A 56024-nucleotide genomic window follows, 5' to 3' on the forward strand; every position below is an offset into this window, starting at 1 on the left:
CCGCTGCCCGGCCTGCTCGCCGAGAGGCTGCTGTCGTACTCGCCGCACCTGGACCGCGCGTTCTTCTCCAACAGCGGCACGGAGGCGGTGGAGACCGCGCTCAAATTCGCCCGGTACGCGACCGGCCGGCCGCGCGTCGTCTACTGCGCGCACGCCTTCCACGGCCTGACCACCGGCTCCCTCTCGGTCAACGGCGAGGACTGCTTCCGCGACGGCTTCGCCCCGCTGCTGCCCGACACCCCGATCGAGCTCGGCGATCTGGACGCGCTGGAGCGCGAGCTGAAGCGCGGCGACGTGGCCGCCCTCATCGTCGAGCCCATCCAGGGCAAGGGCGTGCACGAGGCGCCGCCCGGCTTCCTGCGCGCCGCCCAGGAGCTGCTCCACCGCCACAAGGCGTTGCTCATCGCCGACGAGGTGCAGACCGGGCTCGGCCGGACCGGTGACTTCTACGCGTACCAGCACGAGGACGGCGTCGAGCCGGACCTGCTGTGCGTCGCCAAGTCGCTGTCCGGCGGCTACGTGCCGGTCGGCGCCACCCTCGGCAAGGACTGGATCTTCAAGAAGGTGTTCTCGTCGATGGACCGGGTGGTCGTCCACTCGGCCAGCTTCGGCTCGAACGCCCAGGCCATGGCGGCCGGCCTCGCGGTCCTCGCCGTCCTGGAGGACGAGGAGATCGTGGCCAACGCCCGGCTCACCGGTGAACTGCTGAAGACCCGGCTCTCGGCGCTGGTGGACCGCTACGAGCTGCTGCACGACGTACGCGGCCGGGGCCTGATGATCGGCCTGGAGTTCGGCCGCCCGTCCTCGCTGGGCCTGCGCAGCCGCTGGACGATGCTCCAGGCGGCCCGCAAGGGGCTGTTCGCCCAGATGGTCGTCGTCCCGCTGCTCCAGCGCCACCGGATCCTCACGCAGGTCTCCGGGGACCGCCTGGAGGTGATCAAGCTGATCCCGCCGCTGATCATCGGGGAGCGGGAGGTGGACCGGTTCGTGGCCGCTTTCACCGCCGTCATGGACGAGGCGCACGCGGGCGGCGGCCTGATGTGGGACTTCGGCAAGACGCTGATGAAGCAGGCGGTCGCCAACCGCTGATCTTTTTGCCTCAGAGGCAAGAAAATTGCCTCTCGGGCCTCTACCTGGCGCAATGGGGGCATGACCACCCCTGCCGGGGCTCCGTCCCCGGAACCGGAAGACCGGACCGAGCCGCTGCCGGACGTCGCGCCCCGGCTGCGCGAGCTGCGCCGCCGCCGCGGCCTGACCCTGGAGTCCGCGGCCCGGCGCGCGGACCTGTCACCCGCGCACCTCTCCCGCCTGGAGACCGGTCGGCGCCAGCCGTCGCTGCCCATGCTCCTCGGCCTCGCCCGTGTCTACGGTACGACGGTGTCCGAGCTGCTCGGCGAGGTGCCGCCGGAGCGCGACCCCGTCGTCCGCGCCGGGCGCGCCGAGCCCGTGGAGGCGGACGGCTGGACGTACCACCAGGCCGGCGGCGCGGGCCGCGCCCTGCAGGCCCTGCGCGTGGAGGTGCCGTACGCCGCCGGGCAGAGCGATCTCGTACGCGTCCACCCGGGGGAGGAGTGGCTGTACGTCCTCACCGGTCGGGTACGGCTCGTGCTCGGTGACGTGGTCCACGTCCTGGACCCCGGCGACAGCGCGCATTTCGACTCGCTGACCCCGCACCGCATCGCCGCGGCCGGCCGCCGCGGGGCCGAGCTGCTCTTCGTGCACACGCTGCTGCGGAGCGCCGCGGCAGACCTGTGCCTCGGTGGCACCGGCACCCACCGCTGACGAACCCCTGAGAGGGAGAACCCATGTCCTACGAAGTGAAGTTCCCGCGCGGGCTCGTCATCCGGCTCTTCGCCTACCTGGTGGCGGGCCACCTCTTCGCGGCGTTCCTGTACCTGCTCTTCGCGCTGGGCACCGGCTGACGGCGGCCCGCCCGGGCCCGGGGCTCAGCCCGCGTCGACGAGCCGCTCGCGCAGCCGCTCCCGCGTCTCGGGCGCCAGCTTCAGGCCTTCGGAGAGGTACCGCTCGGTCGTGCCCCAGGTCTCCTCGATCGTCGCGAAGGCCGCCCCCAGGTACTCCAGGCGCGCGTCGAAGAGCGGGCTGAGCAGCTCCATCACCTCGGGCGACATACCGGCCGGGGAGCTGTCGCTGCGGTGCACCTTGTAGCGGCGGTGCGGATCGTTGGACTTGAGGTAGTCCGCCTCGATGGCCTCCCGCTCCACGCCGACCGCGAGCAGCGTCACCGCGATCGACAGCCCCGCCCGGTCCTTGCCCGCCGCGCAGTGCATCAGCGCCGGGACGCTGTCCTCGGCGAGGGCGTGCAGCACACGGCTGTGCTCCGCCGTGCGCTCCTTGATGATCATGCGGTACGACTCCGACATCCGCGCCGCCGCCTGGCCGTCCGCGAGGATGGAGCGCAGCTGGTCGAGGTCGCCGTCGCGGACCATCCGCCAGAACTCGGCCCCGTCGGCCGGGTCGGTGAGCGGGATGTTCACGTTCCGGACGCCGGGGAGCTCGATGTCGGGGCCTTCGAGCTTCTGGTCGGCGGCGTTGCGGAAGTCGAAGATCGTGTGCAGCCCGAGGGAGCCGAGGAACACCGCGTCCTCACCGGTGGCGTGTGCCAGGTGGCCGCTGCGGTAGAGCCGCCCGTGCCGGACGCGGAGCCCGTCCACCGTCGGCAGCCCGCCCACGTCCCGGAAATTACGCACACCGGACAGATCGGGCTCGCTCGACGGGGCCTGCGGCACCTGCTGCGTCACGGGGACTCCTCCGCGTCTGACGTCGGCGCCGGCCGCCGACGATGTCGCGATCCGACGATACGACATTGGGTTCCCAGGGCAATCATCCGTGCGGCCGTGGTCGCGGCCGCCGAGGCGGCTCGTCGAGGTATGACGGTTCTGTCCGTATTGGGGCGTTCGGCATAACGTGCCCCGATAGCAAGGGAGATGGACTCCGGCACGTGAGCAGCGTCATAAAAGTGACCGTCCGTGGCCGGTCTTCTTTCGCAATTCCCCTGCGCCCGGCGGGAATTCATGATCCGTAATCCACGGAGGGTGACCGGTATTCCGTAGCGGTACGGCGTAAAGGAATGCACGCGGGAAAGCGGCGGCTTGTTCCCGCCGACCCGGCTGTCCTACGGTCACCGCAATCCGGCCGGACCGCCTAATCCTGCCGCCGGCCCGGAATTCAGCACCCACCCACGTGTGGCAGGAGCGGGGGACCCAAGGTAAGTCCGCCGAGCCCGGAATTCCGGGACCGGCTCGGGGTTAAGTCGCGTCACCACGCGGCCGGGCATCTCCAGCCCGAACCCGACAGCTCACCTCGCAGGCGCCGGAGAGGAATTCGCCATGCCCGCCAAGGGTAAGCACCGCCGTCCCAAGTCCAGCACGCTCACGCGTGGTTTCGTCGCCGCCGGTACCGGTGGCGCGGCCATCGCCCTCCCGCTGCTCGGCGCCACCGGTGCGCACGCCGCGGAGCAGAGCGCCGCGCCGGCGACCGCTCCGCAGCAGGTCGTCGCCGCCGCGCAGACCACCCAGGCCGCCGCCAAAGCCGCGCCCCGTACGTACACCGTGGTCGCCGGCGACTACCTCGCCAAGATCGCCCACAACAAGAACGTCAAGGGCGGCTGGCAGAAGCTGTACAAGGACAACCGCGAGGTCATCGGCGAGGACCCGTCGCTGATCCTGCCGGGCATGGAGCTCACCCTCGGCGCCAAGGCCGCCCCGGCCAAGGCGAAGCCGAAGGCCGACGAGGACCGCGGCGAGGCCCGCGCCTCCCGCTCCGCCGCCAAGCCCCAGGCCCCGGCGGCCAAGGCCGCCCCGGCGCAGTCCGCCCCGAAGAGCAGCGCCTCGGGCTTCACCGCCCCGGTCGACTCCTCGATCACCACCCCCTACCGCGCCTCCGGCTCGATGTGGTCCTCCGGCTACCACACCGGTGTCGACTTCGCGGCCTCCTCCGGCACCAGCGTCAAGGCCGTCGGCCCCGGCACCGTGGTCTCGGCCGGCTGGAGCGGCTCGTACGGCAACGAGGTCGTCATCAAGCACACCGACGGCACCTACTCGCAGTACGCCCACCTCTCCCAGCTCTCCGTCTCCTCCGGTCAGAGCGTGAGCGGCGGCCAGCAGATCGGCCTCTCCGGCTCCACCGGCAACTCCACCGGCCCGCACCTGCACTTCGAGATCCGCACCAGCCCCAGCTACGGCTCGGACATCGACCCGCTGGCGTACCTGCGCCAGCACGGCGTCTCGATCTGACGCACCGTCGGCACACCGCCGACCCCGCCCCGCCCGGCACCGTGGAGCACGGTGCCGGGCGGCGGCGTATTCCGGCTTGGGTGAATCTTGACCGGTGGCATATCTCACGCTGCGTCAACCCCTCCTTACGGTCGCGTAGGTCACATGAAAGGAGGCAGGATGTGCTCCCGTGGCAGACGATTCGACCTTCAGAGACAGTGACGTATTCGGGTCGTACGTGGCGATCGGTGACAGCTTCACCGAGGGCGTCGGAGACCCCGGACCCGACGGGACGTTCGTCGGCTGGGCCGACCGCCTGGCGGTGCTGCTCGCCGACCGGCTGCCCGAGCCCGACGACTTCCGGTACGCGAACCTCGCCGTACGCGGCCGGCTCCTCGACCAGATCGTCGAGGAGCAGCTCCCGCGGGCGAAGGAGCTCGCCCCGGACCTGGTGACCTTCTGCGCGGGCGGCAACGACATCATCCGGCCGGGCAGCGACCCCGACGACGTGGCCGAGCGCTTCGAGCGGGCCGTCGCCGACCTGACCTCGGTGGTCGGCACCGTGCTGGTGACGACCGGCTTCGACACCCGCGGCGTGCCGGTGCTGCGCCATCTGCGCGGCAAGATCGCCACCTACAACGGCCATGTGCGCGCCGTCGCCGACCGCTACGGCTGCCCCGTGCTGGACCTCTGGTCCCTCAAGACCATCCAGGACAGGCGGGCTTGGGACGCGGACCGGCTCCACCTGTCCGCCGAGGGCCACACCCGTGTCGCCCTGCGCGCCGGGCAGGTCCTGGGCGTGGAGGTGCCCGCCGACCCGGACCAGCCGTGGCCGCCCCTGCCGCCGCGCGGCACCCTGGAAGTGCGCCGCGACGACATCCAGTGGGCCCGCGAGTTCCTGGTGCCCTGGATCGGCCGCCGCCTGCGCGGCGAATCCTCCGGTGATCACGTCTCTGCCAAGCGCCCGGACCTGCTGCCGCTGTAGCGAGCCGGACCCGCACCCCCGGCTGTCACACCCCCCGCCCATAATGGGAGGCCCGAGCCCTGGAGGTGCCGTGACCGGCTCCGACGCCACGCCCACGCGACCGTCGCGGTCCCGGCCGCGCCCGCTGTGGCCCGCCGCCTTCGGCGCGGACCCGGCGGGGGAGCGCCTGGAGCGCATCCGCCGCTCGCCGCACTTCGCGGACGGGGTGTTCCAGAACCCCGTGGGCGCCCGCCACAGACCCTCCGGCTCGGCCGTCGAGTTCGCGAAGACGTACGTCGAGAAGGAGGGGCGCAGGCGCCGCTCGCCGGCGGGCACCATCCCCGTGCACCCCACCACCGTCGCCGACCTCGCCCGGCCCCCGGCGTCCGGGCTGCGCCTGACGTGGCTCGGGCACTCCAGCGTGCTCGCGGAGATCGACGGCGTCCGCGTCCTCTTCGACCCGGTGTGGGGCGAGCGGTGCTCGCCGTTCCCCTTCGCCGGGCCCCGGCGGCTGCACCCGGTCCCGCTGCCCCTGGCCGCGCTCGGCCCGGTGGACGTGGTGGTGATCTCCCACGACCACTACGACCACCTGGACCTGCCGACCATCCGCGCCCTCGCCGCCACGGACACCCTCTTCGCGGTCCCCCTCGGCGTCGGCGCCCACCTGGAGCACTGGGGCGTGCCGGCGTCCCGCCTGCGCGAGCTGGACTGGCACGAGTCGACGGAGGTCGGCGGCGTACGGCTGACCGCCACCCCGGCCCGCCACTTCTGCGGGCGCGGCCTGCGCAACCGGCAGCACACGCTCTGGGCTTCCTGGGTGGTCGCCGGACCGGAACACCGCGTCTACCACAGCGGTGACACCGGGTACTTCCCTGGCTTCCGGGACATCGGCGCCGAGCACGGCCCGTTCGACGCCACCATGATCCAGATAGGCGCGTACAGCGAGTTCTGGCCCGACATCCACATGACCCCCGCCGAGGGCCTGCGCGCCCACCTGGACCTCCAGGGCGGGGCCGCGGCGGGCGTGCTCCTGCCGATCCACTGGGGCACGTTCAACCTGGCGCCACACCCGTGGGCGGAGCCGGGGGAGTGGACGAGGGACGCGGCCGAGGAGGCCGGCCAGGCGGCGGCGTTCCCGCGTCCCGGCGAGCCGTTCGAGCCGGCGGGGCAGGTGCCCGAGGCGCCGTGGTGGCGGTCCGTCGCCCACGCCATGGCGCAGCCGTGGCGCCGGTCGCTGCCGGCGAAGGCGCCTTCCGAGGCACCCGGGCACGATCTCGACCTTGCGGGTGAGCGGTGACGCCGAGCGCGGGATGACCTCGGCGGGATCGTAGGCGCTGTTTCCATGGCGCTTCGGGGGCCAGGGCTACGACACGCACGGTGCGGCAGCCCCAGCCCCGCTGACCTCGGTTGCGCGCCCGGTCAGGCGATCACACTGAGGGAGCGGTACAGCGCGTAGAGGATCGCCGGTAGTGCTCCGATCAGACCTGAGACCGCCACGATGACCGTGGGGAGCCGGTGCGTGGCACGCAGCGACTTCACCAGGTGGGCGACGAGTGCGAAGTAGGCCAACGAGATGATCACGCCGGCCAGCAATCCTGCTGTCGAGCTCGTGACTTGCATGAGAGTGCGCTCTCCTAACGTCCGAATGCCCAGTCCGTGATGGCATCGACACGCTGTGGGAGAGCTGCGTCAGCGGACCCTTGGCTAGAGGGCCCTCGGCACCCTGCGACGGCGTGACGATGCTCTGACGGTAGCTCAAAGCCGTCCGCCCGCAATAGAGTTGAGAGAAATTGGTACGCCAAGGACCCCGGGAGGCCATCCCGGGGTATCCTTCGCGACGCATGATCCTCCGGACTGGGCAGTCTGGTGGTGGACGTCAGGTCAACCATGCTGGCCTTTGGGGATATACGAATGGTGTACGTCCTGCATACGGGCGGGGCGTCGTCGGAGGAACCGTGGTCCGAGACGATGTGACAGCCGCAGACGACGCGAATCTGAGGTTCGCGGTGCTCGGCCCGCTCCGCGCCTGGCGCGGATCCGACGCCCTGCCCTCCGGCTCCCCTCAGCAGCGTGCCCTGCTCGCCGTCCTCCTCCTGCGAGACGGCCGTACCGTCACCGCGCCGGAACTGATCGATGCCGTCTGGGGCGATGACCCACCGGCGCAAGCCCTGGCCGTCATGCGCACCTACATGTCCCGGCTCAGGAAGACTCTCTCCAGTGCGCACCTCGTGACGGAATCCGGTGCCTACGCCCTCCGCCTTCCCCCGGGTTCGCTGGACCTCGGGGTCGCCCAGGGCCTCGCCGCCGAGGCCGAATCGGCCCGCGCGTCCGGTGACCGCGAGGCCGCCCGCATGCTGTTGGACCGCTCGCTGAGCCTGTGGGACGGCGAGCCTCTCGCCGGGGTGCCGGGTCCGCGTGCCGAAACCGAGCGTGCGCGGCTTGTCGAGTGGCGCCTGCAGTTGCTGGAGGTCCGCCTCGAACTCGACCTGGAGGTCGGCCGCCACGCGGAGGTGGTACCCGAGCTCACCGCTCTCACCGCCGCCCATCCGCTGCGGGAGCGGCTGCGTGAACTGCTCATGCTCGCCCTGTACCGCAGCGGCCGGCAAGCCGAGGCGCTCGCCGTCTACGCGGACACCCGTCGCCTCCTCGCGGATGAGCTCGGCGTCGACCCGAGTCCCGATCTGTCCAAGCTCCAGCAGCGCATCCTGCAGGCCGACGCGGACCTCGCCCGCACTGAGGCACCGAGTACCCCTGCCGACGCCGTCCGCGTACGGCCCGCCCAACTGCCCGCAACCGTCCCCGACTTCACGGGGTCCTCCGGCCTCGTCGAGGAACTCGGCGACACCTTGTCCGCGGGCGCCGAGGGCCGGGGCATGGTGATCTCCGCGCTCGCCGGAATCGGCGGCATCGGCAAGACCACCCTCGCCGTCCACGTCGCGCACGCCGCCCGCCGGCACTTCCCCGACGGCCAGCTCTACGTCGACCTGCAAGGCACAGGGCGTCGTCCAGCCGAACCCGAGGCCGTTCTGGGTGACTTCCTGCATACCCTGGGGGTCCGTTCAGCCGATCTCCCCGACAGCTTGCAGGCGCGATCCGCCCTGTACCGATCGCTCCTCGACGAGCGCCGCGTCCTGGTCCTGCTCGACAATGCCCGCGACGCCGCGCAGGTCCGCCCGCTTCTGCCGGGCACCGCCGGTTGTGCGGCTCTGGTCACCAGCCGCGTGAGGATGGCGGGGCTGGCCGGGGCGCACCTGGTCGACCTGGACGTGATGAGCCCCGAGGAGGCGCTGCTCCTCTTCACCCGGATCGTCGGCGAGGAACGCGTGCGTGCCGATCGGCAAGCCGCCCTCGACGTCGTCGAAGCATGCGGCTTCCTGCCGCTCGCCATCCGCATCGCGGCATCCCGTCTCGCCGCCCGCCGCACCTGGACCGTCGCCGTCCTGGCGGCCAAGCTCGCCGATGAGCGTCGCCGCCTCGACGAGCTTCAGGCCGGCGACCTCGCCATCAAGTCCACCTTCGAACTCGGCTACGGCCAGTTGGAGCCGGCCCAGGCCCGCGCCTTCCGCCTCCTCGGCCTCGCCGACGGGCCGGACATCTCCCTAGCCGCCGCGGCCGCCATCCTCGACCTGCCCGAACAGGACACCGAGGACCTCCTCGAAAGCCTGGTGGACTGCTCCCTCCTCGAGTCGGTCACACCCGGCCGTTACCGCTTCCACGACCTCGTACGCCTGTACGCGCGCGCCTGCGCCGAACGTGACGAGCAACCGAGCAGCGAGCGGGAGGCGGTGCTGGAACGCCTCCTGGGCTTCTACCTGGCCACCGCCACCGGCGTCTACGCTCTGGAACGCCCCGGCGACCGACTCCCCGCGCACCTGTCCGATCCCCACTGCACCGGACTGGTCTTCGCCGAGCCGCGAGCCGCCCAGGACTGGCTCTATCGTGAGGCCCGCCCACTGCTGGCGTGTGTCGAACAGGCCACCGGACGACCTGGGATGCTGCGCAGAGCCGTGGACCTGCTGTGGGCGGCCAAGGACCTCGTGGAATCCGGAGCCCATTCCAAGCAGTACGAAACCGTCGCCCTGGCCCTGCGCGACGCCGCCTGCGCCTCCGGCGACCGGGGTGCCGAGGGGCGCGCCCGCGCCGCACTCACCAACGTCCACCTGGTCGCCGGGCGCTTCACCGAGGCCGACGGCGAAGCGCGCCAGGCCATGGAGCTGGCCGACGAGACCAACGATCCCCTGCTCAGGTGCTGGGCTCCCAACGACCGCGGAATCATCGCCGTCTACCAGGGACGTTACGACGACGGCGAGCGCTACCTGCTGGATGCCGTCGACGGGTTCCGGGCTGATGCCAACGCGGTGGGCGAAGCCAGCGCTTTGTGCAATCTCTCTCGCGTCCATGCCGCCGTGGGACGACTCGACAGCGCCATCGAACTCGCCGAGCAGGGCATCGCCATCTATGAGCGGATAGGCCTACCTCTACGCCTGGCCAACGGCCGTTACGCGCTCGGGGTCGCCCTCACCCAGGCCGGTCGGATCGACGAGGCGACACATCAGCTCAGCCAGGCCTTGCCGCTCTTCCGCGACGGTCACCAGCTCCTGTGGGAGGGCATGACGCACTTCCGGCTCGCTGAGGCTCACCTGGCGGCGAACCGGCCGTCTCCGGCTGCAGCACACGCCGAGCAGGCCCTCGTCCTGCGTGACCTGGGCGGGAAGTGGCGCCTGGCCAACGTTCTCGTCGTTCTCGGGAAGGCTCTTCATGCGATGGGCGCCGCTGATCGTGCGCGTGCCTGCTGGCAGGAGGCGGTGGACGTCTTCGACGCGATCAACGCCTCTGAGTCCGACCACGTACGTGATCTGCTGGCGACCGGGACGGGCCCGGTTCTTCACACGGGGGCCAAGGCCGGTTGAGCCCGTCGTCCGCCGGTCTTGCTCGGGGATCGGTGTCACGGTCCGCGCCTTGGTGGGGGACGGGGGAGTGCGCGTGATCGCTGAGGGACGCGGACCCCCGCGGCCGTGCGGGTCGCCGGCGGTGAGACCGCCCGCGGCGGCGGTGTCACTTCAGTGGGTCGTGGCCCCAGTTCATCAGGGAGTGCCGCCACCGGGTGTCCCGTACGTCGCCCGAAGGGCGCTGGGCCAGATGGCGGCGGACGTAGCCGACCACCTTGCGCATGTGCTGGTAGTCGTCGTCCGAGAGGTCCCCCTTCTTCGACCGGAGGATCGCCAGGATGTGGCGGCCGGAGGCATGTCCGGTGGACTCCGCCCCGTCCTTGTGCTGCCCGGCGCTGCGCGACTCGTCGGAGGCCAGCCACCGTTCCAGCTCGCCCGGAGCCATGTTCACCAGCTCACGGAAGTCGTCCCAGGTCTCCTGCCGCTGCTCGCCGTCCACCACCCGGTCTCACTTCTTCTTCAGGGCGGACGGCTTGTGCACCGCCGACTTGCCGGACTTCTCGCTGCGTACCTGGTACTGCGGGTCGTCCGGCGAGGCGTCCACCGTGCGGCCCGCCGCCTCCGTCCGCTCGGTGATCTTCTTCTCCACCTCGCCCTCCGCCTGGCCGCCGTGGCTGCTCCAGGCGACCTTGTCGCCCTTCTTCAGGTTCTTGCGCTCACCGCTGCTCTTCGCCATGGCTGCGCTCCTCTGCCGTGTACGCGTGACCGTCCGGTGCCGCTCTTCCAGCCTGCGGGTTCTCCGCCCAGGTCGCAGCTCGCGGGCCGCCCACGCGGGTGCGACGCCCGGCGGGCCGGGCCGACGTGCCGCCGCGCCACCGGGCCGTCAGCCCGCGGCGCCGTGGAGGTACTCGGTCAGGGCCTTGCCGGGTCGGAACGCCGCCGTGCCCTCGGCACGGTCGAAGGCGCCGAAACTGCCCAGCACCACCGACTCGCCGCCGGCCAGCGCCTTGGCGATCGTGCCCGGATGCTCCACCGTCCCGAACAGGGCGTCGAGCACCCGCTCGACGTCACCGGTCTCCAGCGACCGGCCGGCTCCGTCCCGCGCCGCCTCAGCGGTCGCCTCGACCAGCCGCGACTTGTCCACGTGACCCACCTCTCCCATCCGCCTGTCGGCCCGTCGGCGCGTCCCGTCCGGGACCCGGCTCCTGATGCTGCGACTACCGGCCCACCCAGCCTGACCGGCCCACCCAGCCTGACCGTCCCGGTCGGCCGCCGCACGTCGGCCGGGCCGTACGGGAGCGCCGACCGCGCGCGTACGGCCTCACGCTCCCCCGGCGGCGCGTGGCCCCACGGCGTCCAGCGCCGGGGCGATGACGGCGAAGGCCCGGTCCAGGAGCGCGGCCGGGTCGTCGGTGCCGTCGCTGTCGCTCCACCGCCGCAGTACGGCGTCGTAGGCGGCCAGCGCCATCCCCGCGGCCAGCCGCGGATAGAGATCGGCGGCCGGGTCGAGCCCCAGGCGGCGCGCCAGCTCCACCGCCAGGTCGTCGCGCCACTGCGCCTGGCGCTCCAGGAAGCGCGCGAGCAGAGCGGGCGTGCGCAGGATCAGCTGGACCACGCGCAGCGCCCTCTCCGCGTGGTCGGAGCGGTCGCCACAGGCGGCCATGGGCACCCAGACCGCGTGCCGCAGCGCCACCGACGGCGGCTCGCCGTCGGCACGGCCCGCCAGCTCCGTCCGTATACCGGCGCCCATGTCGGCCAGGAACTGGACGACCACGTCCTCCTTGGACGCGAAGTACCGGAAGAAGGTGCGCTTGGACACCCCGGCGGCGGTCGCGATTTCGTCGATGGTGACCGCGTCGAACCCCTTCAGCGCCAACGACTGCAGCGCCGCTTCGGTCAATTCGTTGGCGACGAGCTGCCGTTTGCGCTCGGCCATGGTCACTTCTGGACGGGAACTCACCCGGCCATCGTAGCGCCATGCCGTACATGTCACTCGGTGACACCTTGACACTTGATGACATCACAGGCAGCGTGTGTCGCATGACAGAGCAGATGCAGCGCTGGACCGCCGAGCGGATACCCGACCAGACCGGCCGCGTGGTCGTCGTCACCGGAGCCAACAGCGGCCTCGGGCTCGCCACGACCCGGGCGCTAGCCCGCCGGGGCGCGCACGTGATCCTCGCGGTGCGCGACGAGGCGAAGGGGCGCCGCGCGGCCGCCGAGATCACCGCCGGACTGCCGGCCGCCCGCCTGGAGGTGCGCCCCCTCGACCTGGCCGACCTGGACTCGGTACGGGACTTCGCCCGCCGGTTGCGCGCCGACCACCCGCGGCTGGACGTGCTCGTGAACAACGCCGGCGTGATGGCACCCCCGAGGTCCCTGAGCCCGCAGGGCCACGAACTGCAGTTCGCCGTCAACCACCTCGGCCACTTCGCCCTCACCGGCCTCCTGCTCGACCTGCTGAGCGCCGGCCGCGACCCCCGCGTCGTCACGGTCACGTCCCTCAACCACCGCAAGGGGCGGCTGCACTGGGACGACCTCACCGGCGAGCGCGCGTACGCGCCCATGGGCTTCTACAACCAGGCGAAGTTCGCCAACGCCGTCTTCGGACGGGAGCTCCACCGACGGCTCACCCGGGCCGGCAGCCCGGTGCGCAGCATGCTCGCCCACCCCGGCTACACCGCCACCAACCTCCAGACCAGCGGCCCGGTCGGCCTGGTGAAGGTGCTCTTCGGCCGCCTCCTCGTCCCGCTCGCCCAGGCCCCGGCCCAGGGCGCGCTGCCGCAGCTGTACGCGGCGACCGATCCGGGCGCGGAGGGCGGCGAGTTCTTCGGCCCGGACGGCCGGGGCGAGTTGCGCGGAGCCCCCACGCGGGTGGCGCTGTCCCCGGCGGCCGCCGACGCGGAGACCGGCCGCCGCCTGTGGGAGGTGTCGGAACGGCTGACCGACGTACGGTTCGCCTTCCCGACCCCGGCCTCCTGAGGCCGCGTCAGGCCGTGTCAGGCCGCGTCAGGTCGCGTCCGTACGAGCCGCGGGGCCGCCGGATCACGCCGGGGCCCCGTGGTTTTCGTCAACTCCGCGTTTTCGGGCTGGAGTACGAGGCCTCATACCAGAGCGGGACGCTTGGCGGGCAAGTTTGTCAACTGCCCATCGGACGTGAATGTATGCCGACTACCGTGTGTGGCCGGTGATCAACGGTGGGCTCATCGGACGCCTGAGGCGTTCGCCGCAGCGCCACGGTCGAACACCCAGCATCCGCACCACCACAGCACCAGAGCACCACAGCACTCCACACACGCACGTCCGTACCTCCACGCCGATTCCCGGGGCCCCACGTACCAAGGACGCTGATGTCTCAACTTCGCGCACCCGCCGCGCGGCCGGACCGCCGTGAAGGCGGGCGGCACGGCCGGTCCGGCGCCCGCCCCCTGCCGCACCACGGGAGGCCGAACCCGCCCGGCCCGTCCCCCGAAGCCCGTATACGCTCCCGACTCCTGGGCGCCGCCGTGGCGCCCGCGGTCGTCGTCGCCCTCGGCGGCGTCGCCGCGGTGCTCCTCACCATCCGTTCCACCGGCGCCAGTCCGTCCCCCGCCCTGTGGGCCACGCTGACCGCCTGCGCGGCGCTCGCCGTCGCGGCCATCGCCGCGGCCGCCCTGAGCGCCGACCGCGTGGCCACCTCCGTACTGGACCGGTGCGCCGCCCTGCGCCGTAGCGCCGCACGCGGCCAGAGCGACCTCCAAGCCCTGGTCGCCCAGCTGCGCCGCGGCGAGCGGCCGCCCCCGCGGCCGGGCACACCGCTGCCCGGCCCGGGCGCGGACGAGTTCGACGTGCTCGCGGCCGAGCTGACCCGCACCCACGAAGCGGCGGTCACCGCCGTCGTACAGGCGTCCCAGCTCTCCAGCAGCGTCGGCAACGAACAGAAGGTCGAGGTCTTCGTCAACCTCGCCCGCCGGCTCCAGTCCCTCGTCCACCGCGAGATCCAGCTCCTCGACGAGCTGGAGAACCAGGTCGAGGACCCCGAGCTGCTCAAGGGCCTCTTCCACGTCGACCACCTGGCCACCCGCGTCCGCCGGCACGCCGAGAACCTCGCCGTCCTCGGCGGCGCCATCTCACGCCGCCAGTGGTCCAACCCGGTCACGATGACCGAGGTGCTGCGCTCCTCCATCGCGGAGGTCGAGCAGTACCCGAGGGTCAAGCTGGTGCCGCCGATCGAGGGCACCCTGCGCGGGCACGCCGTCGCCGACGTCATCCACCTCCTCGCCGAACTCGTCGAGAACGCCACGCTGTTCTCCTCGCCGCACACCACCGTGCTGCTGCGCGCCCAGTACGTCACGGCCGGGCTCGCCGTCGAGGTCGAGGACCGCGGGCTCGGCATGTCGGCCGACGAGCAGCACAAGATGAACGCCCTGCTCAACGACCCCGACCAGGTCAACGTCGCCCATCTCCTCCAGGACGGGCGGATCGGCCTGTACGTCGTCGCGGCACTCGCCCGGCGGCACGGCATCGCGGTCCGCCTCCAGACCAACATCTACGGCGGCGTCCAGGCCGTCCTCGTCCTGCCGCAGGGACTCCTCGGAGCCGATTCCGCCGCGGCCTCCCAGACCGGCGCGACCCCCCAGGTCGCCTCGGCCACGGGAGCCGCAGCGGCGGAGGTACCGGCGACGGGCGGGGCTCCGGCGCCCCCCGCGCCGCCGGAGACCGCGCGCCCCGAACCCGTACACCCGCGGCCCGCGCCGCCCGCCCTACCGCCGCAGCAGCCGGCGCCGTACGTACCGGCGGACCCCGTGCCCCTGCCCGTACAGGAGGAGCACGGCGACCGGCCGCGCCTCCCCAAGCGGCGCGCGCAGGAGCACCTGGTGCCGCAGCTGCGCGACGCGCCCGTGGCACGCCGCCACGACGACGACGTCCTGCACGACCCGGGCCTGATGGCGGCCTTCCGGCGCGGCATCGGCCTGGCGGAGCTCGCGCACGCCGACTCCGACACCGACCCGGCCCCCGCCCCGGCGCCCGATTCCGTACGACACGACGAAGCTCACAAGGAGTAGATGCACCATGGCGAGTGATGTGCCGACCGGCCATTCCTCGGATCTCGACTGGCTGCTCACCGGTCTGATCCAGCGGGTCCCCCATACCCGCAGCGCGGTTCTCCTCTCCTCCGACGGCCTGGTGAAATCCGTGCACGGCCTCGACGCCGACAGCGCCGACCACATGGCGGCCCTGGCCTCCGGCCTGTACTCGCTGGGCCGCAGCGCCGGCAGCCGCTTCGGCGACAGCGGTGAGGTCCGGCAGGTCGTCGTCGAGCTCGACAACACCCTGCTGTTCGTCTCCACCGCCGGATCCGGCACCTGTCTGGCCGTGCTGGCCGGGCGCGAGACCGACGCCGCCGTCCTCGGCTACGAGATGGCGATGCTGGTCAAGAGCGTACGGCCGTACCTCGTCACCCCGGCCCGACAAGCGGCGGCGGCACCGGGCGCCACGGGGCGCTGAGCCATGCAGTCCTCCCGACCACGGCAACGCACAGGGCAGTGGCAGGACGGGCCCTGGCTCGACGACGCGGCCGGCCGGCTCATCCGCCCGTACACGGTGAGCGGCGGCCGCACCCGGCCGACGGCCGCGCTGGACCTGCTCTCCCTCGTGATGGCCACCGGGGCGGTGCCGCAGGCCCCGCTCGGCCCGGAGCACAACCAGGTCCTCGGGCTGTGCCACGGGCCGACCTCGGTGGCCGAGATCGCGGCACACCTGCGGCTGCCCGCGGTGGTCACCAAGGTGCTGCTCTCCGATCTCGTCGACTGCGGGGCGCTGACCGCTCGGGCGCCCCGCGCGCACGACAACCCCACCGACCGTTCCTTGCTGGAGGCAGTGCTCCATGGCCTACGACGACGGCTCTGAGGCTCGAGACGGTTTCGACGACGACGTCTTCCCCACCGCCGTGAAGATCCTGATCGCGGGCGGCTTCGGGGTCGGCAAGACGACCTTCGTGGGCGCCGTCAGCGAGATCGAGCCGCTGAGCACGGAGGAGCTGCTCACCCAGGTGAGCATCGGCACCGACGACCTCGACGGCGTGGAGTCCAAGACCACCACCACGGTCGCCATGGACTTCGGCCGCCTCACCCTCGACCGGCGGCACGTGCTGTACCTCTTCGGCACACCCGGCCAGGAGCGGTTCTGGTTCATGTGGGACGAGCTCTCCGAGGGTGCCCTCGGGGCGGTCGTACTCGCCGACACCCGCCGCCTCCAGGCCTCCTTCTCGGCCGTCGACTTCTTCGAGCGGCGCGGCATCCGCTTCGTCGTGGCCGTCAACGAGTTCGACGGCTCCTTCCGGTACGCACCCGAGGAGATCCGCGCCGCCATCGACCTCAAGCCGGAGGTGCCGGTCGTGCTGTGCGACGCCCGGATCGCGAGCTCCGGGATCCAGACCCTGGTCACCCTCGTCCAGCACCTGCTGGCGACCAACCCCGCCCCGGCCCCGGCGCCGAGCTACGGAGCACCGTCATGACCTATGACCCGACCCGTCACCTGCTGTTGACCCCCGTCGACCGCGAAGCACCCCTGCGCGTACGGCGGCTGCGCGAACTCGGCCTGGGGGAGCGGCCCGACCCCGCCCTCGACGCGTTCGCCGCCAGGCTGGCGCAGGTGACCGGCGCGCCGTACTCGATGGTCAACTTCATCGACGAGAACCGGCAGTTCTTCGCCGGCCTGCACACCCCGGACGGCACGCACGCGCGCCGGGACCTCAAGTCCACGGCCGCCGCCACGGCCGCGGCCACGGGCGGCGTCAGCCGCTTCATGGCACGCGACCACGGCTACTGCCCGCACGTGGTCGTCCGGCGCAAGGCGCTGGTCCTGGAGGACGTCTGCGACTACCCGCGGTTCGCGGGCAACCCGGTCGTCGACGAGATCGGCATCCGGTCCTACCTCGGCGCGCCCCTCATCGACCGTACGGGCACGGCCCTCGGCACGATCTGCGTGGTCGACACCGAACCCCGGCCCTGGGGCCGGGCGGGCCTGGAGACGATCAAGTCGCTCGCGGCGGAGCTGGTGGAGCAGATCCACCGCCGCGAGGACGGCGGCCTGTGAGCCGCGCCCACCCCGTGGCGCGCCGGCCGTGATGTGGCTCTTCCGGTTCCGGCGAAGGCCGTGGTGGGAACCACGGTCTGCCGGAACCGCGCGTGCGCGCGAGGGCGGCGGCCCGCTCCGCGGGGAAGAGCCGAAGGATTCCCCGGCCGTTGCGGGCATAGACGGCGGCCGCGGACCGGTGGCCGGCGGAGGCGAGGGCAGGCAGCAGCGGGGGAGGGCTCCTCTGCCGCCAGCGGATCTGCCGACCGTCCTGGGGTCGGCGGTCCGGCCTTGGCGTGGCTGGAGCGTCCGGCCGCCCGCCGACTACTGGAGGCCGCGGCCCGCAACGAGCTGGCCCGCGTGATCGGTTTCGCCGGTTCGTGCTGACGGCCCGCAGCCCCTCGCCGACCGGCTCGCCCGCCGTCTGGCCGACCAGATGCGGCTGGCCGATCAAGCACCCGGTGGGCTGGCTGATCGGCCGGGGCCCGCCATAGCGCCGACTGTGCGCGGAACCCGGTGCGACAGGGCGCCCTGCTCGACTCCGGCCGGGACTGCCCGCGCTGCGAGGACCGGCAGAAAGACCGCCGTGCCCAGCGCCGTGCGGCCGCGGCCGCCGTCGACGCCGCGATGCGCGGCGCCTCCGAGAACGAGCGCCGTGCGGCCGTCGAACAGCAGCTGCACGAGGACGTGACCGCCGAAGCGTGGGCCAAGGCCCGCCGATGGGAGCTGGTCCGGGAGACCGCCGCCCAAGGCATCAGTGACGGTCAGTCCACGCCACTGAGTCCTTCCACCGCTCTGCCGACCTGACGGCGCCCCAGCCCACACCGTCAGGCCATCGAACGCAACCGGTCCAGTTCGCTGCCGATCGCATCCCGCAGCCCATCGTGTTGCGGGCCCAGCATGAACCGCTCGTCGTTCCACCGCTCATGGGGATACAGCCACACCGGCCTGCCCACCAGCTCAGCCGGCTCCCACTCGAACCGCGGCCAGACATGAGCATGCAGGAACGCGTCCGTGTTGCCGAGGATCTCCAGGTTGACCCGGCGGAAATCGGCGTCCAGCCGCCGACAGACCCGCTCAACGGCTTCTCCCAGTCGGTCCATGTCAGACAGAAACGCCAGCCGCTTGGCCCTCGGCAGGTCAGGCAGCCGTTGCACACCCGGCTCGTCCACGAGGAGGACTGAGTACCCCGGCAGGAACTGAACATCTCCAATCACCGCGAACCCAGCCTCAAGCCGCCGCAGCACGGTCGGATTCTCGCCCCGCAGAGCAGCCCCAATCCGGTCCATCCGCCAATCGTCTCATCCACCCTTCGTCAGTCACCGCGTCCCCTCCCGCTTGCTTGTAGGTCCAGTACGTGCGACGCCACGGCCTCGGCGGTTGGGCGTCATGTTCGGTCCTGGCCGGGTACGAGATCCACGCTACGAGGTGCCCTGACGCGGGCGGTGCGTCGACGTCCTTCCTGCTGAATTGCGGGCAGGCCACGGCCGCGCGGCCGCGCCGGACACCGCGTGGCGAGCGTCGCGGTACCGGTCGTTCACCCGGCCGGATCGGAGGTGGTGGCGGTCGGCGAGGGCGCCGACCCGAGACCCGTCGCCACAAGGGCGCCCAGGGCCAGCACACCAGCAGACCACAACACCGACCGGGTGCCGAGGCCGTCCGCCACCCTGCCTCCCACGAAGGCGCCGAGAGCGATGGCACCGTTGAACACCCCCACGAGCAGGGCCGTCGCGCCCTCCCTCGTTTCCGGCGCCGCCCGGGCCAGCCACGTCTGGGTGCTCACCGACACACCCCCGTAAGCCAGGCCCCACAGGATGAGCAGGAGGCAGGCGCCCGCGACAGACAGCCCGAGCAGCGGCATCAGCAGCACGGAGGCGGCCAGGGCCGTGCTGATCACCAGCAGCGGGCCGCGCACCGACCGTCCCAGCCGGGCGCCGGCCAGGAAGTTGCCGGCGACACCGGCGATTCCGTACACCAGCAGCAGCGTCCCGATCAGCGAAGCCCTGACGCCCGAGACCTCCTCGAGGAGTGGCCGCACGTAGGTGTACGCGGCGAAGTGGCCGGTCACGAGGAGCGTCACCACCACGAGCCCGGTGGACACCTGCGGCTTGCCGAGCAACCGCAACACGCCGCCCAGCGCAACCGGTTCGTCGGCGGGAAGCGGCGGCAGCGACACGGCCATGGCGGCGGTCACGAGCGCGGCCAGTCCGCCGGTGGCGAGGAACGCCGCGCGCCATCCGGCGAGTTCGCCGACGTAGGCCCCGGCCGGCACGCCCACCACGGAGGCGATCGCGATACCACTGAAGATCATGGAGGTCGCGGGCCCGGTGGACGGGGTCGGCACCAGCCGCACTCCGAGTCCGCCGGCGAGCGACCATACGCCTCCCATGGCCACGCCGATCAGTACGCGAGCCACCATCATCACCGCGAAGTCGGGCGACCAGGCCGCGAGCACATTGGCGGCCGCCAGGAGCGCCATGAGGGAGCACAGGACCACGCGGCGGTCGGTCCGGCCGACCGCCGCGGTGATCAGCGGGGCCGACAGCGCACCGACGAGGCCGGTGACGGTGAGCGTCAGCCCGGCGGTTCCCTCGCTCACGTCCAGTGAGGTGCTGATCGGTGTGAGCAGCCCCACCGGCAGCATCTCGGACGTGACCACGGAGAAGGTGCCGGCCGCAACGGCCGTCACCGCGGGCCAGCCGCCCTTTGCGGAGGGCGAGGGGGCGGGCTTTGGTGCCCGCCGGTTGTCCACGTTCGTCATGGCTCCACACAACTGCGGCCCAGGAAGCGGAACAAGCGCGAACTTCTCATGCTTCCATGAGGTGGACTCATCGATGACGCCGCATACGCCACGCGGTGCCGGATGGAAACGGGCCCGGCGGAGGAGCATTGCCATGACAGTCACGAGCCGCGACAACACGGGCGGACGGCGGTCACCGGCGAGCACGGTGGAGATCCGCGAGTTGGAGTGCTTCCTGATCCTCGCGGAGGAGTTGCACTTCGGGCGGACCGGGGAGCGGCTGTACGTGTCCCAGAGCCGGGTCAGCCAGTTGATCCGCGGCCTGGAGCAGCGCATCGGCGGACGGCTGGTGGACCGCACCAGCCGGCGAGTACGGCTGACCGTGCTCGGCGAGGACTTCCTCGTCGCGCTCCGCCCGGCCTACGCCGCGCTGCGCGCCACGGTCGAGGACGCCCGGGCGGCGGCGCTCGGGCTCAGCGGGACGCTGCGGCTCGGGTTCCAGGGAAGCGTGGGATACGGATTCATGGAGGTGGTCGGGGAGTTCGAGGAGCGGTATCCCGGCTGTGTCACCCGGATCACCGAGTTGCCGCTGTGCGACCCCTTCGGCCCCGTGCACCGCGACGAGGTCGACATGGCCGTGGTGCTGCTGCCGGTCGAGGAGCCGGATCTCGTCCTCGGGCCCGTGTTCTCCCGCCAGCCGCAGTGCCTCGCGGTGTCCCGCCGGCACCCGCTGGCCGCCCGGGCCGCCGTGGACGCCGAGGAGCTGGCCGGGACACCGCTGGTGGGTGTGGCCGCTCCGGCGCCGGACTACTGGCGCGAGGCGCAGGCGCCCACCCGTACGCCGTCGGGCTCCGCGGTGCCGCAAGGGCCGGTGGTCGGCACCCTTCAGGAGGGCCTGTCGCTGGTGGCGGCCAACCGGGGTGTGATGCTGCTCTGCCGCCCCACCACCGAGTACCACCACCGCCGGGACGTGGCCTACGTTCCGGTGACCGGACTGCCCGACTCGGCGCTCGGACTGGTCCGGCGCGCCGACCGCGACAACGCGCGGGTCCGGGCTTTCGCCGAGGCGGTGTCCGCTGCGGACGCGGCGCACCGACTGTAAGCATCGGCGGTGGCACCGGCCACGCGCGGCGGTTCGGTCCGTCCTACGTGGGCGCCGACGCGCGTATCGGCGGGTTGGGCCGGGCGGACGATGACGACGACACCGCCAGGTGAGCTCCGTCGGCGCCCGGCCGGACGGCGGACGGGTGGTTCCCGCACGGCGGCCCCGCGGCCCTCGACCTGGCCGGGCCCCACCTGCCGTCTGAGTCCAGCGGGATGGATGTGGGCCGGATCGCCGCGATCTGGTCCTCGTCCCAGACGCCGCCGTCGAAGACGTGCAGCAGTTCGCCGGGGAGCCTCATTGGCAGGAGGCGTTGGAGGTCGGCGGGGAGACCACCAGTCGACGGCCAGCACGCGGGTGACGGGCGCCGTGACGCCGAGCTCCTCCTGCAGCTCGCGGGCAGCGCCCCGCGCGGGGGACTCGCCCTTGTCGACGGCGCCGCCGGGCAGTAGACGGGTGGGCCGGTAGGTCACGCGCTGAAGCAGGACCTGCCCGCGCTTGTTGGTGGTCGGCACGGAGGTTCCGGCCCACAGGGCGGTCGAGGTGCGCAGCACCCCGTATGCCTCCTGGTTCATCACCCCGCTGGGACGTTCGTCGCGTGCGGAAGTCGTCGTCATCTCTCTCCGAGCGGTGGCTGCTCGCTCGTGGTGAAGGGAGCACGGACGGCGAGGGCGAGCTGTCAGGTGGTCAGCCCGGCCGGGCCGCCCTTCATAGGGCCGGGGTGAGCCGGGTGAAGTGCTCGATCCGGATGATCCGCGTGCGGTCGGCTTCGGGCAGGCGGGCGAGGATACCGGGCAGGGGCCGTTCGCGTACTACCTCGCCGCGGTGCGCGAGGACGGCGCGCCACTTCACGTCGGCCCAGGGGGTGACGTCGACGCTGGTGGTCATGTACGTGTCCGGCCGCACCGCGAGGACGGCCTTGCCCGCGCCTTCGAGCAGGGGGCGGAGCAGGCCGACGCCGGACTCGGGGTGCGTGGCGGCGTACAGCGCGGCCGGCTGCCACGGCGGTCCCGCTTCGGGGTGCAGGTGGGCAAGGCCGGCGGCTTCGACGGCGAGCAGGGCGATCTGGTGGGCGCGGACGTGGTCGGGGCGGCCGGTGAGCTGGCCGAGGGCGTCGTGTCCGATGACGATGTCGGGCCAGAAGTCCCGGATGTGGGCGACGAGGTGGCCGACTGCTTCGTCGGGCATCACGCTCAGCGTGACGAGCTTGTGCTGGTCGGCCGCCCCGGGCGACGTCGTCGCCGTTACCGCCCACGTCCGGGCGTCGCTGAAGACGGACATCGAGTGCGCCCGGCGCGAGTTCCTGGAGCAGGGCGAGCCGGACCCGGACCCGGCTCTGGCGGCGTCCGCGCTCGCCCTCGCCGCGCTCCAAGCCGTCAAACAGGCCCTGCCGGAGGGCTGCAGCAGCGCCCTCGGGCGGCTGGGGCGACCGCAACAAATATCGCCCTGTGAGGAGAACGCACGGGAACGGCGGGCGTGCTCAGACAGATCGGCGGCAGCCGCACCGGCCCGGACGAGGATCACACATGTACCGCGTTCCTGCGCCGGTGCATATCTATTAGGTTCGTGATCGATTCGGTTGAGCGCTGCTGATCACAGTGTGTGCCGAAAGGCGAGGCGGCCTTGGAACAGGGGGAACAGCCATGCCCGAGACCACGTCTGGAGATGTGTTCACCGGCCGCGTGCTGGAGTGGCACAGCGAAGAGGGATGGGGCGTGCTCGCCTCCGACGCCCTTCCGACCAGGGTGTGGGCGCACTTCTCGGTCATTCAGGCGGAGGGGTTTCGTGAACTGACCGCCGGCCAGTCCGTCACCTTCTCGGCCGAGCGGGCCGAGCAGGACGAGTACCACTGGCGCGCCGTGAGTATCTGGCCGGAGGCCGGATCGCACCGCCGGTCCGACGAGGACAGCGGGCCGGGCTTCTCGTCCGGCCTGGACATTCGCTTCGATTCCTGATCGCGCGTCGGCACCTGCCGAATCGATCCTATCCGTCTCGCCTGGCAGGGGCCTGGTCTCTTCCGCCGTGCGGGCACAGACAGGATTCTCGTGTTCTCCATATCCACGAAGAGGGCAGCCGTAGTCGACTCGACGGCCCTTGCCGCTGTTCTCGCTCTCGGTGCGGTGCCTGCCCAGGCCGGCGTCAACCAGGGCAAGTACACCAACGGCACCTTCCCCGGGCAGGTGAACATGGCCGGAACCTAAGGCAAGCCTGCCCCCATGGCCTCGTCCTTTTCCCTAACGTCCAAAAAGGTGCAGGCCATCGTGACGGGGAAGATGACGTGTTCGGCCGGACACATGCAACTGCCCTTGACTACCGATGGAACGTGACCTTCACCGACGAGTCGGCCAGCAGATTCCCCACGTCGACCAGCATCGACAGAGCCACCATGCCGAAATCGGCCCCGCACCCTCTCCGTCCCGCCTCGGCCGGTAACTCGTAACGCTCTGACCTGAACAGACACCCTCGCGGGCGCTGTAGACGCCGGGTTGCTCCCAGCCGCCTTGGGGGCCGACGCGGGCGATATCGCCGCCGTGACTGCCGAGGTGCGGTCAACGATTGGATGGTGACCGACCCCGTGGGCACCGCCTTGGTGCTCGCGTACGGCGCTCTCCATCGCCCACCAGGCGGTCGCCTAATACCGGCGCAACGCTCTGGCGATGCATAGCCGCAGTTCCCGTTCCTCCGAGGTCGGTCGCGGTCATCGGGTGGCCGTCATGAGGAGGAAGACAAAGCTAGGAGACTGGCGGTTGCGGCTCCCCCCCGCTGGCACCGAGCCGTGACTGCGCAAGTTGCCGAGTTTGTCCCGGGGTTGCCGACCCCGTACGCAGACCCCGTGGTACAGATCATCTGGCGGCTGACTCGGCCGCGCGGGTCCCTCGAGCGGGTAGGCCGTGTCCGGCGGATCACGCTCCGGAGCCGTGGGGCTGGAGGTCGTAGAGGTAGGAGCGGTCGTCCTTGAAGCTGCGCCAGACGGTGGCCGGGGGCTCGGGTTCGTCAGCGTGGCTGGTGAGGGGATGGGCGGTGAGGAGGCCGTCAGCGATCTCGCAGTGCCAGCCGTCGGCCGGCGACCAGACGCACCACACATTTCCATCCGTTCGACGGTAGGCGGGTCGGCCGTGGCGCTCACCGTCGCGTTCGAAGTGGTAGCGGAGCCCGTCGACATGGCGCACGAAGGTGCAGGATGAAAGGGCTGTCATGCCTTCGGGACTGTATGAGGTGGCGCTCCTGATGGCGAAGGAATTCCGGTTACGGCCAGGTGTTGGGCGTACCTCACGGGCAGAGCCGAAGCCGGACCGCGGCAACGGTGATGGTGCCGTGGAAGACCTAGGCTCTCTTGTCGTACCGGGTGGCGACGGCACGGGAGTTTTTGAGGGGATTGGTCGTCCGGTCGACCTCGTTGCGGCGCTTGTAGATCTCACTGTCGAAGCCGGTGGGTCGGCCACCGTTGCTGCCGCGCCGTTTGCGGTTGGCCCGCTGGTCCTTTGGCTCGGTGATGGTGTTTGATTTGTCGTCTTCGCAGGTGGAGGCGGTTGCGACGTGAGCTGTATGCCTTGTCGCCGCCGAGACGGTCAGGCCGGGTGCGCGGCCGCCCGTCCTGCGGGCGGGGAACGCGGATGCGTTCGAGGACCTCGATCGTCTGCGGTGCGTCCCCCCACTGGCCGGGCGTGACGAGAAACGCCAAGGGCTGGCACCCGCCTTCACCTGCGAGGTGAGTTTTGCTGGTCAGGGCGCCCCAGGACCGTCCGAGTCCTTCGTCAGGGCGGTGGTGCCGGGGCCTCGATCTTTTTTCGGGACGCGCGGCTTCTTCTTGCGGGCCCCAGCCGCGTGCTTGATGGGCACGGCAGGACGTCGAGTCGACGCTGACCATGCTCCAGTCGATCCCGGCCCGCAACGTCGGCGTCGGCCTGGATGGCATACAGGATCCGGTCCCACGTGCCGTCCGCCGACCAGGGCCGATGCCGCTCATAGACGGCCTTCCAGCTGCGGAAACGCTCGGGAAGATCCCGCCGCGGTATGCCCGTGCGCACCCGGAACAGGATCCCGTTGATCACCTTGCGGTGATCGTTCCACTGGCCGCCACGCTGTCCAGACATCGGTAAGTGCGGCTGCAACCGCACCCATGTGGCATTCGGCAGATCACCCCGCCCCATGGAGGGAACAACGAGCCATCAATCCGCCAGTCACATGATCCGCCGGACATACCCTAGCCGTAGGTCTTGTGGCACAGGCGGGTGATGGCGGGGTCTACGGGGGCGTTGTGGGATGCGTGGCACAGGTCGCGCATGGTGATGGTGTGGCGGGACCGGGGCTGGGGCTGGGGTGCGGTGGGGACAGTGGGCTTGGACCGGGTTTTAGGGGCGGCTGGGGAGGGGAGTTGGGCCCGCTGCTGCGCTGGGCGTCGGGGTGGGATGCGGCGCGGTTCGTCGGTCCGCGGCGGTTCTTGGACTGGGCGGGGCTTGGTGGCGGCGCGGTGCGGTGCCTGCGGGATGCCCTGGCCCTGGGGCTTGTTGTCCCGTGGTGCGGGTCGGGGGCCGGTTGTGGCCAGTTCCTCGTGGTACGGGGCGGGACGGGCTGGTTGTGGTGCTTTGGGGGAGGGCGGGGCCGGGTGGTCGCCCGCAGGGGACAGGCTTGGGCTCGTGGCCCGCTGGGCGTCATCCGGGACGGCGGTGCATCCGGCCAGGGCAAGGACGGCGGCGAGCAGGGGAGGGGTGAGTTGGCGAAAACGCATGGTGCCCACGGTGTCGGTAAACGGGCTGGGGTGGGCTGGGCACAGGTGATGACTACCGGGACGAGTGAGAAGTATCCCTGACCCGCTTGACCTGCGGCGGAGCCAGCGCGGCGGGGTCGCGCACATCATCAGGCCACCGCATCGTGTTCTCGACAGGGGGTGATCGCTTACAGAGGGGCGTTCACGAGTGGGTCTGGCGTGTGGAGACGAAACCGTCTGAAGATCGTTCCCCGTGTCGGGGGTGATCGTTCCCGGCGTGCGTGTCCGCATACTCGCCGACGACGGCCTTCCGGTGGACGGTGTGCGTCGTGCTCCGGCCACGGTGCCGCGCGGCTGGTACGCGGTAGACCCTGATCCCACAGGTGCCCCCTTCGTCCCCCATGAGGACCAAGAAGAGTGTCCGCCGGCTTATCCGGGTGGCCCCTCGATGTCGGATGTCGACGGCCTCACCGTGATCTCTGCCGGGCCACGCAACACGCTGCTCCTCCACCCTGGAGACATGCCTGGCCTCTCGCTGCTTCCCACCGGCGAGGTCGGATGCTGCGGCCTGCCCGGCGACAAGGGGCCGAACCGGAAGTGCCCCTGTGGGGCAGTGATCGGTACGAAGATGTCCGAGTGCTACACGCCTTATGAGCTGCACGTCCTTCCCGGCGCTGTGCGCGACGGGACAGCCTGACGGTCCCTTGGCCGGGGCGCCTGGCATGCCCTTGAACAAGCGGTCAAGCTGTCACCGCATTGGCACGCGCCAGCGGTTAGCCGGTCATCACTGGTAGTCGTTTGGCGTTCGCCGTCATCGAGTCTCGTGGTGATCGTGTCCCGGCCCAGGGCGGGCGACCAGTACAGAGCTGGCCGACGGCGGAATCTGACAGCGATGCTGCCCGTCACGGTCGAGCCCGAACCGTTTCCGTCCCCAGAGCGTCCACACGGGCACCTGGCACCCAGGAGGCGGTCGGACAGGTTGGTACTCGGCTCGCGAGATGCGACCGTCACGGCGCCGAACTCCTTTTCCAGGTTCTGACCGAGCTGGAGGAAAAGAACAGCGTGGCCATCGCCTCGAACGGATCGGTCTCCGGCTGGACCAAGACCTTCACCGACCCCCGCCTCTGCGTGGCCATCGTCGACCGCCTTCACCTTCGGCGGCATCATCGCAACCGGTACCGACTTCTTCCGCCTCGCCACCACCTGCGCCCGCGCCGCATAGCAGGCCACTGCGGGCTGACTTCCCTCGCAGTTCAGAGCGCGATCGGTCGGTACTTCAGAGCCTCGTCGACGATCTGCTCCGCAGACGCATCCTCAAGAGGGCCCGGGGGGTGGAAGATCAGGTCACTCACCCGGGGATGCGACACGTTCGCCTTGAGGAGCCGCAGATAGTAGTCGCTCTCCGGGGTGGCTGTCAGAACTCTGCGAACGATCTCCACGAGCTCGTCCCGGGTGATGTCCGCGACCACGGGGCGAGCCGGCCGGGCCGCTTCCCGCGCGAAGTCCTCCAGACTCCTGCCGGCGTAGTACTCGGCGAAGTCGAGAGTCCCGTAATCGTGCCCAGTCATCGCGTTGAAGGCCGCGATCGCCTTGCTCGCCGCCACCGGGCGGGCTTCCAGCAGGTCAGCGATCCGCTCCACCTCGGCGCACAGCTCATCCAGCCGCTGCCGACTGACTGGCGGGGGCAACAACTCCGGTCTCAACTCCACAGCCGAATTATGCCCATCGGTGCTGACACGCCCGAGCCGGGCTCTGGGTGCTGTCACTTTGCATCAGCATTGCTGGACATCTCGATCAAGAACCGATGCCAGAAGCCAAAGCCCTGATCGTGGAGGCCGGGCTGGTCAAGGCCACCTGGTCCGTCGACCTGACCGCCCTGGACGACGTCGCCGCCGTCACCGCCGAGATCCGCCGGACCATCGAGCGCGACATCGGCGCCGAGTGGCAGGAGTTCTCGAGGATCGCCGACCCGGCCGACGTGGGGGCGACCAGCCCGGAGCGCGCCGAGGACGCGGCCGCCTACAACACGTTCATGGCCGCCCAAGGCGCGGCCGCAGGGCACCAGCGGGGCGCGCTGGCGGTGCTCGGCCGCAGCGAGCAGGCAGAGCAGACGCCCGTCGGGTGTACGAGACCGAGCAGAGCCGCCACTCGTTCCAGCAGAACCCGAACAGCGCGGACGCCGTCGCCGACGCGGCGAAATCCACCGACACCGCCCGGGAGCGCACCGCGTAGCACCTGCCGGCGATGCGGCTAGAGCAGCTGGGCGAGCAGACCGTCGCCGAGACCGAGGGGCAGGGGTCGCGCCGTGGACGGACCGGTTGCCCGAGCTCGCCGCGTGCCTGCTGGCCAGCGACCCCACCGGCGCGCAGATCGCGTGCGTACCGAGCTGAGCGGTGCCGACCTCCCGCATCAGGCCGTGATCGCGGCCCCGGAGGCGGCGAAGGAGAACGGCCGCCGCCCAAGGACTGTCCCGCAAACGATCTCCGTCTCAGGGCCGTCGCGGGTAGTCGGGGTGAGCGGCGTAGGGGGAGGCGAGGTCGAGCAGGTCGTCGCATGGCCAGGTGTCGCCGTCGTACTGGCAGTCATCGCGGTTGTCCCACGGTAGTTCGGGGTCGCCGGTGGCCGGGCTGCGCACATGGCGGGCGAGCACGCGTCGTTTGGCTTCGACCTCCCGCAGGACGCGAGCCGGGTCGTGGAGCGCGACGTGCAGGGCGATCGTGGGGTGGAAGCCGGAGAGTTCCCCCTGGCAGAAGTCGACCGTGTGCCCGTGAGCGGTCCACTCCCCGCAGCCGTCGCCATCGCAGCGGCGGGCCAGGTCGGCCTCCTCGTCCAGCCGTGCGTGAAGGAACGTCACAAGGTCTTGACTCATGGGGTCATCCTGGACAGTGCATGAGGCCCGGTCGCCTTAATTTTCCATGCTGTTGGCAGGACTCGGCTGGTGGTCCGACAACTGGAATGATTTCACTGTGGCTGGTGTGATCACGGCGTCCGAGCCATCCCGCCCAAGGCCCGTTCTTAAGGGCGGAACTCCAGCTCGCCGACTCCCTCGCCGTCGGCATGACACCTGAGCAGGCGATCGTCACCTACAGGCGGCTGTACCTGCTCACCCTGGGCAGCGGGAGCTTCGTCGACCACCGCGTCGCCAGAGCCGTCCGGACAGCGAACTGACGCGCGCTGGCCGGGCCTCGCCGCCTAGGAGGGGCGGGTCCAGCGCGAGAGCACGGTCAGGCCGGGGATGGAGGTCGCTGCCCGTTCGGTTCATCGGCGTGGCCCAGCGGAGGGCGAGTTGTCCAGCCTCGCGTCAGTGGGAAGCGCGCGCCACGAGTCCGGTCTGCTTCACGAAGCGCGCGAACTCCTCGATGAGGCGGTGCGACGCGGTCCGCATCGCGGACCGGGTCATGCCCGCGACGTGCGGGGACAGGATGCAGTACGGATTGTCGGCGAGCACGGAGGAGAAGCGCGCTCCCTCGGACTCGAAGACGTCGACCGCGGCTCGCGAGGGCCCGGAGGCGGGGTCTCGCAGCGCGCGATCGAGGGCCTCCTCGCGTACGACGCTCGCACGCGCCGTGTTGATCAGGACCGAGCCCGGCCGCATCAGCCGCAGCTCCTCCGCCCCGATGAGGCCGTCGGTCTCGGCGGACGCCGGCACGTGCACCGATACCACGTCGCATCCGGCGAGCACGTCGGCCAGGGTTTGCACCCTGCGGCCTGGCCAGTCGGCTGCCCGTTCCGGGGTGAACCGCGGCGATCCGTACACCCATACCTCGGCACCGAACGCGCGCACGAGCTCGGCGGTGCGCCGCGCGACGGCCCCGGAGCCCACCAGCCCCACCCGTGCGCCGTCGAGACCGCGCGCGGGCAGGCCTTCGACCGCGGCGCTCCACGAACCCCCGCGCAGGCCCCGGTCGCGTCGGGCGATCCCGCGCAGCGCGTCCAGCATGAGCGAGACGGTCAGTTCCGCCACGGCGGCTGCGTTGGCGCCCGGGGTCGTCCGGATCGCGACTCCCAGGCGCTGCGCCGCCGCGTGGTCGAAGGTGTCGGATCCGGCAGCGGCCCGCCCCACGAGGACCAGGCGGCGCCGCAGGCCTCCCGAGGTCGCGCGCTCCAGCACGTTCCGGGTGAGCGGAATGCCCGCGCGGCACTTGAGCGCCTGGTAGCCGCGTCCTTCGTCCTCCAGCCGACGGGCCAGTTCCTCCTCGGAGAAGCCGTCGAAGTCCACGGTGTCCCAGTCGGCCTCGATCCGGGCGCGCAGCGCAGGGTCTGTCACGCGCCGAAGGTTGACCGTCGGCACCAGGCCCAGGGCGCTGAGGGCGGTGAGCTCCGTCAGGGCCTGTTCGCCCAAGGCCGGGTCCACGACGAGGACCCGGCCGGGTGCGGGATGGCCGTGCGTCGCGCTCACTCGCTCCTCCCGGCTGCCTCGAGGGGCGGCTCCCGAGCCCCTCGAGGACCGTACGCGTTCCGGCGGCACCGCTACAGGGCGGGTTCCATGCGTACGACATCGGCGAGCCGCTCCGACCACTGGCCTTTCGACGCGCCCAGCGCCACCTCGGCGAGGCGCAGGAGCTGGACGTCGGAGGTGCCGGCCGGGGCGAAGATGTGGTGCGCGTCGCGCAGGTAGCGCTCGATGGGGCGGTCGGTGAAGAGCCCGGCCGCGGCGTGGATCTCCATGGCGTCGCGCGCGGAGTCCAGCGCCGACTCGACGTTGACGAGCTTGGCGTTCATCAGCTCCGCGTCACAGGGCAGCCCCTGGTCGAGCAGGTGCACCGCGTGGTAGGCGGCCAGCCGCGCGGTCATCAGCCGGGACTGGATCCGGCCCAGCTTGAGCTTGACGGTCGGCAGTTCGTGCAGCGGGGCGCCGTAGCGGTGGCGCTCCTCGCAGAAGCGGGTCGTCTCCTCCAGGATCGCCCGGTGGATGCCGAGCGAGACGGCGGTCAGGTTGGCCCGTCCGTACAGCACGCTGGAGGAGTAGGCGACGGCGAGCCCGTCCCCCTCGTCGCCGAGCCGGTTCGCCGCCGGGACGCGGCAGTCGTCGAAGAACAGCTCACCGAAGCTGAAGCCGTGCAGGCCCATGGTCGGCTTCTGGTCGCCGACGCGGAAGCCCGGACGCCAGGGCTCGACGAGGAAGGCCGTGAGCCCCTTGGAACCGGGTCCGGTGCGGACGACGACACCGTGCAGGTCCCCGACGTGGCTGTTGCCGACGAACACCTTCCGGCCGTTGAGGAGGTAGTCGTCGCCGTCCCGTACGGCGGTGGCGTTCATGCCCAGGACATGGCCGCCGGACTCGGGCTCGGTGACCGCGATCGTCGGCAGGCAGTCACCCGCCGCGATCGCGGGCAGCCAGGTCTTCTTCTGCTCGTCACTGCCGAAGTGCACGATCTTGGCGGCGCCCAGCTGCGAGGCCTGCACCATGGCGCCCATGGCACCGCTGACCCGGGACAGCTCCTCGATGATGATCGTCTTCCCGAGGTGGCCGACCCCCATCCCGCCGTAGTCCCTGCCGATCGTCGCGCCCAGCCAGCCCTGCCGGGCGATGAGCCGGGACAGCTCGTGGTGCACCGTCCGGGCCGCCTCCATGGCGGGTATGAGTGGCCGGACGTGGGTCTCCGCGAAGTGCCTGACTTCCTCCCGTAGTTGGTGATGGAGTCGACTGGCGACATACCCGTCCATGCGAGCCCTCCTCTGCGAAACGCCTGCTCGCGGGGTTGTGAGAACAGGTGGTGCATCGGTAGTGGTCCCGTCCCGAACAGGCCGACCACCTCATGGTGTTGATCGTCTCCGACCCTTCAGTGCGATGCTCAACTTTGTCCAGAACACGGGCGGTTGACGTTTCACGAGGACTGTGGTTCCCGTGGTACTGGCCTGTCCGGTCCTATCCGGGGTCCATTCCCCCTGCGCTTCTTTCTGCCACATGCCAAGGGCAAAGCTTTCGCGGGCGTCTCGCCCGGAGGGGTGGATTCCGACCTCTGCATTCACAGGGGCCTCAGGCGTACGGCGAGGGCGGATCGATACGGCGCGGGTGCCGACCGAATCCCTACCGCGGGTGAGCGGGATCTGCGCTTCGTTGCGCGGTGGTGGTCGCGATGGCCCGGGGGACGGGCGTGTGCACCTCCGGCGTGTGGGGGCGCACAGGGGCGCACGTCGCGTGACGGGGTCGCCCGCGGGATGCGCGGGGGCGCGTGAGGGTGGCGCACGCGCGGGGTGGTACTCATTTCGAACGTGTGATCGATCGGGAAAGTGGTTCGTGATCACCGCTCGGAGTGCGGTATTGTTCTCATGCACGCCGGGCCGGGGGAAACCCCAGGTCAGACGGGCATCGGGACGTGGCGCAGCTTGGTAGCGCACTTGACTGGGGGTCAAGGGGTCGCAGGTTCAAATCCTGTCGTCCCGACTTGTGAGAGTCGCAGGTCGAGGGGCCGTTTCAGAGAGATCTGAAACGGCCCCTCGATCGTTTGGGGGCCAGGCTCGGAAGGGAGCGCGGGGCGCGGAGCGGGCTGAGGCGTGGTCGGTGGTCTGGCGCCGCACGGTCCCCATCCAGTCCCGCGGAGCGCGATGAGCGGGCGGTCGTCCTGCCGGAGCGGAGCCCGGTCTCCGAGGTGCCGGCCGTGGAGGTACGCCTCCCCGCGCAGGCGTATCTCCACGGCCGGCGTGCTCGGCGCGGACGGGATCGCCCGCCGGGACGTCCACCCACCGGTGGCCGTCGTACGGTCACCCCCGTCTACGCGCTGTTCGCGAAGGCCGAGGTCACCGCGGGCTGAGCCCGGCCGTCAGGCCGTGTCGCGGCGCTCCGGTCCCTCCTCCACGCCGTCCGCCGTGGTGGGCCGGGGGAGGGGGATGCGGGTCTGGCCCTCGATCGGCGCCGGGGTGCGCTCGCCGAGCCGGTCCTCCAGCAGTCGAAGCCTGGTACGCGTCTCCTCGGGCGTCATGTTCCCCCTTCCCGTCACCGCTGCCGCGGACCGGCATCCGACGGACGGCCCTGCCCCTGCGCCCCGGCCGCCGATGCCACGGTCCGGGGATCCTCGCCGGTGAGTTCGACGATGCGGTGCGGCGGAACCCCGGCGGCCGTGGCCCGCGCCAGCAGGGCGTCCCGCTCGCCCGCGCAGTCGCGGTAGGCCAGCAGTTCCTTCTCCACGCGGGCGAGGGCGCCCGGCGCCAGCGCGTGGCGCAGCCGGTTCAGCTCCTCGTCGCTCAATGGAACGGGCAGCTTCTCCGCCCCGTCGGGGATGGCGCCCGTCTCCTCCGGCGGCAGCAGCCGGACCCCCGCGGAGGCGGCGGTCACCTCGTGCGCGTCGAGCCAGGCCCGTACGGCGGGGGTCTCCAAGCACGCCAGCTCTCCGACAGCGGCGACGGATGCGCCCAGCGGGGTCGCCGGGTCGTCCACGAGGAACAGGTAGGCGTCGTCGGTCATGCTCGTCTCCTTCGCAGACGCGATGGTCGTGTGGTGTCCTCACCTACCCCCTCCGGCGGGAGCCATCGCCCGGCTCACGTCACCTTCGCCCACGTGGCGCCGGTGCCGCGCACGCCGCCGTCCCGCCCGGCATCCGGTGCCGGTTGTCCGCCACCAGCCGGTAGACGCCGTGGGCGACCCACCGCGCCGGGGGCAGCGTGAGCAGCGCGCCCAGCGGCGCCCAGCCCCGGCCCGTGTACAGCAGGAGCTTCGCCACCGCCCGGGCACCGCCGTACACCAGGCCCGTGGGGGTCACCCAGAGCACTTCGTGTGCGGCGCGCTCCGGCGTCACGCCCAGCGCGGCGAGATCCGCGAACTGCCAGGGGACGGTCTCGCAGCCGGGGCGGAGGCGGCGTTCGACGAACGACACGCAGGACGTGCAGAAGCCGCAGTCACCGTCGAAGACGAGCACCGGTCGGGTTCGCATGACTCCATCATGCCGAAACGGAGGCGAACCCTCCGTCCGCGAGGCCGGGTGCGGATGCGGGGGGATGTCCGGCGGTTGAGGGGGCACACGGGCACATGGTGCTCGCAACCACGCTGCCGGGCACGCCATCGGCAGCACACGCGTGGGCGGGCGGACGACGGCAGGTGACAACAGGACGCAGGGAGCGCAGTGATGAAAGTCCGCTCGTGGCCGAACCGGCCGGACCTCCGGCTCACCGCCCACGTGGTGGCCGGTCGTTACCGGCTCGACGACCTGCTGGGCCGCGGCGGCGCGGCCGACGTGTACGAGGGCGTGGACCTGCGCCTGCGGCGGCCGGTCGCGGTGAAGGTCTTCCGCCCGGACGGTGCCGCCGACACGGAGGAGCGGTTCGACAGCGAGGGCCGGCTGCTGGCCCAGTTGCAGCACCCCGGCCTGATCACCGTGTACGACTGCGGCCGGGACGACGGAACGCCCTACCTGGTGATGGAGTTGGTCAGGGGTACGACGCTGCGCCGGCGGATCACCGCGGCTCCGCTGGCGCCCGCCGAGGCGTGCCGGATCGGAGCCGCGCTGGCCTCCGCCCTGGCCCATGTGCACCGGGCCGGAGTCGTCCACCGCGACGTCAAGCCCGCGAACATCCTGCTGGACGAGGCGGGCCTCCCCCACCTGACGGACTTCGGCATCTCGCGGCTGCTCGGCACCACGGCCCAGACCGTCCCGGGCGCCCTGGTGGGGACCGCCGCCTACATGGCCCCGGAGCAGGTGCTGGGCCGGGGCGCCGGGCCGGCGGCGGACATCTACAGTCTGGGACTGGTGCTCATCGAGTCCATCAAGGGTGAACTGGAGTACGACGGGGCGCCGCTGGAGGCCGCGATCGCCCGCCTGCACCGGCCCCCGGTCATTCCGCAGGACATACCGGCGGAGCTCGTCGAACTGCTGGCGGCCATGACCGACGCGGAGGAGAGCCGCCGGCCGGACGCCCGGGCCTGCGGGCGCGCCCTGGCCGCCCTGGCATCGGAAGGCCCCGCGGAAGCGGCCGACGCGCGGACGGGACCCTCTGTGCTCGGGGCTCCGCCCGTGAGCGGCGAGGACGACGCCGACGAGCGGAACCCGGACACGCTGCGGTCGCACGGGGCGGGCGCCGCGCTCCGGACCGCCGACGTCGAGGCCGCCGTCTCCGCACACGGCGGGCCGGTGCCCGCGCGATCCGCCTCCGGTCGGCTCGCCTCTCGCCGGGCCGGCCGGATCCTGCTGACCGCCGGCGCGGCCATGACCGTCTTCGGCGTCGGGCTGGCCGGTTCGGTGGGCGGGCCGTCCGCCGAGGCGGAGAACGCCGCGTCCGGTCCGCCCCGCCCCGCCACGACCGAGCCCGCCACGACCGAGCCCGCCACGACCGAGCCGGCCTCGCCGGGCGCGAACCGGTCGAGCGCGTCCGCCTCTTCTCCGTCCGCGACCTCCCCGTCCGCGACCTCCCCCTCCGTCTCCACTCCGTCCGCGCCGGTGTCCGCGACCCCCTCGCCCACCCCGTCCGCCGGAACCGCCGCCGTCTCCGCGTCCGCGCCGCGGTCCCCGTCGTACACCGTGAGCCGACGGGTCACCGGCGCCGAGGAGACGGCGGGCGACAGCGGTACGCCGTCGGCTTCCGGCAGCTGGGAGCGGCAGCGCGATCGTGCGACCGGTCCCGGAGCAGCCGGCCCGGCTCCCGAGAAGGACGAGGCACGGCAGGGAAAGCCGAAGCCGGCGAAGGGCCGGCACGCGCGGTGACACCCAAGGGCTCCCCGGCGTTTACGCCGCCCTGACGGGGCACCAGACAGGCAACCCGCCGCCCCCGCTCGGGGCGCGGCGGCGGCCGGGCGGCGGCAGGTCCTGAACGGAGCGGTGGTGTCATGACGATCGGTGTACCCGCGAGCGGCTCGGCGCCCGGTGGGAGCGAGCACGGGGCGTACGCCAGGGCCTTGGTCCGTACACCGGTCGCCGTCTGGGAGGACGACCTCACCGACTGGGCGGCGGCGCTGACGTACTACGCGGTGCTGGCCGTCTTCCCGGCCCTGCTGGTGATGATCTTCTCCATCGCGCTGCTCGGCACGGACTCCCCGGAGGAGGTCGTCGCGCAACTGGCCGCCTTCGTGCCGAAGGCGGCCCGTCCGGTCCTCGCCCAGGCCCTGAGCAGCCCGCAGGAGGGCTCGTCGGTCCGCTGGCTGCTGCTCGTGGTCACCGCCGGGGCCGCGCTGTGGTCCGCCTCCAGCTACCTGGCCGTCTTCCGGCGGGCACTGCACGCGATGTACGGCGTTCCCGACTGCCGCCCGGCGTGGCGGACGTTCCCCGCCATCCTGCTCAGGGCGTTGACCGTGCTCGCCCTGCTGGTCAGCGGGGTGCTGACGCTCACGGCCGCCGAGCGGGTCGCCCGGGCCATCGGCCGGGGCACGGGCACGGACCATCAGGCCGCCCTCGTCTGGGCGGGCTTGAAATGGCCGCTGCTGTTCACGGTGGCCGTCGCCCTGGTCCTGCTCCTCTTCCGGTCCGGGCCGCCGGAGACCCGCGGTGTGCGGCAGACGCTGCCCGGCGGAACACTGGCGGTGCTGCTCTGGCTGCTGGCGTCGGCGGGCTTCGCCTTCTACGCGTCGCACATCGCGACGTACAACCGTCTCTACGGCTCCCTGGCGGGTGTGGTGGCGTTCCTGGTGTGGCTGTGGGTCTCCCATGTCGTGCTGCTGGCGGGCGCGCAGTTCAACGCCGAACTGGCGCGGGACGGGCGACCGGAGCGGCCCGACCCCTGCTCCTCGCCGACCTGAGGCCGTCGCGCCGCCGGCCTCGTCGGCACCCACCGTCGACGCGTCACGGTGTCACGGCGTGGCGGAGCAGGTGAAGCCGTCGGCGGAGTCGGGGCTGCCGGTGCCGGTGTACCGCGGCCAGGACGGGTGGGCGCACAGCGGCCGGGTCCGGCCGTTCGCCGCGGGGTTGGCGTCACTGACGACCGGCCGCAGGGGAGCGGTGTCCTTCTCCACCCACGTCTCCAGGGCGGTCAGTGAGTCCCAGCTCGCCGCGAAGGACGCGTCGACGTTGACGTGGTTGGCGCCGGGGACGAGGTAGAGCCGGGCGAAGGCGTCGGTGGCGCGCTCGCCCATGTGCTTCCGTACGCGCTGGAAGTAGTCGACCGTGGAGCGGTGGCTGACGAGTTCGTCGGCCGTGCCGTGCACCATCAGCAGCTTGCCGCCGGCCTCGGCGAACCGGCGCAGGTCGGGGTTGTTGACGTCCTGCAGCGCCGACAGCTCGCTGATGCGCCGCTGCCAGGCGCCGGGGCGGCGCGGGTCCAGGCTCAGGGAGTCGTACGCGGGATCGCGGGTGACGAAGTAGCGCACCCACTGGTCCCAGAACTGCACGCTGTAGCCGCTGGTCTTGGGCATCGGGTGGCCCGGGGGCTCGGTGCCCATGCCCAGCAGGGGCGTGGACATGTCGGCACCCGAGAGGAAGGGGAAACCGGGATAGCCCTTCTCCCCACTGGCGAGACGGTACGGCCAGCGCAGTGGCGCGGACAGGTCCCGTACGCCGCGGATCTGGGCGTCGGACAGGCAGGTGTCCGATGTGTCCCGGCCGTGCGGGCAGCGCAGTGTGCGCGGGTTGAAGTGGCAGCCGCGTTCATGGGAGACGACGCCGTCGCGCAGGCCGTCGTCGCCGTCGCAGGCCGCGAGGACACCGCGGTGGAGCAGGCGCTGCTCGGCCGGGTCGAGGAAGGCCCCGGGGCGGGAGAAGACCTGCGCCGTGTAGCCGAAGAAGAGGTCGAGGCTCGCTGCGTTCCAGGCGGGGTAGGCGGCGATGACGCCGTCGAAGTCCGTGGGCCAGCGCTGGGCCACGGCGAGCGCCTCCCGGCCGCCGCTCGATCCCCCGGCGAAGAAGCTGTGCGCCGGAGCGCCGCGCCGGTAGTGCGCGCGCAGGATGAAGCGTGCCGTGTCGCTGGTCTTCTTCAGGGCGTCGCCCGCGAAGTTGCGTACCGCTTCGTCGTTGAGGCCGAAGGACCCGTCGAGCGAGGGCGTCGGCTTGAAGCCGGGTGCGGCCTGATGCCCCGAGTCGCCGGCGAAGACGGCGTAGCCGCGGCTCAGCGGCCGGGGCTGGTCGGTGGGGCCGAACGGCACGTTGCCCGTGACGTCGGGGATGGTCCCGTCGTAGCCCCCGCCGCCGAACATCATCGCTTTCCCGTTCCAGTGCTCTGGCAGGGCCACCCGCAGGGTGATGTCGGGCGCCTGCGGGTCCACGGGGTGGATGGCGGCGTCCACCCGGCAGTAGGCACCGGTCGCGGCCGTGCCGCCGCCGGCCGCCGGGACCGGTCGCGCGGCGGTCACCTCGCCGCCCGTGGTGGGCAGGCCGATCGCGGAGGCGGGAATCCGCAGGCCGAGCAGGTCACCGCACGCGGCGGGGGCGCCCGGGGTGGACGCGGCAGGCGGGCTGGCGCCGCTGACCAGGGTGAGCGCGAGGCCCGAAGCGGCGATGATCTTCTTCATGGTCGGTCTCCCTGCGTGCGCCGAGGGGGGGAAGCGGGCGCACAGGCTATGGAGCCCGTCCCCCTGGGCACCATGGCCTCGGCACACACTCCTGCCGCTCGCGCGGTGTGGAACAGGACACGACCTAGGACTTGCTGACTCTCAGCAGCCGGAGGGCGACCTGGATCTCCAGCAGCCTCTCCGGCTCCCGCCAGCCGTCACCGAGGAGCCGGCTGACGCGGGCGAGGCGTTGCGCGACGGTGTTGACGTGGACGTGCAGCATGCCTGCGGTGTTCCTGGCGTGTTGGCCGCTGCGGCAGTACGCGTCGAGCGTGCGCACCAGCTCCGAGCGGTGGCCGCGGTCGTATGCGATCACCGGGCCGATGACGGAGTCGATGAAGGAGGCGACGGCCGGCCGGCCGCTGAACAGGGCGCCGACGAAGCCGAGACCGCGGGTGTCCGCGATCTCCCCGGTCCTGCCCAGGGCGAGCAGCGCCCGCAGGCACTCGTCCGCCTCCCGGTAGGCCGCGGGGAGGCCGGCGGTGTCCCCGGCGCGAGCGGTGCCGGCGGTGACGGGGCGTCGGCACGTCCGCGTCAGCTCGCGGGCTGCGGCGCGCGCCACCTCCAGGGGGTCGTCGCCGGGCAGCAGCAGGATCACGGTGTCGCGCCGGAGCGTCGCCAGTCCGCGGCGGCGCCGGGCGAAGGCCGCGGTGGAGGCGTAGACCCGCTCCCGCGGTTCGTCGTCCAGCCGGGCCACCACCACGATCCGGCAGGCGTCGAGGTCGACGTCGATCAGGGCCGCGCGGTGCCGGAGGAGGTCGTGGTCCTTGGGGTGCGCCGCCAGCAGGTCGGCCAGCAGCTCGCCGCGCACCCGTGCCTCCGCCTCGGCCATGCGTCTGCGGGTGACGAGCACGAGCGAGGCGACCAGCGCGGCCCGCTCCAGGATGCGGCGGTCGATCGTGCCGATCTCCGTCGCCGTCCCGGCGAGGACGATGGTGCCCAGGGGCTCGGACTCGGTGATCAGGGGGACGGCGCACCGGGCGCCCCGGACCACCGTGCCTCCGGCCTGCCAGGCGTCCGCGCCGATGGCCCGCAGCTCGTCCACCGGTATCGACGCCGGGCCGCGGGACCGGGCCGCGATGTCGCCGTCCTCGTCGAGGACGACGACCGTCCCGGACAGCGAGGTCGCGGTCGCCTGCGCCACCTCGTCCACCCCCTTGCCCTGGATGACCAGGCGCGTCAGGCGTTCGTGGACGTCGGCGGTGCGCTCCAGGTCGGCCATGTGGGCGCTGATCGTGTCGTTGGCGATCCGCAGCTCGTCGACGGCCGCCTGGGCGGCGCTCAGCAGACGGGCGTTCTCGATGGCCACCGCCGCGTGCGAACCGAGCATCATCAGCACGCTGATGTCGCGGCTGCCGAACCCCCGGCGGCTCCGGTGCGCGGCGAGCAGCACCCCGATCACCTCCTGGTTGAGCTTCACCGGCACGCCCAGCAGCGACTCGATCCGCTCGGCCGCGACCGTACGGTCGATCTCGGCGGTATGGGCGAAGGAGTCGTCGGAGAGGTACGAGGTGACGGCGTACGGCTCGCCGGTCCGCGCGACGATGCCGCCGACTCCGCTGCCGACCGGCAGCCGGAGCTCGCGCAGCCGGCCGGAGATGTTGCCCGCCGCCGCCTTGATGTAGCTGTCCCCCCTGCCGCGGTCGCTGAGGCTGATGTAGGCGAGGTCGCATTCCAGCAGGCGCCGTGCGCGATCGGAGATGGCCTGGAGGATGGAGTCGAGGTCGCGCAGCGAGGCCAGGTCGTTGGCGGTGTCGTTGAGGAGCTGGAGCTCCGCCTCGTTGCGGCGGTGCCGCAGCTGCCGCTCGCGCAGCCGCAGCGCGAGCGCGCGCTCCTCCTCCAGCTCCGCGAGCCGGCCGGCCGGTTCCCCGGCGGCCCGGGCCGCCGCCAGCACGTGGTCGAACGCGCTGATGTCGGCTTCCCCCAGCAGCAGTTCCAGGAACACGCCGCCGTGCGTCCGTGCCATGGCTCCTCCGTCGGACACGCCCGTCACGCCCCCGGGCCGCAGCGGGGTGTGCCGGACCCGCTGGGGATTATCACCGCTCCGCCGCCCGTCGGACCCCTGCCGGACCGTGCTGCGAGGCAGCGAGGTTGTGGCGGATTCCGGCCTCCAGGCGCCGTGCGACGTCCTCGCCCCGCCCCTCCGGCCAGGGCAGCAGCCCCGCTCCCGAGGCGCGGCCCCCGTGGCCGGCGCGGAGGAGCTCGTCGAGGACGGGGAAGTCGCCCGTCCGTGCCGACAGGTGGGGGCTGAGGCTCCCGAGGATGGACCGGGTCAGCTCCAGCCCGATGAAGTCGGCGTTCTCCATGGGGCCCACGGCAGGCCAGCGCAGGGCGAGGCTCGACCGCATGACGGTGTCGATGGTCACCGCGTCGCACACGCCCTGTTCCAGGAGGTGCAACGCCTCGCGCACGAGCGCGAACTGCAGCCGGTTCCCGACGAATCCGGGGACGTCCCGCTGGAGGCGTACCGTCGTCTTGCCCAGCCCGTTCAGCACCTCGCACGCCTCCTCCACGAACCGGTGGTCCGTCTCCGCACCCGGCGCGACCTCGACCAGCGGGATGACGTACGGCGGGTTCCACCAGTGCACTCCGACGAGCCGCCGCGGGTGCCGCAGCCCCTTGGCCACCTCCGTGAGCGGCAGGACCGAGGTGTTGGACCATATCGGCGTCACGTCGCCGACCCGCTCCTCCAGCGCGGCCAGCACCTGGTGCTTCACCTCCAGACGCTCGGGGACGGCTTCCACCACGATGTCCGAGCTCCGCGCGAGCTCCGTGAGCGTCGCGGCCGCGGTGATCCGCTCCGCCACCGTCGCACGCTCTTCCACCGCCGTGCCGCAGCGCCGGAGCGCCTGCCCGACCCGCTCACCCAGACCGGCCAGCGTCGCGGGATCCGCGTCGTGGACGGCCACACCGAAGCCCGCGCGGGCCAGAGCGACGGCGATCCCGTGCCCCATCAGGCCACCGCCGACGATGCCGAACCGGATCATTTCCCATCCTCCCGAAGCCGGATATGTGCGCAGCACGCTCGCAGCGCGCCTTCGGCTCCGTAATGGTCACGATGGACACATACGCGGCGGAACGATGTGCACCGCTCCCATCAAGCCGCCGAGTGACGCGGTTCTACGGTGCTCCCCATCCACACCCCACATCCCCGTCGACGACCGCCGGGCGGCGAGCCGCAGTCCGCTCCCGGCGCACCGTACGACGGGCAAGGAGGCACCCATGTCGTTCCACCCCGTCCGGCGGACGCTGACCGCCGCGCTCGCGGCCGTACTGACCACCGGTCTGCTGGGGCTGGCGTCCCAGACGTCCACGGCGGCCCCGCGTACCGAGGCCGCCGTGGCCGCCGGGCACGACCCGGTGATCATGATCCCCGGGATGACCGGCCAGCCGTCCAGCATGGACACCATGAAGTCGAACCTCCAGGCCCACGGCTGGCCGGCCGGAAGGCTGTTCACCTGGACCGACAGCAGCCGGATGACGCAGGACCTGGCCAAGGCCGCCCAGGAGCTCTCGGTCAAGGTCGACCAGGTCCGCAGCCAGACCGGCGCCTCCAGGGTCGTCCTGGCCACCTGGTCGGCCTCCACCCTGGCGGCCCGGTACTACATCAAGAACCTCGGCGGCGCCGACAAGGTCTCCCAGTACATCGGCTTCGCCGGACCGCAGCACGGCACCACCAACAACGGCTGCCAGTGGTACGTCTCCTGCCAGCAGTTCGCGTCCCCCAACACACCGTTCCTGAAGGCGCTCAACTCGCCGACGGAGGTCCCCTTCAGCGACAAGGTCGACTACCTCACGATCCGGTCGACCGCCGACTACAACGCCGTACCGACCAACACCGCCATGCTCGCCGGCGCCGACGAGAACTACCTGATGAGCGGCCCGATGGCACCCAGCCACTTCACGATCATCACCAACAGCACGGCCCTGGCGAAGATGCGCTCCTTCATCACCGCGCACGAAACAACCTGACGCTTGCCACCGTCACCGTCACCGTCACCCACGCACGCCACCGCGATCCCGACCGGGCCGCGGTGGCGTGCGCGCCGGCATGGCACGGCGTACCGGGCCGCCGCTCGGGGTCCGGTCAGGACGCGTCCCAGGTGACCGGCAGCCGGTGTACGCCGTAGATGTTCATGTCGGTGCGCAGCGGTACTTCCTCGGCCGGCACGTCGAGCCGCAGGGTGGGGAACCGCCTCAGCAGCGAGGGCAGGGCCACCGTCAGTTCGACGCGGGCCAGTTGCTGGCCCAGGCACTGGTGGATGCCGTGTCCGAAGCCCAGGTGCCCCGTGGCCGCGCGGCGCAGGTCGAGGACGTCGGGGTCGGGGAACCGCTCCGGGTCGCGGTTGGCGGCCTGGAGGGAGAGGGTGATGCTCTCGCCGGCCGCTATCGTGACGCCGTCCAGCTCGACGTCCTCCAGCGCGGACTTCATGGTGGTGTGGGCGACCGTCAGGTAGCGCATCAGCTCTTCGACGGCCTTCGGGGCGAGATCGGGGTCGCCGCGCAGGGCTTCGGCCTGGGCCGGGTTGGTGAGCAGGGCGAACGTGCCGTGCGCGATCATGTTGGCGGTGGTGTCGAGCCCGGCGGCGAGGAGGAAGCCCCCGATGCCGACCAGCTCCTCGTCGGTGAGGTCGGAGTCCTTCGCCAGGTCGCCGAGCAGGTCGTCGGCGGGCGCGGCGCGCTTGGCGGCCACCAACTCGGCCATGTACTCCTGGAGTCCGACGAACGCGGCGTACCGTTCCTCGGGCGTCACGTCCTGGGTCATGAGCGTGTGGGCGTGCCGCTGGAAGCGCTCCCGGTCGGCGTAGGGCACACCGAGGAGCTCGCAGATCATCAGCGCCGGGATGGGCTGGGCGTACATCTCGACCAGGTCGAGGCCCGGCCCCCGGCGCTCCATCGCGTCCAGCTGCTCGGCGGTGATCTCCTCCACCCGTTCGGTGAGCAGGCGCATCCGGCGGACGGTGAACTTGCCCGTCAGCAGCCGTCGGAAGCGGGTGTGCTCGGGGGCGTCCATGCCCGTCATGTCGCCGACCGGGGCAGGCTGCAGAGGGCCCTCCGGACCACCGGGGAAGGGGTAGTGCAGCAGCTCGTACCGCGAGCTGAAGCGTGGGTCGCCCATGATCGCGCGGACCGTGGAGTACCCGGTGGCGAGCCAGCCGACGTGTCCGTCGGGGTAGGTCATCCGGGCCAGGGGCCGTTCCTCGCGCACCTTCGCGAGACCGGCGGGCGGGTCGAACGGGCAGCCGGTGGCGCGCTGCGTGGCTAAGGTGACGGGCTCGGCGGCGTCCGTGGCGACGGGGCGGGCCGACGGTTCGTGCTGCATGGTGTCCTCCATGACGGTGACGGTGTGACGGTGTGACGGTGCGTGGAGTGGAGTGGTACGCACCGCTCGGCGGTACGACCCGGAGGCGCACCGCGCTGAGGGGTTGCTCTTGCGGGAGGTCAGGCGCGGCGGATGACGATGTCGCCGATGCCGGTGCGGGCATGGATCTCGACGGTCTCCTCGGCGGCGTCGGGCCCTTCGGCGGCGCCGAGCTCGTTGCGGACCGTGCCGAGCTTGCAGCCGACGTCCAGCCAGGCCGCCGTGGACTCGCGGATGCCGACCTCCACGTCGCCGACGGCGGTGTGCAGGTCGATCACGCCGCGCGCCACCTGCCGCACGCTGATCGTGCCGTTGGCCGACTTGGCCTCGACCGAGGCGTGCGCGGTGCCCACCGTGATGCGGCCGTTGGAGGAATTGACCTTCAACTCGCCGGTGATCTCTTCGATCTCGGTCTCGCCGTTGCCGTTCCTGATGGTCGCCGCACCCACGATCTCGCCGAAGTCGACCCGGCCGGCCCCGCGGACGTCGGCATCGCCCACCACCCGGTCGACGCGGATGTGGCCGTGCTCGGTCCGCAGGTTCACGGTGGACGCCTCGTCGAGCCGGATGTCGCCGAGCGAGGTCTTGATGCGGCACTCGCCGAGCGGTCCCTCACCGGTGTAGTCGCCCATGGGGGAGGTGGCGCGGAGGTGCGAGCCGGCGGGGAGCTCGATGATGACGTCGATCGAGCCGCTCCTGCCGAACAGGGAGCGCTTCTTGGGCCCCTTCAGGGTGAGGGTGCCGTCGGCGTACGCGACCTTCGTCTGCTGCGCGGCCCGTACGTCGGCGTCGTCGGCGCCGTTGCTCGGCAGCACCTCGACGACCGTGTCCCCGCGCTTGCCCGCGGTGAGCCGCACCTCGCCGACTTCGAACTCGAGGACCGCCGTGATGGGCCCGGCGGTGTCGTAAGAAGGCATGGCTGGTCCGTCCTCTTGACTCTGGAAGGTGTGTGCGCAGGTGGCGCGGGAGGAGTGACGTGCGAAGCGGGGGACTCCGGCTAGCGGACCCAGCCCCGGTAGCTCTGGCCGTGACGCGGCGCACGGGCGGCCGGCCGGTCCGGCCCGCCGCCCGGTTCGAGGGCGAGGGCCACGGCCCGTACGAGCCAGGCGTTGACGGACAGGCCCTCCCGGCCGGCCGCCTCCTCGACCCGTGCCTTCAGCGGCGCCGGGAGCCGGAAGTTGATCCGGGCCGTGCCCGCCCCTTCCTCGGTGTCCGCCGGGGAGGGCGCCACTGGTGCCACCGGTGGCGCCATGGCAGGTGCTTCTTCGCCGTGGGGCCCGGCGGTGGGCGGTGCGGTCACCACGAACTCGGGATCCAGCCCCCGCAAGCGGACGTCGACCGAGCCCGGTGCCAGCTCCCGCGTGATCTCGTCCGAGGCGGCGGAGAGCGCGTTGAGCAGCGTCAGCCGGGCGGCCGACTCCAGGGGCGCGGTGAGCCGCTCGGCCAGGGCGCGGGCCTCGTCCCCGCCGGCGTTCGCGGCGACCGCGAGCTCACGGCGGAGGTGGTCGACGTAGGGGGTCAGGTCCATGGGAACCATAGTGGCACCACTATGGCGCCATGGGAAGCGATTTTGGCGCCACACGGAGGAGTGTGGCGCCAAAGCGGCGCCACGGTGGCGCATTCCGCTCGGCGAACCCTTGAGTAGTTGAATATGATTATCATCTGCTACGGTCCGGTTCTGTACGTCACCCGGTCCGACGGAGAGGGAAAAGCCCCCGTGCACACCCGTAAGCCCCTGCCCCTCCTCTCCGTGGCGGTCGGTTCCGCCCTGCTCCTGACCGGCTGCTTCGCACCCGGCGCCGCACCCGGCGGCCCCACGGACGGGGACAAGCGCCTCCGCGTGGTGATGATGCAACCGCCGCGCTCCGGGCTCTCGCCGCTCAGCGACGACGCCTTCAAGCTGTCGCGGTGGAGCACCGCCGAGACCCTGGTGACCCTCGACGCCAACGGCGACCCGCGCCCCGCCCTCGCCGCCGCGTGGCGGCGGGCGGGCGACCGGGCCTGGTCCTTCACCGTCCGCCCCGGTGTGACCTTCCACGACGGCAGCCCCCTCACCGCCGAGGACGTGGTGCGCTCGCTCACCAAGGCCTCCCAGGCCGCGCCGAAGCCGCGCATCCTCGACGGCGTCGACCTGACCGTCACCGCCGAGGGCGACACCGTCACGGTCACCACCGCCGTGGCGGACCCGCTGCTCCCGCAGCGGCTCTCCTCACCGCAGCTGTCGATCCTCGCGGCCACGGCGTACCGGGGCAGGACGGTCGACCCGGTCGGCGCCGGCACCGGCGCGTTCGTCCTGAAGCGCGTGAACGGCACCAGCTCCGCCACCCTGGAGCGCAACGACGCCTACTGGGGCGGCAGGCCCAAGGCGGCGGGCATCGACGTGCGGTTCGTACCGGACGGCACGGCGCGCGCCGCCGCGCTGCGCAGCGGCGAGGCCGACATCGTCGAATCCGTGCCGGTCTCGCAGGCGGCCCTGCTCGACGAGAACCAGATCACCGAGGTGCCCATGCCGCGCACCAACACGCTGTACCTCAACACCCGCCGGGGTGCCTTCACCGACCCCGCGCTGCGTGCCGCAGCCCGTACGGCGATCGACGCCGGGTCTCTGGTCGACGGCGTGTACGAGGGCCGCGCGGACGCCGCCGAGGGCCTGCTCGGCCCCGCCATCCCCTGGGCGAAGGAGCGCGCCGGCCGCACCCGCCCCGCCACGCCGGCGAACCCGGCGGGCAGGACCATCACCCTCGGCACCTTCACCGACCGCGCCGAGCTCCCCGAGGTGGCCGCCGCGCTCCAGCAGCAGCTCCAGAAGGCCGGTTTCACGGTGAAGCTGGAGATACGCGAGTACGCCGCCATCGAATCCGACGCCCTCGCCGGGAAGTTCGACGCCTTCGTCCTGTCCCGGGCCACCGTCCTCGACTCCGGCGACCCCGCCGCGTACCTCTACAGCGACTTCGCCAGCGACGGCTCCTTCAACCTCTCCCAGCTCGCCGACCCGAGCGTCGACAAGGCGCTGGAGAAGGCGGCGAAGGCACCCGCCGGCGCCGCGCGCCGCACCGCCATCCTGGCCGCCGAGACCGCGATCCTGAACACCGACGCGGCGATCCCGATGCTCCACGAGCGGGTCGTCCAGGGCGACGCCCCGCACGTCGTGGACTCGGCGAAGGACCCGCGCGAGCGCCTGCTGGTCACCGCCGCCACGCACGTCAAGTGAGGGGCGGCGTGAAGACCGCCCTCGCCCGCGCAACCGCGCTCGCCGCCGTCCTCGCCGCCCTCGGGCTGCTGCCCTGGCTGTCCGGCCGGGACGCGGCCCTCAGCGTGCTGCGCGCCCGCTCCGCCGAACAGGAGCCGACCGCGGAGGCGTTGGCCGCCATCCGCGACGACCTGGGCCTCGGCTCGGGGCCACTGACCCTGCTCGGGCGCTGGGCGGGCGGACTGCTCCGCGGCGACCTCGGCACCTCGTGGGTCTCCGGCACCGAGGTGCTGCCGTCGGTCGCCTCCGGACTCGGCGTGTCGCTGGGGCTGATGGGCGCGTCGCTGGCCGTGGCGCTGCTGGCCGCCGCCGCGCTCTGCACGGGAACCGTGGTACGCGGAGCGCGACGCGGCTCCGGCACCCGTTCCGGCACCGGGGGAGCGGCCGCGGCGATGCTCGCCTCCGTGCCCGAGTTCCTGCTGGCGACGGTCGGCCTGATCGTCCTCGGCGTCTGGCTGCGCCTGCTGCCGACGTCCGGCTGGCAGGGCCCGTCGTCCATGGTGCTGCCCGCGCTCGCCATGGGACTCCCCGCCGGCGGCCTGCTCGGCCGGCTCGTGGACGACGCCCTGCCCGCCGTGTTCGGCGAGCGCTGGGTCGAGCTGTGGCGGGCGTCGGGCGTCTCCCCGTGGCGCCTGGCGTGCGCGGCGCTGCGCCGGGCCGTGCCCGCCCTCGCTCCGCAGGTCGGCCTGGTCGCGGTCGGGCTCACCGGTGGCGCGGTCACCGTGGAGACCGTCTTCGCGGTGCCCGGCATCGGCCGCACCGCCTTCGGCGCCGCCAAGGCCCAGGACCTGCCGCTCCTCCAGGGCGCCGTCCTGGCCCTGCTCCTGCTCGGCCTCGCGGCGGGCGCCCTCGCCCATCTCGTACGCGTACGGCTCCTCGGGCCCGGCCTGCGCGACGCCGCCCTCGCCCTGCCCGCCCCGCCGCGGGCCCCGGCGGGCCGGGCCGCGCGGGCCGTACCCGTGGTCCTCGCGGGGATCCTGCTGGCGGTCGTCGGATGGGGCCTCACGCGCGACCCGTACGCCGTCGACGTCACGGCGCGGCTCCTCGCCCCCTCCCGGGCGCATCCGCTCGGCACCGACGGGCTCGGCCGGGACGTGCTCGCCCGGCTCGGGCACGGCGCGACGGCGACCGTCGGCGTGGCCCTCGCGGTGTGCCTGCTCAGCTACCTCTTCGCCGTCGCCATCGGCTTCCTGCCGTCCCTCTCCGCCGGGGTGGCCGACATCGCCAACGCCCTGCCGCCCGTCATCGTCGGCATCCTCGTCGCCGCGGCCCTCGGCCCCGGTACGGCCGGCGCCTCCGCCGCCGTCGCGCTGATCTCCTGGCCACCGCTGGCCGCGCACGCCTCCGCCCTCGTCGAGGAGGTCCGGGCGGCCGGATACCTCACCGCCCAGAAGGCCATCGGCGCCACGCCGCGCTGGATCCTCACCCGGCACGTCCTGCCCGCCGTGGCCGGGCCCGTGGCCCGCCACGCGGTGCTGCGCCTGCCGGGGATCGCGCTGGCCCTCGCCTCACTCGGCTTCCTCGGCCTCGGCGCCCAGGCGCCCGCCCCCGAATGGGGGCTGCTCCTCGACGAGTCGCGGGCGTACGTCGAGCGGGCCCCCTGGGCGGCCCTCGTCCCGGCGGGCGCCCTGGCCCTGCTGGCCGGCTTCGCGGTGTCGCTCTCCTCGCTCTCCTCCGCCACCGGCTCCTCCGCCACCGGCTCCTCCGCCACCGGCTCCTTCGCCACCGGCTCGTCCACGACCTCGGCCGGGCGACGCGCGGAGGTGGCGGCATGACCGGCCGGCCCGTGCTGCTCTCCGTGCGCGACCTGCGCGTGGAGTTCCCCGCCCTGGCCGCCGTCCGCGGGGTGTCCTTCGACGTGCGGGAGGGCGAAGTCCTCGCCCTGGTCGGCGAGTCGGGGGCCGGCAAGTCCCTCACCGCCCGCACCCTGCTCGGCATGGCACCGCACCCGGCGCGGACCACCGGCAGCGTCCGGCTGCGCGACCGGGAGCTGCTCGGCGCGCCGCGGTCGCTGTACGCCGGACTCCGGGGCCGGCACATCGCCCTCGTACCGCAGGACGCGCTCGCGGCGCTCAGCCCCGTCCACACCGTCGGCGACCAGCTGGCCGCCGCCGTGCGCTCGGTGCGCGGGCTCGACCGGAAGCGGGCGCGGGCCGCGGCGGTCGCCGCCCTGGACCGGGTGGGCATCCCGGACGCGGCCCGGCGGGCGAAGGCGTACCCGCACGAGTTCTCCGGCGGGATGCGCCAGCGAGCCGTCATCGCCATGGCGATGATCAACGAACCGGAGCTCGTCGTCGCCGACGAGCCGACCACCGCACTCGACCCCGCCGTACGGGAACGGGTCCTCGGTGTCCTGGCGTCGCTGCGCGAGGCGACCGGCGCGGCGATGGTGCTAGTCACGCACGACCTCTCCGTGGTCGCCGCGCACGCCGACCGCGTCCTGGTGATGTACGCCGGACGGCCCGTCGAGTCCGGCCCGGTCGAGCGGGTGCTCACGCGACCGCGCGCCCCCTACACCGCCGGACTGATCGCCTCCCTGCCCCCCGACGAACCGGTCGCGGACCGCCGGCTCCCCTCCATCGGCGGCGCCCCGCCCACACCGCTGGAGCTCGCGCGGCTCACCGGGTGCGCCTTCGCCCCGCGCTGCCCGTCGGCGGCGGGGCACGAGCGGTGCCGTACGCACGCACCGGAGCCGGTCGCCGTCGACGGGGCCGGGCACCTCGTCTCCTGTCACCAAGGGACGGACCTGCCGGACGTGTCGGGGAGCGGTGCCGCGTGAGCGCCTTGCTGTCGGTACGGGACCTGACGGTCCGGCATCCCGGGCGTACGCGGCGTTCCGCGCCGGTGCTCGCGGTCGACCGGGTCTCCTTCGACGTGGCCGCCGGGGAGACCCTGGCGCTGATCGGAGCCTCGGGGTCCGGCAAGTCCAGCACGGCGGCCGCGGTCCTCATGCTGCGCCGGCCCGACGGCGGCGAGGTGTGGTTCGACGGGCGCGAACTGACCGCCCTGGACGAGTCCGCCCTGCGGCCCCTGCGCCCCGCGTTCCAGCCGGTGTTCCAGGACCCGTACGGCTCGCTGAGCCCACGCCTGCGCGTGCGGGACGCGGTGGCCGAACCGCTGCGCGTGCAGGGGCGGTGGGAGGCCGGGACCGGCCCGCGCCGGGTGGCCGAACTGCTGGAGACCGTGGGCATCGCCCCCCGGCTCGGCGACCGGCTGCCGCACGAGCTGTCCGGCGGCCAGTGCCAACGCGTCGGCATCGCCCGCGCCTTGGCGAGCGAGCCGCGCCTGCTCGTGCTCGACGAGCCGCTGTCTGCGCTCGACCCGTCCGTACAGGCGGGGATCCTGAACCTCCTCACCGACCTCCAGGACCGGCTGGGGCTGGCGTACCTCCTCATCAGCCACGACCTGGCCGTCGTGCGCCACTGCGCCCACCGGGTGGCGGTCCTGCACGACGGCCGGATCATCGAGACGGTGCCCGCGCCCGCCCTGTACGAGCCGGCCGGCCTCCACCCGCACACACGGGAGCTGCTCGCGGCGACCGGCGTGCGCCGCCTCTCCCCGGGACCACGACCATGACACCGCCACCATCACCACCATCCCCGCCGCCGGCGCCGTCGGTCTGGGCCCTCGGCCCGCTGCGGGCCGAGCCCGGCACCAAGGCCCGTGGCCTCGTACCGGCGGACCTCGCCGCGGTGACCGCGGACATCCCCGTGACCCTGGTCAACGGCGCGCGCCCCGGGCCCCGCGTGGTGATCACGGCGGGCATGCACGGCGGCGAGTTCACCGGGATCGACGCGGCCGCCCGCCTCGCGACGCTGCTCGCGCCGGAGGAGGTGACCGGCCAGGTCCTCGTCTGCCCGGTCGCCAATCCGCCGGCCGCGTACCACGGACGCCTCGGCGTCTCCCCGCTCGACGGCGTGAACATCAACCGCGTCTTCCCCGGAGACGCGCGGGGCGGCCCCACCGAGCGGCTGGCGGCCTGGCACACCACGCACCTGATCACCGGGGCGGACGTGTACGTCGACCTGCACTCCGGCGGCATCGACGAGACCCTGCGCGACTTCGTCGGCCACCGGCTCACCGGCGAGCCGGCCCTCGACGCCAGGACCCGCGCGCTGGCCCACGCCCTCGGGATCGAGGACGTGATCCTCGGCCGGGACGCGAGCGGCGGCAACAGCCACGCGGCCGCCGCCCGCCGGGGCGTCGCGGCCGTCCTCGTCGAGACCGGCCGGCTCGGCGAGCGCGACCCGGCCACCGCGCACCGCCTGGTCGACGGCCTGTACGGGCTGCTGCGCGCGGCGGGTGCGCTGGACGGGCCGGCACCGACGAGGACGGCGCCCGTACGGGAATGGGTCTGGGCCGGAGCGGTCACCGCACCCGCCACCGGGCTGTGGTACCCGGCCTTCACCGCCGGCGACGACGTCACGGTGGGCCAGGTCATCGGCCGGGTCGCCGACCCGGCCGACGGCCGCGGCAGCGACGTCGCCGCCCCGGCGACCGGCCGCGTCTTCTACGGCATGCACGGCCTGACCGTCGCCGCCGGAGCCGAACTCGCGGCGATCGCGCGCCCGTTGCCGTAACCGGCGTGCCTCCGTACGCCTCGGGTGCCACAAAGGCCGACACGCGCCCTTCTGTTCCCACCCGCCCTCTCGTAACGTCGTCGCCGTTTGAAGTGGTCGTGGCCAACGAGAGGGTGCTCATGCGTAGACGCCTGCTGTCGTTCGTCCTCGCCGTGGTGGCCGGCGCCGCCGTCCTCACGGCGCCGGGCACCGCCCCCGCCACCGCCGCGCCGCCCGGCCCGCCCGACGTGTACCGGCCGGTGCGGGGGCCGTCCGCGCCGGCGGAGTACAGGTACCAGCAGAAGACCCTGCCCGGGCAGGCGATGCCGCGCCACGCCCACGACCTCGCCGCCCAGCAGGCACGGAAACTGCCCGCGGTCGGCGGGCGCTGGAAGGCCGTCGGGCCCACCGACATCGGCGGCCGGATCGTCTCGCTCGCGCTCGACCCCACCCGCGCCGACACCGTGTACGCGGCCGCCGCCAGCGGCGGACTGTGGCGCTCCACCGACGCCGGGGGCAGCTTCCACTCCGTGTGGCCCGACGGCTGGACGCAGGCGATGGGCGCGGTCGCCACCGCCCCCGACGGCACCCTCTACGTCGGCACCGGCGAGCCCAACCCCGGTGGCGGGAGCATCACCTACGAGGGCACGGGGCTGTACCGCTCCACCGACGGCGGGGCGCACTGGCGCCCCATCGGCCTGCGCGACTCGGGCGCGATCAGCGCCATCACCGTCGATCCCGCCAACCCGCGGCGCGTCTACGTGGCCGCGGCCGGCTCCCTCTACAACGGCGGCGGCGACCGCGGCGTCTACCGCTCCGACGACGCGGGCGAGACCTGGCAGCGCATCCTCGCCGGGGAGAACGACTTCACCGGCGCCACCGAGATCGCCGTCGACGGCGACCGGCTCTACGCCGTGATGTGGGACCACCGCCGCCGCCCCGACCTGCGCACCTACGGCGGCGTGGGCTCGGGCGTCTTCCGCTCCACCGACGGCGGCCGGAGCTGGCAGCGCCTGGGCGGCGGCCTGCCCGCGCGCGGCCCCGACGTGGGGCGCATCGGCCTCGCCGTCGCGGGCGACCGCCTCTACGCGCTCGTCAACAAGTCCGGCGGCCCCTTCGAGGGCTTCTACGTCTCCGACGACGGAGGCGACACCTGGAACCGCGCGCCGGACAACCAGGCGCTCGCCGCCTCGCAGTCCAGCTTCGGCTGGTGGTTCGGCAAGGTGTGGGCCGACCCGCGCGACGCCGACCACGTCCACGTGGCCGGGGTCGCGCTGATGACGACGAAGGACGGCGGCGCCACCTGGACCGGCGACGACACCAGCATCCACGTCGACCACCACGCCATGGTGTGGGACCCGCGCCGGCCCGGCCGCGTCTACCTGGGCAACGACGGCGGGGTCTACCGCTCCGACCGCGACGGCGACGGCGGCTGGGTCAAGGCTCGCCACGAGCCGTACACCCAGCTGTACAGCGCCGCCATCACCCCGCAGGACGTCACCCGGATCTCCGGCGGCGCCCAGGACAACGGCTCGCTGCGCTCCTGGGGCGGGGACGGCGACGGCTTCAACGAGTACCTCGGCGGCGACGGCGAGGAGAACCTCATCAACCCCACCGACCGCGACAACGTCTTCGCCTGCTACCAGTACGGCAACTGCTTCCGCTCCACCGACGGCGGCGACACCCTCACGTACTTCGCCGACAAGACCGCCTTCAAGCGGCGCAACTGGTTCACGCCCGTCGTCTTCGACCCGCGCGACCCGCGGATCCTGTACTACGGCTCCGAGGTCGTCAACCGCTCCACCGACGGCGGCGTGACCTGGCATCCCATCAGCCCCGACCTGTCCGGCGGTCCCGGCGCCGACCCCGCCTACCCCAACTACGGCACCATCACCTCCCTCGCCCCGGCGGCCGACGGGCGCACCGTGTACGCGGGCACCGACGACGGCCGCGTCTGGGTCACCAGGGACCTCGGCGCGACCTGGACCAAGCTCGCCGAGGGACGGCCGTGGGTGACCCGCGTGGTCGTCGACCCGGCCGACCCCGACCGCGTCTGGACCACCCACTCCGGCTACCGCGCGGGCTCCCCGCTGCCGCACGTGTACGCCAGCACCGACGGCGGCCGCCACTGGCGGGACCTGTCCGGGAACCTCCCGGCCGCGCCCGTCAACGACCTGGTCGTCGCCCGCGGCGGCATCCTCTACATCGGCACCGACCAGGGCGTGTTCACCAGCCCCTCCGGCCGGGGCCACTGGCTGCGCCTCGGGCGCGGCATGCCCCAGGTCCCGGTCGACGACATCGAGTACGACGCCCGCCACCACCGGCTCGTCGCCGCCACCTTCGGCAGGGGCTTCTACGAACTGACCACGCCCTGACCGGTGCCTGATCACCCGTACGAGGGGCCGCTCGCGGTTCGCCGCCCCCGCCGTGCGCCCGCCACCGCAGAATCCCCCCATGAGGAGCGGTGCGCGGGCGCGCTGGGACGGGGTCATCTTCGGCGTACTGGCGGTCGGGGGCGTGGCCGGAGCGCTGTGGATCACCTTCCGCTTCGAGCTGCGGCCGGCCGAGACGGCGGTGTCGCTGCTGCCGTCGCTGGCCGGTCTCTACCTGTCGTGGGCCGCCTTCCGCGCCGAGCGGACGGAGGCGGCCGTCACTCCCCGCCCCGCCGACATCGCCGACCAACTCGCCGTGGCCGTACGCAGCCAGTGGGACGCCGAGGTGCGCGTACGCCGCCTGAACGACCCCTATCCGCTCGCGGTGTCGTGGCGGGCCGCCGACCCGGACCTGGGCGAGGCGTGGCCCGACCTCCTCGCGATGGCGGAGGCCGGTGACGCGGGGGAGACCCGCACGGCCGCCGACCTGGCCGGGGCCGGCGCCGAGATCATCGACGTCTTCCTCCACCGGCTGCCCACGCGGCGGCTCCTCGTCCTCGGGGAGCCCGGCACCGGCAAGACCATGCTGCTGATCCGCCTGCTGCTGGCCCTGATCGCCCGGCGCGCCGAGGGCGGGCCCGTCCCGGTGCTGTTCCCCCTCGCCTCCTGGAACCCGGCCCGGCAGCCGCTGGAGGAGTGGATGGCCGAGCGCCTCGCGCGGGACTACACGGGGCTCGGCGACTCCCAGCTCGGCCACGCCCGGGCCCTGTTGGAGCACCGGCTCATCCTGCCGGTCCTCGACGGCTTCGACGAGATCCCGGCGCCCTTCCGGAGCATGGCACTGGACATGGTCAACGCCGCGCTGCCGCTCGGGCAGCCGCTCGTCGTCTCCAGCCGCGTCACCGAGTACCGCGCCGCGCTCGCCCCGGCGTCCGGGGTCCCGGTCCGCCTCGCGGGCGCGGCCGCCGTCGAGCTGCGGCCGCTGGACGACGCCGACATCGCCGCCTATCTGCGTCGGGACGCCGGAGGGCGGGGCACGGCGGCGGCCGACCGCTGGGAGCCGGTGATCCGCCGCCTCGGCACCGACGCGCCGGTGGCCCGGGTGCTGCGCACGCCCCTGACGCTGTTCCTGGCGCGCACCGTCTACAACCCCCGCCCCGGCGAGCACTCGGCGGTGCTGCCCGCCCCGGCGGAGCTGTGCGACCCGGACCGGTTCCCCGACCGCGCCGCCCTGGAGCGCCACCTCTTCGACGCCTTCGTGCCCGCCGCCTACCGCCCGCACCCCCGCCACCCCTGCCGCTGGACACCCGAGCAGGCCGAGCGCGCGCTGCGCTTCCTGGCGCGGCACCTCGACGCCGCCCGCGGCGGCACGACCGACCTCGCCTGGTGGCGGCTGCCCCGGCTGCTGCCGCCCCGGCTCGCACAGGCGGCGACCGGCGTGGTGCTCGGCACCGCCGCGTGGTTCGCCGCCACCGTGATCGGCAGGCTGGTCGCGCTGGTCGCCGGGCTGGACAGCGGCTGGCTGACCGGGCCGCCCGCGGCGATCGTCGGCGGGCTGGCCGGCGGGGTGGCCGGCGGCCTCGGCTGCGGCATCGCCGCCGGACTCACCACGGGCGTCGCCGAGGGCGTCACCCTGGCGCTCGCCACCGGCGCCCCGGGGTGGCTGCTGACCACCACCGCCAACGGCTTCGCCTACGGGTTCGCGGGCGGCGTCGTCGGCGCCCTGACCAGCCGGCTCGTCGCGCCGCGCCCGGCCGGGCGGCGGAGCTGGACGTGGGACTGGCGCGGGTGCGCCGTGGGCCTCGCCGCCGGCGGCGTCCTCTGGTTCTCCTTCCGCCCCACCTTCGGCCCCTCGGCGGCGCTCCTCGGCGCCCTGGCGAACGCCGCCGTCTACGGCCTGGCGGGCGGCGCGGTCGGCGCCGTCGCCGGTGACCTGTCGGCGCGCCGCCCGAGGCCCATCCCCACCATCCGCACGCAGTGGACCTGGTTCTGGCCCGGCTTCACCATCGGGCTGGCCAGCGGCTCCACGATCGGGCTCACCCACTGGGCCGTGCTGCGGATCCAGTCCGCTCCCTCGGGGGTGCCCACGTACTCCTTCGGCATCATGCTCGCGTTCATGACCGCGTACGGACTCGCCGTCGGTCTCGTCCACGGCCTGAAGGGGAAACCGGCCGACCTCGCCACGGCGGTCGGCCCGGCGGAGCTGCTGGCCCAGGACCGCCGGGTGTGCCGCCGGCAGTGGCTGATGGTCGGCTCGGCGATCGGCTGCGCCTTCCTCGTCTGCTACGCCATCGGATACGCCCTGGACGGCGGGCCGTTCTACGGCCTGACGCGGGGCCTTTCCGACGGCGGCAAGGTGACGATGACCCCCGCCCACGTCCTCT

General features: G+C 72.7%; 50 protein-coding genes, 1 tRNA gene, 3 pseudogenes and 1 riboswitch (2 of these 55 cut by a window edge). Of the genes and pseudogenes, 29 read left to right on the forward strand and 25 right to left on the reverse strand.

Translation table 11 applies throughout. The annotated features are described in order from the left end of the window. The 3 genes in view from AC07FJ_RS06460 to AC07FJ_RS06470 are tightly spaced (at most 60 nt apart) and all read left to right on the forward strand, a layout consistent with a single transcriptional unit that may run on beyond the window. Positions 1-1089, forward strand: the 3' portion of a protein-coding gene (locus AC07FJ_RS06460) for an aspartate aminotransferase family protein (protein ID WP_479045927.1). The gene continues 297 nt to the left of window position 1, outside the view; only the last 1089 of its 1386 coding nucleotides appear in the window; its start codon lies beyond the left edge, outside the window; the stop codon is at positions 1087-1089. Positions 1090-1149: 60 nt separating this feature from the next. Beyond that, a complete protein-coding gene (locus AC07FJ_RS06465; protein ID WP_479045930.1) occupies positions 1150-1782 on the forward strand; it encodes a helix-turn-helix domain-containing protein in 633 nt (210 codons plus the stop codon). A gap of 23 nt (positions 1783-1805) precedes the next feature. After that, positions 1806-1922: a DUF6126 family protein gene (locus AC07FJ_RS06470; protein WP_361415316.1), complete on the forward strand. Its 117-nt coding sequence runs from the start codon at positions 1806-1808 to the stop codon at positions 1920-1922. Between the two features lie 24 nt (positions 1923-1946). Here the strand turns inward: AC07FJ_RS06470 and AC07FJ_RS06475 are convergent, their stop codons facing one another. Then, positions 1947-2759, reverse strand: a complete 813-nt coding sequence (locus tag AC07FJ_RS06475; protein WP_468283460.1) for a tyrosine-protein phosphatase — start codon at positions 2757-2759, stop codon at positions 1947-1949. A gap of 425 nt (positions 2760-3184) precedes the next feature. Beyond that, a riboswitch (cyclic di-AMP (ydaO/yuaA leader) is annotated at positions 3185-3343 on the forward strand. A gap of 4 nt (positions 3344-3347) precedes the next feature. Between AC07FJ_RS06475 and AC07FJ_RS06480 the strand changes: the two genes are divergently transcribed. The 3 genes from AC07FJ_RS06480 (at position 3348) to AC07FJ_RS06490 (ending at position 6493) form a co-directional block, all read left to right on the forward strand. Beyond that, positions 3348-4253, forward strand: a complete 906-nt coding sequence (locus tag AC07FJ_RS06480) for a M23 family metallopeptidase (protein WP_479045933.1) — start codon at positions 3348-3350, stop codon at positions 4251-4253. A gap of 169 nt (positions 4254-4422) precedes the next feature. Next, positions 4423-5217, forward strand: a complete 795-nt coding sequence (locus tag AC07FJ_RS06485) for an SGNH/GDSL hydrolase family protein (RefSeq protein WP_479045935.1) — start codon at positions 4423-4425, stop codon at positions 5215-5217. A 70-nt stretch (positions 5218-5287) separates the two neighbouring features. Continuing rightward, entirely contained in the window at positions 5288-6493 is a 1206-nt protein-coding gene (locus AC07FJ_RS06490; RefSeq protein WP_479045937.1) for an MBL fold metallo-hydrolase, read from the forward strand. Positions 6494-6615: 122 nt separating this feature from the next. Here the strand turns inward: AC07FJ_RS06490 and AC07FJ_RS06495 are convergent, their stop codons facing one another. Beyond that, positions 6616-6816 (reverse strand): hypothetical protein, encoded by a 201-nt coding sequence (locus AC07FJ_RS06495; RefSeq protein WP_479045939.1) that lies wholly within the window; start codon positions 6814-6816, stop codon positions 6616-6618. A gap of 221 nt (positions 6817-7037) precedes the next feature. Here AC07FJ_RS06495 and afsR point away from each other — a divergent pair, with 221 nt between their 5' ends. Further along, the gene (afsR, locus tag AC07FJ_RS06500; RefSeq protein ID WP_479045941.1) at positions 7038-10106 is read left to right on the forward strand and encodes an SARP-family global regulator AfsR; all 3069 of its coding nucleotides are present in this window, start codon (positions 7038-7040) and stop codon (positions 10104-10106) included. A gap of 145 nt (positions 10107-10251) precedes the next feature. On the opposite strand, the gene AC07FJ_RS06505 is transcribed toward afsR, so the two are convergent. From AC07FJ_RS06505 to AC07FJ_RS06520, 4 genes are all read right to left on the reverse strand, one after another. Continuing rightward, positions 10252-10584 carry a DUF3140 domain-containing protein gene (locus AC07FJ_RS06505; RefSeq protein ID WP_479046917.1) on the reverse strand — a complete coding sequence of 111 codons (333 nt, stop codon included), beginning with the start codon at positions 10582-10584 and terminating at the stop codon, positions 10252-10254. A 9-nt stretch (positions 10585-10593) separates the two neighbouring features. Next, on the reverse strand, positions 10594-10821 hold the full coding sequence (locus AC07FJ_RS06510) for a hypervirulence associated TUDOR domain-containing protein (protein ID WP_479045943.1): 228 nt from the start codon (positions 10819-10821) through the stop codon (positions 10594-10596). Between the two features lie 147 nt (positions 10822-10968). Continuing rightward, a complete protein-coding gene (locus AC07FJ_RS06515; RefSeq protein WP_479045946.1) occupies positions 10969-11229 on the reverse strand; it encodes an HU family DNA-binding protein in 261 nt (86 codons plus the stop codon). Between the two features lie 177 nt (positions 11230-11406). After that, positions 11407-12021: an acyl-CoA-like ligand-binding transcription factor gene (locus AC07FJ_RS06520; RefSeq protein ID WP_479045947.1), complete on the reverse strand. Its 615-nt coding sequence runs from the start codon at positions 12019-12021 to the stop codon at positions 11407-11409. A 104-nt stretch (positions 12022-12125) separates the two neighbouring features. On the opposite strand from AC07FJ_RS06520, the gene AC07FJ_RS06525 reads away from it, so the two are divergent. From AC07FJ_RS06525 to AC07FJ_RS06555, 7 genes are all read left to right on the forward strand, one after another. Beyond that, on the forward strand, positions 12126-13067 hold the full coding sequence (locus tag AC07FJ_RS06525; RefSeq protein ID WP_479045949.1) for an oxidoreductase: 942 nt from the start codon (positions 12126-12128) through the stop codon (positions 13065-13067). Between the two features lie 368 nt (positions 13068-13435). Further along, positions 13436-15130, forward strand: coding sequence for a sensor histidine kinase (locus AC07FJ_RS06530; RefSeq protein WP_479045950.1), 1695 nt, complete (start codon positions 13436-13438; stop codon positions 15128-15130). A gap of 7 nt (positions 15131-15137) precedes the next feature. After that, complete coding sequence (locus AC07FJ_RS06535) at positions 15138-15572, forward strand: roadblock/LC7 domain-containing protein (protein ID WP_361415296.1); 435 nt, start codon at positions 15138-15140, stop codon at positions 15570-15572. A 3-nt stretch (positions 15573-15575) separates the two neighbouring features. Further along, complete coding sequence (locus AC07FJ_RS06540; RefSeq protein WP_361415295.1) at positions 15576-15974, forward strand: DUF742 domain-containing protein; 399 nt, start codon at positions 15576-15578, stop codon at positions 15972-15974. Beyond that, entirely contained in the window at positions 15952-16581 is a 630-nt protein-coding gene (locus AC07FJ_RS06545; RefSeq protein WP_361415293.1) for a GTP-binding protein, read from the forward strand. Before AC07FJ_RS06540 ends, AC07FJ_RS06545 begins: the two co-directional genes overlap by 23 nt. Beyond that, positions 16578-17162 carry a GAF domain-containing protein gene (locus AC07FJ_RS06550; protein ID WP_479045953.1) on the forward strand — a complete coding sequence of 195 codons (585 nt, stop codon included), beginning with the start codon at positions 16578-16580 and terminating at the stop codon, positions 17160-17162. The genes AC07FJ_RS06545 and AC07FJ_RS06550 overlap by 4 nt, the downstream gene beginning before the upstream one ends. A 495-nt stretch (positions 17163-17657) precedes the next feature. Further along, positions 17658-17948 carry a hypothetical protein gene (locus AC07FJ_RS06555; protein WP_479045956.1) on the forward strand — a complete coding sequence of 97 codons (291 nt, stop codon included), beginning with the start codon at positions 17658-17660 and terminating at the stop codon, positions 17946-17948. Between the two features lie 20 nt (positions 17949-17968). Here AC07FJ_RS06555 and AC07FJ_RS06560 read toward each other — a convergent pair whose 3' ends face one another. After that, on the reverse strand, positions 17969-18430 hold the full coding sequence (locus AC07FJ_RS06560) for a diadenosine tetraphosphate hydrolase (protein WP_479045959.1): 462 nt from the start codon (positions 18428-18430) through the stop codon (positions 17969-17971). A gap of 248 nt (positions 18431-18678) precedes the next feature. Then, positions 18679-19830, reverse strand: coding sequence for an MFS transporter (locus tag AC07FJ_RS06565; RefSeq protein WP_479046919.1), 1152 nt, complete (start codon positions 19828-19830; stop codon positions 18679-18681). A 205-nt stretch (positions 19831-20035) separates the two neighbouring features. Here AC07FJ_RS06565 and AC07FJ_RS06570 point away from each other — a divergent pair, with 205 nt between their 5' ends. Next, positions 20036-20983: a LysR family transcriptional regulator gene (locus AC07FJ_RS06570; protein WP_479045961.1), complete on the forward strand. Its 948-nt coding sequence runs from the start codon at positions 20036-20038 to the stop codon at positions 20981-20983. Between the two features lie 371 nt (positions 20984-21354). Here AC07FJ_RS06570 and AC07FJ_RS06575 read toward each other — a convergent pair. Together AC07FJ_RS06575 and AC07FJ_RS06580 are read right to left on the reverse strand one after the other, a co-directional pair. Then, positions 21355-21600: pseudogene (locus tag AC07FJ_RS06575) on the reverse strand (NUDIX domain-containing protein); the annotation flags it as partial. A 91-nt stretch (positions 21601-21691) separates the two neighbouring features. Beyond that, positions 21692-22264 carry a PIG-L family deacetylase gene (locus AC07FJ_RS06580; RefSeq protein ID WP_479045963.1) on the reverse strand — a complete coding sequence of 191 codons (573 nt, stop codon included), beginning with the start codon at positions 22262-22264 and terminating at the stop codon, positions 21692-21694. 362 nt (positions 22265-22626) lie between these two features. On the opposite strand from AC07FJ_RS06580, the gene AC07FJ_RS06585 reads away from it, so the two are divergent. Next, a complete protein-coding gene (locus tag AC07FJ_RS06585) occupies positions 22627-22938 on the forward strand; it encodes a cold-shock protein (RefSeq protein WP_479045966.1) in 312 nt (103 codons plus the stop codon). Positions 22939-23886: 948 nt separating this feature from the next. Here the strand turns inward: AC07FJ_RS06585 and AC07FJ_RS06590 are convergent. Beyond that, complete coding sequence (locus tag AC07FJ_RS06590) at positions 23887-24066, reverse strand: hypothetical protein (protein ID WP_479045969.1); 180 nt, start codon at positions 24064-24066, stop codon at positions 23887-23889. Positions 24067-24307: 241 nt separating this feature from the next. After that, positions 24308-25134 (reverse strand): annotated as a pseudogene (locus AC07FJ_RS06595) (IS5 family transposase). 1559 nt (positions 25135-26693) lie between these two features. On the opposite strand from AC07FJ_RS06595, the pseudogene AC07FJ_RS06600 reads away from it, so the two are divergent. Continuing rightward, a pseudogene (locus AC07FJ_RS06600) lies at positions 26694-26913 on the forward strand (ATP-binding protein); the annotation flags it as partial. Positions 26914-26944: 31 nt separating this feature from the next. Here AC07FJ_RS06600 and AC07FJ_RS06605 read toward each other — a convergent pair. Next, on the reverse strand, positions 26945-27400 hold the full coding sequence (locus AC07FJ_RS06605) for a hypothetical protein (RefSeq protein WP_479045972.1): 456 nt from the start codon (positions 27398-27400) through the stop codon (positions 26945-26947). Between the two features lie 95 nt (positions 27401-27495). On the opposite strand from AC07FJ_RS06605, the gene AC07FJ_RS06610 reads away from it, so the two are divergent. Next, the gene (locus AC07FJ_RS06610; RefSeq protein ID WP_479045974.1) at positions 27496-27945 is read left to right on the forward strand and encodes a hypothetical protein; all 450 of its coding nucleotides are present in this window, start codon (positions 27496-27498) and stop codon (positions 27943-27945) included. Between the two features lie 234 nt (positions 27946-28179). Here the strand turns inward: AC07FJ_RS06610 and AC07FJ_RS06615 are convergent, their stop codons facing one another. The 3 genes from AC07FJ_RS06615 to AC07FJ_RS06625 form a co-directional block, all read right to left on the reverse strand. Beyond that, on the reverse strand, positions 28180-28560 hold the full coding sequence (locus AC07FJ_RS06615) for a DUF6221 family protein (RefSeq protein WP_479045976.1): 381 nt from the start codon (positions 28558-28560) through the stop codon (positions 28180-28182). Between the two features lie 432 nt (positions 28561-28992). Further along, a complete protein-coding gene (locus tag AC07FJ_RS06620) occupies positions 28993-30090 on the reverse strand; it encodes an NAD(P)-dependent oxidoreductase (RefSeq protein WP_479045979.1) in 1098 nt (365 codons plus the stop codon). Positions 30091-30161: 71 nt separating this feature from the next. Further along, positions 30162-31358 (reverse strand): acyl-CoA dehydrogenase family protein, encoded by a 1197-nt coding sequence (locus AC07FJ_RS06625; protein WP_479045981.1) that lies wholly within the window; start codon positions 31356-31358, stop codon positions 30162-30164. A gap of 647 nt (positions 31359-32005) precedes the next feature. Between AC07FJ_RS06625 and AC07FJ_RS06630 the strand changes: the two genes are divergently transcribed. After that, positions 32006-32079, forward strand: a tRNA-Pro gene (locus tag AC07FJ_RS06630). A 376-nt stretch (positions 32080-32455) separates the two neighbouring features. Here AC07FJ_RS06630 and AC07FJ_RS06635 read toward each other — a convergent pair. The 3 genes from AC07FJ_RS06635 to AC07FJ_RS06645 form a co-directional block, all read right to left on the reverse strand. After that, entirely contained in the window at positions 32456-32614 is a 159-nt protein-coding gene (locus AC07FJ_RS06635) for a hypothetical protein (RefSeq protein WP_479045984.1), read from the reverse strand. Positions 32615-32628: 14 nt separating this feature from the next. Beyond that, positions 32629-33096: a DUF6003 family protein gene (locus tag AC07FJ_RS06640; protein WP_479045986.1), complete on the reverse strand. Its 468-nt coding sequence runs from the start codon at positions 33094-33096 to the stop codon at positions 32629-32631. Positions 33097-33175: 79 nt separating this feature from the next. Further along, entirely contained in the window at positions 33176-33562 is a 387-nt protein-coding gene (locus tag AC07FJ_RS06645) for a thiol-disulfide oxidoreductase DCC family protein (RefSeq protein WP_479045989.1), read from the reverse strand. Positions 33563-33754: 192 nt separating this feature from the next. On the opposite strand from AC07FJ_RS06645, the gene AC07FJ_RS06650 reads away from it, so the two are divergent. Together AC07FJ_RS06650 and AC07FJ_RS06655 are read left to right on the forward strand one after the other, a co-directional pair. Next, on the forward strand, positions 33755-35326 hold the full coding sequence (locus AC07FJ_RS06650) for a serine/threonine-protein kinase (RefSeq protein WP_479045992.1): 1572 nt from the start codon (positions 33755-33757) through the stop codon (positions 35324-35326). Positions 35327-35448: 122 nt separating this feature from the next. Next, positions 35449-36354, forward strand: a complete 906-nt coding sequence (locus tag AC07FJ_RS06655; RefSeq protein ID WP_479045993.1) for a YihY/virulence factor BrkB family protein — start codon at positions 35449-35451, stop codon at positions 36352-36354. 51 nt (positions 36355-36405) lie between these two features. On the opposite strand, the gene AC07FJ_RS06660 is transcribed toward AC07FJ_RS06655, so the two are convergent. The 3 genes from AC07FJ_RS06660 to AC07FJ_RS06670 form a co-directional block, all read right to left on the reverse strand. Continuing rightward, complete coding sequence (locus AC07FJ_RS06660) at positions 36406-38058, reverse strand: tannase/feruloyl esterase family alpha/beta hydrolase (protein ID WP_479045995.1); 1653 nt, start codon at positions 38056-38058, stop codon at positions 36406-36408. Between the two features lie 124 nt (positions 38059-38182). Further along, positions 38183-40063 (reverse strand): helix-turn-helix domain-containing protein, encoded by a 1881-nt coding sequence (locus AC07FJ_RS06665; protein WP_479045997.1) that lies wholly within the window; start codon positions 40061-40063, stop codon positions 38183-38185. A 70-nt stretch (positions 40064-40133) separates the two neighbouring features. Continuing rightward, positions 40134-41084: a 3-hydroxyacyl-CoA dehydrogenase family protein gene (locus tag AC07FJ_RS06670; RefSeq protein ID WP_479046000.1), complete on the reverse strand. Its 951-nt coding sequence runs from the start codon at positions 41082-41084 to the stop codon at positions 40134-40136. Positions 41085-41319: 235 nt separating this feature from the next. Here AC07FJ_RS06670 and AC07FJ_RS06675 point away from each other — a divergent pair, with 235 nt between their 5' ends. Next, a complete protein-coding gene (locus tag AC07FJ_RS06675; protein ID WP_479046002.1) occupies positions 41320-42069 on the forward strand; it encodes an esterase/lipase family protein in 750 nt (249 codons plus the stop codon). A 115-nt stretch (positions 42070-42184) separates the two neighbouring features. Here the strand turns inward: AC07FJ_RS06675 and AC07FJ_RS06680 are convergent, their stop codons facing one another. From AC07FJ_RS06680 to AC07FJ_RS06690, 3 genes are all read right to left on the reverse strand, one after another. After that, positions 42185-43420 (reverse strand): cytochrome P450, encoded by a 1236-nt coding sequence (locus AC07FJ_RS06680; protein ID WP_479046922.1) that lies wholly within the window; start codon positions 43418-43420, stop codon positions 42185-42187. Between the two features lie 119 nt (positions 43421-43539). Further along, entirely contained in the window at positions 43540-44376 is an 837-nt protein-coding gene (locus AC07FJ_RS06685) for a DUF4097 family beta strand repeat-containing protein (protein WP_479046004.1), read from the reverse strand. Positions 44377-44456: 80 nt separating this feature from the next. Next, positions 44457-44987, reverse strand: coding sequence for a hypothetical protein (locus tag AC07FJ_RS06690; RefSeq protein WP_479046006.1), 531 nt, complete (start codon positions 44985-44987; stop codon positions 44457-44459). A gap of 123 nt (positions 44988-45110) precedes the next feature. Between AC07FJ_RS06690 and AC07FJ_RS06695 the strand changes: the two genes are divergently transcribed. From AC07FJ_RS06695 to AC07FJ_RS06725, 7 genes are all read left to right on the forward strand, one after another. After that, the gene (locus AC07FJ_RS06695) at positions 45111-46670 is read left to right on the forward strand and encodes an ABC transporter substrate-binding protein (protein WP_479046008.1); all 1560 of its coding nucleotides are present in this window, start codon (positions 45111-45113) and stop codon (positions 46668-46670) included. Between the two features lie 8 nt (positions 46671-46678). Continuing rightward, entirely contained in the window at positions 46679-48484 is a 1806-nt protein-coding gene (locus AC07FJ_RS06700) for an ABC transporter permease subunit (RefSeq protein WP_479046010.1), read from the forward strand. Continuing rightward, positions 48481-49488, forward strand: coding sequence for an ABC transporter ATP-binding protein (locus tag AC07FJ_RS06705; protein ID WP_479046012.1), 1008 nt, complete (start codon positions 48481-48483; stop codon positions 49486-49488). The genes AC07FJ_RS06700 and AC07FJ_RS06705 overlap by 4 nt, the downstream gene beginning before the upstream one ends. After that, positions 49485-50285, forward strand: a complete 801-nt coding sequence (locus AC07FJ_RS06710; protein ID WP_479046014.1) for an ATP-binding cassette domain-containing protein — start codon at positions 49485-49487, stop codon at positions 50283-50285. The genes AC07FJ_RS06705 and AC07FJ_RS06710 overlap by 4 nt, the downstream gene beginning before the upstream one ends. After that, on the forward strand, positions 50282-51289 hold the full coding sequence (locus tag AC07FJ_RS06715) for a M14 family metallopeptidase (RefSeq protein WP_479046017.1): 1008 nt from the start codon (positions 50282-50284) through the stop codon (positions 51287-51289). Before AC07FJ_RS06710 ends, AC07FJ_RS06715 begins: the two co-directional genes overlap by 4 nt. Positions 51290-51408: 119 nt before the next feature. Continuing rightward, entirely contained in the window at positions 51409-53643 is a 2235-nt protein-coding gene (locus tag AC07FJ_RS06720; protein WP_479046019.1) for a WD40/YVTN/BNR-like repeat-containing protein, read from the forward strand. Positions 53644-53722: 79 nt separating this feature from the next. Next, a protein-coding gene (locus AC07FJ_RS06725; protein ID WP_479046020.1) for an NACHT domain-containing protein crosses the window boundary here: on the forward strand, positions 53723-56024 show its 5' portion. Its footprint extends 353 nt past the window's final position; 2302 of the gene's 2655 nt are visible here — the first part of the coding sequence; the start codon lies at positions 53723-53725; its stop codon lies beyond the right edge, outside the window.

It is taken from the genome of Streptomyces sp. NPDC045998, from assembly GCF_056430285.1.

Excerpts from the sequence above, each read along its gene's own strand:
- AC07FJ_RS06530 (WP_479045950.1), top strand. The coding sequence starts at position 13,436 with ATGTCTCAACTTCGCGCACCCGCCGCGCGGCCGGACCGCCGTGAAGGC.
- AC07FJ_RS06675 (WP_479046002.1), top strand. The coding sequence starts at position 41,320 with ATGTCGTTCCACCCCGTCCGGCGGACGCTGACCGCCGCGCTCGCGGCC.
- AC07FJ_RS06585 (WP_479045966.1), top strand. The coding sequence starts at position 22,627 with ATGCCCGAGACCACGTCTGGAGATGTGTTCACCGGCCGCGTGCTGGAG.
- AC07FJ_RS06670 (WP_479046000.1), bottom strand. The coding sequence starts at position 41,084 with ATGATCCGGTTCGGCATCGTCGGCGGTGGCCTGATGGGGCACGGGATC.
- afsR (WP_479045941.1), top strand. The coding sequence starts at position 7,038 with ATGATCCTCCGGACTGGGCAGTCTGGTGGTGGACGTCAGGTCAACCAT.
- AC07FJ_RS06650 (WP_479045992.1), top strand. The coding sequence starts at position 33,755 with ATGAAAGTCCGCTCGTGGCCGAACCGGCCGGACCTCCGGCTCACCGCC.
- AC07FJ_RS06570 (WP_479045961.1), top strand. The coding sequence starts at position 20,036 with ATGACAGTCACGAGCCGCGACAACACGGGCGGACGGCGGTCACCGGCG.
- AC07FJ_RS06510 (WP_479045943.1), bottom strand. The coding sequence starts at position 10,821 with ATGGCGAAGAGCAGCGGTGAGCGCAAGAACCTGAAGAAGGGCGACAAG.
- AC07FJ_RS06540 (WP_361415295.1), top strand. The coding sequence starts at position 15,576 with ATGCAGTCCTCCCGACCACGGCAACGCACAGGGCAGTGGCAGGACGGG.
- AC07FJ_RS06680 (WP_479046922.1), bottom strand. The coding sequence starts at position 43,420 with ATGCAGCACGAACCGTCGGCCCGCCCCGTCGCCACGGACGCCGCCGAG.
- AC07FJ_RS06635 (WP_479045984.1), bottom strand. The coding sequence starts at position 32,614 with ATGACGCCCGAGGAGACGCGTACCAGGCTTCGACTGCTGGAGGACCGG.
- AC07FJ_RS06480 (WP_479045933.1), top strand. The coding sequence starts at position 3,348 with ATGCCCGCCAAGGGTAAGCACCGCCGTCCCAAGTCCAGCACGCTCACG.
- AC07FJ_RS06525 (WP_479045949.1), top strand. The coding sequence starts at position 12,126 with ATGACAGAGCAGATGCAGCGCTGGACCGCCGAGCGGATACCCGACCAG.
- AC07FJ_RS06465 (WP_479045930.1), top strand. The coding sequence starts at position 1,150 with ATGACCACCCCTGCCGGGGCTCCGTCCCCGGAACCGGAAGACCGGACC.
- AC07FJ_RS06720 (WP_479046019.1), top strand. The coding sequence starts at position 51,409 with ATGCGTAGACGCCTGCTGTCGTTCGTCCTCGCCGTGGTGGCCGGCGCC.
- AC07FJ_RS06695 (WP_479046008.1), top strand. The coding sequence starts at position 45,111 with ATGATTATCATCTGCTACGGTCCGGTTCTGTACGTCACCCGGTCCGAC.
- AC07FJ_RS06560 (WP_479045959.1), bottom strand. The coding sequence starts at position 18,430 with ATGGACCGGATTGGGGCTGCTCTGCGGGGCGAGAATCCGACCGTGCTG.
- AC07FJ_RS06470 (WP_361415316.1), top strand. The coding sequence starts at position 1,806 with ATGTCCTACGAAGTGAAGTTCCCGCGCGGGCTCGTCATCCGGCTCTTC.
- AC07FJ_RS06715 (WP_479046017.1), top strand. The coding sequence starts at position 50,282 with ATGACACCGCCACCATCACCACCATCCCCGCCGCCGGCGCCGTCGGTC.
- AC07FJ_RS06655 (WP_479045993.1), top strand. The coding sequence starts at position 35,449 with ATGACGATCGGTGTACCCGCGAGCGGCTCGGCGCCCGGTGGGAGCGAG.
- AC07FJ_RS06665 (WP_479045997.1), bottom strand. The coding sequence starts at position 40,063 with ATGGCACGGACGCACGGCGGCGTGTTCCTGGAACTGCTGCTGGGGGAA.
- AC07FJ_RS06580 (WP_479045963.1), bottom strand. The coding sequence starts at position 22,264 with ATGTCCGTCTTCAGCGACGCCCGGACGTGGGCGGTAACGGCGACGACG.
- AC07FJ_RS06610 (WP_479045974.1), top strand. The coding sequence starts at position 27,496 with ATGCCAGAAGCCAAAGCCCTGATCGTGGAGGCCGGGCTGGTCAAGGCC.
- AC07FJ_RS06615 (WP_479045976.1), bottom strand. The coding sequence starts at position 28,560 with ATGAGTCAAGACCTTGTGACGTTCCTTCACGCACGGCTGGACGAGGAG.
- AC07FJ_RS06520 (WP_479045947.1), bottom strand. The coding sequence starts at position 12,021 with ATGGCCGAGCGCAAACGGCAGCTCGTCGCCAACGAATTGACCGAAGCG.
- AC07FJ_RS06705 (WP_479046012.1), top strand. The coding sequence starts at position 48,481 with ATGACCGGCCGGCCCGTGCTGCTCTCCGTGCGCGACCTGCGCGTGGAG.
- AC07FJ_RS06495 (WP_479045939.1), bottom strand. The coding sequence starts at position 6,816 with ATGCAAGTCACGAGCTCGACAGCAGGATTGCTGGCCGGCGTGATCATC.
- AC07FJ_RS06545 (WP_361415293.1), top strand. The coding sequence starts at position 15,952 with ATGGCCTACGACGACGGCTCTGAGGCTCGAGACGGTTTCGACGACGAC.
- AC07FJ_RS06685 (WP_479046004.1), bottom strand. The coding sequence starts at position 44,376 with ATGCCTTCTTACGACACCGCCGGGCCCATCACGGCGGTCCTCGAGTTC.
- AC07FJ_RS06625 (WP_479045981.1), bottom strand. The coding sequence starts at position 31,358 with ATGGACGGGTATGTCGCCAGTCGACTCCATCACCAACTACGGGAGGAA.
- AC07FJ_RS06690 (WP_479046006.1), bottom strand. The coding sequence starts at position 44,987 with ATGGACCTGACCCCCTACGTCGACCACCTCCGCCGTGAGCTCGCGGTC.
- AC07FJ_RS06550 (WP_479045953.1), top strand. The coding sequence starts at position 16,578 with ATGACCTATGACCCGACCCGTCACCTGCTGTTGACCCCCGTCGACCGC.
- AC07FJ_RS06660 (WP_479045995.1), bottom strand. The coding sequence starts at position 38,058 with ATGAAGAAGATCATCGCCGCTTCGGGCCTCGCGCTCACCCTGGTCAGC.
- AC07FJ_RS06535 (WP_361415296.1), top strand. The coding sequence starts at position 15,138 with ATGGCGAGTGATGTGCCGACCGGCCATTCCTCGGATCTCGACTGGCTG.
- AC07FJ_RS06640 (WP_479045986.1), bottom strand. The coding sequence starts at position 33,096 with ATGACCGACGACGCCTACCTGTTCCTCGTGGACGACCCGGCGACCCCG.
- AC07FJ_RS06645 (WP_479045989.1), bottom strand. The coding sequence starts at position 33,562 with ATGCGAACCCGACCGGTGCTCGTCTTCGACGGTGACTGCGGCTTCTGC.